The following is a 56,056-nucleotide window of genomic DNA, read 5'->3' as shown; positions in this document are numbered from 1 at the left end:
CATGAAGCACCCCGGTATTATTGCTGTTATGGGTTTGATCCGAGCTTAGCCTTGTTCATTTTTTTACACAACACCCCCGTAAAAAATACAACACGGCCAGCTCAAGCCTGCGGGTGCCAAGCGTCCCCAGCACAAAAAACTGCCCCGAAGTGCCCCATAAATGCCCTCGCGGCGCTTTTTTAGGGCAAAAAAGGCCTTGCTTGACTTCGGCATGCCGTTCGGGTTGACTGAAACCAGAAAAGATCAATGATTGATATTTTTAACAACAAAGGTGTTGCATCATGTCGGTACCCCCGCGTGCCGTTCAGCTTAACGAAGCGAACGCGTTCCTTAAGGAACATCCTGAGGTTCTGTACGTTGACCTTCTGATTGCGGATATGAATGGTGTCGTGCGCGGCAAGCGCATCGAACGCACCAGCCTCCACAAGGTTTACGAGAAAGGCATCAACCTGCCGGCCTCTCTATTTGCTCTGGATATCAATGGTTCTACGGTGGAAAGCACCGGCCTGGGTCTGGACATCGGCGACGCCGACCGGATCTGCTATCCAATCCCCGATACCCTGTGCAACGAGCCATGGCAGAAGCGCCCTACCGCGCAACTGTTGATGACCATGCACGAACTCGAAGGCGACCCGTTCTTCGCCGATCCGCGCGAAGTGCTCCGTCAAGTTGTTGCAAAGTTTGACGAGCTGGGCTTGACCATCTGCGCCGCCTTCGAACTGGAGTTCTACCTGATCGACCAGGAGAACGTGAACGGCCGTCCACAGCCGCCACGCTCGCCGATCTCCGGCAAACGCCCGCACTCGACTCAGGTCTACCTGATCGACGACCTCGACGAATACGTCGACTGCCTCCAGGACATTCTGGAAGGCGCCAAAGAGCAAGGCATCCCGGCCGACGCCATCGTCAAGGAAAGTGCCCCGGCGCAGTTCGAAGTGAACCTGCACCACGTCGCCGACCCGATCAAGGCCTGCGACTACGCAGTCCTGCTCAAGCGTCTGATCAAGAACATCGCCTACGACCATGAAATGGACACCACTTTCATGGCCAAGCCTTACCCGGGCCAGGCAGGCAATGGTTTGCACGTCCACATTTCGATTCTTGATAAAGATGGCAAAAACATTTTTGCCAGCGAGGATCCCGAGCAGAACGCCGCGCTGCGTCACGCGATCGGCGGTGTGCTCGAGACCCTGCCGGCGCAGATGGCTTTCCTCTGCCCGAACGTCAACTCGTACCGTCGCTTCGGCGCGCAGTTCTACGTACCGAACTCGCCGTGCTGGGGCCTGGACAACCGCACCGTGGCGATCCGCGTACCGACCGGCTCTGCCGATGCCGTGCGCATCGAACACCGCGTGGCCGGCGCCGATGCCAACCCGTACCTGCTGATGGCCTCGGTCCTGGCCGGTGTGCATCACGGTCTGGTGAACAAGATCGAGCCGGGCGCTCCGGTCGAAGGCAACAGCTACGAGCAGAACGAACAAAGCCTGCCGAACAACTTGCGCGATGCCCTGCGTGAGCTGGACGACAGCGAGGTGATGGCCAAGTACATCGATCCGAAATACATCGATATCTTCGTCGCCTGCAAAGAGAGCGAGCTGGAGGAGTTCGAACACTCCATCTCCGACCTCGAGTACAACTGGTACCTGCATACCGTGTGAACGGATGTCAGGCATAAAAAGCGCTGCCGGCTATTTCAGCCCGCAGCGCTTTTTTATGCCCGAACTTTATCCCTGTGGCGAGGGAGCTTGCTCCCGCTCGGCTGCGCAGCAGTCGTAAACCAGCTGACCAGTTTTTCAGACACACCGGACCTTATAGTTTTGGGGCTGCTGCGCAACCCAGCGGGAGCAAGCTCCCTCGCCACAAGGACTGTGTTGCACTGGGGATGGGCGCTCCGCGTACAATGCCCGCTGCCCCGCAGGAGACTTCCATGACGCGTCCCGCCCCCGTCCGCAAACCCCGTGCCCGCAGCCAGGCGCGGATCGATTCGATACTCGACGCCGCGCGTACGCTGCTGGCCGCCGAGGGTGTGGCCAGCCTGTCGATCTACAGCGTGGCCGAACGCGCGCAGATTCCACCGTCCTCCGTGTACCACTTCTTCGCCAGCGTGCCGGCCTTGCTTGAAGCACTGACCGCCGATGTGCACGCCGCTTTTCGCGCCTGCCTGCAAGCACCGATCGACCACGACGCCCTGAGCGACTGGCGCGACCTGTCGCGGCTGGTCGAGGAGCGGATGCTGGAGATCTACGACCAAGACGCCGCCGCCCGCCAGCTGATCCTTGCCCAACACGGCCTGACCGAAGTGACCCAGGCCGACCGGCAGCATGACATCGAACTGGGCGACCTGATGCACAAGCTGTTCGACCACCATTTCGAATTGCCGCGCCTGCCGAGCGATGTCGACGTGTTTGCCCTGGCAATGGAGCTGGGCGACCGCGTGTATGCGCGTTCGGTGCAGCAGCACGGGCAGATCACGCCGCGCATGGCCGAGGAAGGGATGCGGGTGTTTGATGCCTATATCGGGTTATACCTTCCGCCTTACCTGCCCAAAAGAATTCTCTAGCGTCTTTACCGGCCTCTTCGCGAGCAGGCTCGCTCCCACATTTGGAATGCGGTTCCCTGTGGGAGCGAGCCTGCTCGCGAAGGCCGCGCCGCAAACTTCAAGACAGACACAAAAAACCCCGAAGGGCTCACGCCCTCCGGGGTTTGTTTTTACTCACAGACTTACAACTTGGCGATCGACACCTCGGTGGATTTCACAAAGGCGATTACCTCACTGCCCACCGCCAGTTCCAGCTCCTTGACCGAGCGAGTGGTGATCACCGAAGTGACGATGCCGGAGGCTGTCTGCACGTCGATTTCCGACAGCACGTCGCCGAGAACGATCTCCTTGATCGAGCCTTTGAACTGGTTGCGCACGTTGATGGCTTTGATAGTCATGACTTTGATTCCTGTCGTTGATAAAGCTTGAGTTATTGCGCCCAACGCAATTGCGTAGGCAGGGGTGAAACAGGTTCCGGCTCCGGCGGCTCGCCGGGCAGGGACAGAACACGGTTGAGCACTTCGGTTTCCAGCGCCGCCAGTCGGTGCGAACCCCGCACCCGAGGGCGTGGCAGCTCCACTTGCAGGTCGAGGCCGACTTCGCCGTCCTCGATCAGAATCACTCGATCGGCGATCGCCACTGCCTCGCTGACGTCGTGGGTCACCAGCAGCACGGTGAAGCCGTGTTGCTGCCACAGGCGTTCGATCAGTTGCTGCATCTCGATCCGGGTCAGGGCGTCCAGCGCACCGAGCGGCTCGTCGAGCAGCAGCAGGCGCGGTTGATGGATCAACGCTCGGGCCAGAGCCACCCGCTGCTTCTGCCCGCCGGACAAAGCCGCCGGCCACTCGTTGGCACGATCCGCCAGACCGACCGCTTCCAGCGCTTGCAGGGCCTGCGGACGCCAGTTGCCCTTGAGGCCGAGGCCGACGTTGTCGATGATCTTTTTCCACGGCAGCAGCCGTGCTTCCTGAAACATCAGCCGGGTGTCTTCCCGTGCATCGTTCAGCGGTGCGGCGCCGGCCAGCAGGTCGCCGCCAGTCGGTTGATCGAGGCCGGCAAGCAAGCGCAGCAAGGTGCTCTTGCCGCAACCGCTGCGCCCGACCACGGCGACGAATTGCCCCGCTGGAATGTGCAGGTCGATGTCGCGCAGCACTTGCCGCGCACCAAAGGTTTTCTGCAGGTTGCGCACCACCAGCGGTATCCCGCGCAGCAGGCGTGGAGGTTGTTGAGCGGTCATGCCGCACCTCCCTTGGCGACTTGATAAGCCGGATGCCAGCGTAGCCACACCCGCTCAAGTCCACGGGCGGCGAGGTCGGCAAGTTTGCCGAGCACCGCGTAAAGCAGGATCGCCAGCACCACCACGTCGGTCTGCAAAAACTCACGGGCATTCATTGCCAGATAGCCGATGCCGGAACTGGCCGAAATGGTTTCCGCGACGATCAGCGTCAGCCACATGAAGCCCAGCGCAAAACGCACACCGACCAGAATCGAAGGCAGCGCCCCCGGCAGGATGACCTGCCAGAACAGGCTGAAACCGCTCAAGCCGTAACTGCGCGCCATCTCCACCAGCGCCGGATCAACGTTGCGGATGCCGTGATAGGTGTTGAGGTAGATCGGGAACAACGTGCCCAATGCCACCAGGAAAATCTTCGCCGACTCATCGATGCCGAACCACAGGATCACCAGCGGAATCAGCGCCAGGTGCGGCACGTTGCGGATCATCTGCACCGAGCTGTCGAGCAGGCGCTCGCCCCACTTCGACAGGCCGGTGATGAACCCCAGCACCAGACCGATGCTGCCACCGATGGTGAAGCCCAGCGCCGCACGCCAGCCACTGAGCGCCAGGTGCGTCCAGATCTCGCCGCTACGCACCAGACTGACGCCGGCCTCGATCACCGCCACCGGTGCCGGCAGGATCCGCGTCGACAACCAACCGGCCGACACCGACAACTGCCACACCGCCAGCAACAACACCGGCAACGCCCAGGGCGCGAGGCTGTGGATAATTTTCTTCATGGCGCGCCTCAGCTCTGCGACGCGGCTTTGGGAAGGATGTCGTTGGCGACCATCTCGCCGAACGGGCTGACATAGCCTGCGCTTTTCGGCAGTTCCGGGCGCTCGATGTCGAGGTGCGGAAACAACAGTTCCGCGACGCGATACGACTCTTCCAGGTGTGGATAACCGGAGAAGATGAACGTGTCGATACCCAGATCCGCGTATTCCTTCACGCGGGCCGCGACGGTCGGACCGTCACCGACCAGCGCGGTCCCCGCACCACCGCGCACCAGACCGACGCCGGCCCACAGGTTCGGGCTGACTTCGAGGTTGTCACGGCTGCCGCCATGCAGCGCGGCCATGCGTTGCTGGCCGACCGAGTCAAAGCGCGCCAGCGATGCTTGCGCACGTTTGATGGTGTCATCGTCCAGATGCGAGATCAGGCGATCGGCCGCTTGCCAGGCTTCGGCGTTGGTTTCACGGACGATCACATGCAGACGAATGCCGAAGCGCACGGTGCGTCCGAGCTTGGCGGCTTTGACGCGCACCTGTTCGATCTTCTCGGCGACGGCTGCTGGCGGTTCGCCCCAGGTCAGGACCATCTCGACCTGTTCGGCAGCGAGATCCTGCGCCGCTTCCGACGAACCGCCGAAGTACAGCGGCGGACGCGGTTGCTGGATCGGCGGATAGAGCAGCTTGGCGCCCTTCACACTGATGTGCTGGCCGTCGTAATCAACGGTTTCGCCTTCCAGCACGCGACGCCAGATCCGGGTGAATTCCACCGAGGCCTGATAGCGTTCTTCGTGGCTGAGAAACAGACCATCACCGGCCAACTCTTCCGGGTCGCCACCGGTCACCAGATTGAACAGCGCACGACCACCGGACAGACGATCCAGTGTAGCGGCCTGACGCGCCGCTACCGTCGGGGAAATGATCCCGGGACGCAGGGCGACGAGGAATTTCAGACGCTGGGTCACCGGGATCAGCGATGCTGCCACCAGCCACGAGTCTTCGCAGGAGCGCCCGGTAGGGATCAGCACACCGCCAAAACCCAAACGATCCGCCGCTTGCGCGACCTGTTGCAGATAACCATGGTCGACGGCGCGGGCGCCTTCGGCGGTGCCAAGGTAATGGCCGTCGCCGTGGGTAGGCAGGAACCAGAAGATATTGAGGCTCATGGAGTGGTCTCCTTGGGGATTCGAATTACTGCGCTTTAGCCACAGCGGCTGGTGGTGTCCAGATCACATCCTTGATGCTCAACGGCTTGGGAATCAGCTTGAGCTGGTAGAAGGTGTCGGCGATTTTCTGCTGCGCGGCGACCACTTCCGGGGTCAGAAACAGCGCACCGTAGCCCTGGCGTTTCACCGAGGTCAGGGTGATGTCCGCCGGCAGGCCGAGCAGTGGCGCAACCTGTTGGGTCACGTCTTCAGGGTTGGCTTTGGACCACTCGCCGACTGCGCGCACTTCTTCGACGAGGGTCTTGATCACCTCGGGATTTTTCTGCGCGTAAGGTTTGGTCGCGAGGTAGAACTGGTGGTTGTCGACGATGCCTTTGCCGTCACGCAGGGTGTGCGCTTGCAATTGTTTTTCGGCAGCGGCCTGGTACGGATCCCAGATGACCCAGGCGTCGACGCTGCCACGTTCGAACGCGGCGCGGGCATCGGCCGGCGGCAGGAATACGGTCTGGATGTCGGTGTATTTGAGGCCGGCGTCTTCCAGTGCGCGCACCAGCAGGTAGTGCACGTTGGAGCCTTTGTTCAGGGCGACTTTCTTGCCCTTGAGATCGGCCACCGATTTGATCGGCGAGTCTTTCGGCACAAGGATCGCTTCGCTGTTCGGCGCTGGCGGTTCGTAGGCGACGTAGAGCAGATCAGCGCCGGCGGCCTGGGCGAACACCGGTGGGGTTTCGCCGGTGACGCCGAAGTCGATCGAGCCAACGTTCAGGCCTTCAAGCAGTTGCGGGCCACCGGGGAACTCGGTCCATTGCACGTCCACGCCTTGGGCGGCCAGACGTTTTTCCAGCGTGCCTTTGGCCTTGAGCAGCACCAGCGTGCCGTACTTCTGATAACCGATCCGCAAGGTCTCGGCCTGAGCCTGGGTGATGGCGCCGAAGGACACAGCCGCAGCAAACAGAGCGACCAGACCACGACGCAAAAATACAGTGCGCATAGCGCTCTCCTTTTTGCTGTTGGGTTTTGGCTGCACCTGCTTAACCGTTAGCGGCTGAGTAAGGTGAGTTACATCAAGTTCTGGTGAGGCTTAAATGCTCCAGCGAGCACTCAATAAACGTTCATTCAACAAGCCCGGCTCCAGCGGTTTCGGCCGGCGGGCCATGGCACTGACAAACTGATCCAGCGCTTCATGCAGACGCTGCTCCAGCGCCGGTGCCAACTGCGCCTGCGCACTGCCTTCGCCGTAAGCGATCTGGCTGTCCTCGGCGAAAATCCCTTGCAGCATTTCCTGGGCCTTCAACGCCGACAGCACTGGCTTGAGCGCGTAATCGACCACCAGCATGTGGGCGATGCTGCCGCCGGTGGCCATCGGCAGAACAATCTTGTGATTCAGGGCGCGTTCCGGCAGCAGGTCCAGCACGGTCTTCAGCGCACCGGAAAACGACGCCTTGTAGACCGGGGTGGCGATCAGCAGACCGTCAGCGTTTTCAATCTGTGCCAGCAGGTCGAGCACCTTCGGGCTGTCGAAGCGGGCGTGAAGCAGGTCTTCGGCCGGGAAGTCCCGCACCTGATAACTCACCACTTCCACCCCCTGCTCCTGCAACCAGCGTTGCGAGCGCTCCAGCAACACTCCTGAGCGGGAGCGTTGGCTGGGACTGCCACCAAGTGAGACGACCAGCATTCAGACGATTCCTTGCGCGTTACAGGCGATTCGCGGGTTGCGATCTCGCTTCGATGGGAGTGACCTTACCAGCTGATTTATATATCCATAAATCATATTTATTCATTTGGTTATTCGTTTTATGAATATGCGGTCTGTCATTTTCCAGCCGAAAAAAAAGGCCGTCGTAACGGCCTGAAATCCCCTGCTTTGTGGTTCTGTGTTGAACGGACTGCCGCCATCGCGAGCAGGCTCACTCCTACAGAGGAATGCATTTCAAATGTAGGAGCGAGCCTGCTCGCGATGACGGTGGTGGCTACACCGCAAATCTCACTGATTCATTTATTCGGCTGCGGCGTCAGGCGCAGGTACGGTTTCACCGCGCGATAGCCTTTGGGAAAGCGTTTCTTGATCTCGTCTTCATCCTTGAGCGACGGCACGATCACCACCTCCTCACCGTCCTGCCAGTTGGCCGGGGTCGCCACTTTGTAGTTGTCGGTGAGTTGCAGCGAATCGATCACCCGCAGGATCTCGTGGAAGTTGCGCCCGGTGCTCGCCGGGTAGGTGATGGTCAGGCGGATCTTCTTGTTCGGATCGATCACGAACAGCGAACGCACGGTCAGCGTGTCGTTGGCGTTCGGGTGGATCAGGTCATAGAGGTCGGACACCTTGCGGTCGGCGTCAGCCAGGATCGGGAAATTGACGATGGTGTTCTGGGTTTCGTTGATGTCTTCGATCCACTTGTGGTGCGAGTCCACCGGGTCGACCGACAGGGCGATGGCTTTGACCCCGCGCTTGGCGAACTCATCCTTGAGCTTGGCGGTGAAGCCCAGCTCGGTGGTGCACACCGGGGTGAAGTCCGCCGGGTGGGAGAACAGCACGCCCCAGCTATCGCCCAGCCACTCGTGTAAACGAATCTTGCCGGCGCTGGAATCCTGTTCGAAGTCGGGGGCGATGTCGCCGAGTCTGAGGCTCATGGTGCTGCTCCTGATGAGTTGTTGGAGAACTCAACTGTAGCTCGTGATTCGCCATCATGAAAAAGAATAAATAAATAGATATCTAGAATCTAAAGGAATATTAAACATCGTTCACTGGACGCTCGCCGGCATCGCGACGAACATCGCCCTCAAGGTTCGAGAAGGCCTTGAGTAGCTGCAAAAGAGGGAAATTTCGGGAAGGGCTTACGGGGGTGAGTCTGACTCGAAAATGCAAAAGCCCCGTCCGGCACGGTGCCGGACGGGGCTTTTTTACATCAGCAGCTTGAGCGCGCTATTACAGCAGCGGGATCGAGTAGCTGACGATCAGGCGGTTTTCGTCCTGGGAACGGGTGTTCGCCAGATCGGTACGCCACATCGCGTTTTTCCAGGCAACACCGAGGTTTTTCAGCGGGCCTTCCGGAATCACGTAACCGATGGTCAGGTCGCGTTCCCACTCGGTTTTTTCACCCAGCGGAGTGTCGATGTTGTTGCCACGCAGGTAGATCAGGTTGGCGGTCAGGCCAGGAACGCCGATCTTGGCGAAATCGTAGCCGTAGCGAGCCTGCCAGGTACGCTCGCCAGCACGGGCGAACTTCTGGATCTGCATGTCGGTGATGGTGCTGTTGGACGAGCCGTCACCCTGGTTCAGCCAAGGGAAGTCGCTGTCGCCTTTGGTGTACTGGTAGCCGGCACCGAAGGTGTGACCTTCAACCGAGTACAGGGCCAGGTAGCTGTACAGATCGTTGTCGACCTTGCCTTTGACAGTTTTGCCACCGTAGTAACCGCTGGTGTAGTAGGCAGCGGTATCGCCGTTGGCACCGTTGTCACGGCTGCGGTAGTAACGCAGGTCGCTTTTCAGGACGCCCGGGCCGATGCCCCAGTTGTGTACCAGACCCAGGAAGTTCTGCGAGTAGAAGTCTTTCAGCTCGCCGTAGTAGTACGAAGCGGTCAGATCTTTGTTGATCTTGTAGTCAGCACCACCGTAGTAGAACTTGTTGCTGAACACGCCCTTGTCGTAGTTCGAGCTGGCGTTCGCACCGGCAATCGACATGTTCTCGTTGTTGCTCGAGTTACGACCTTTCACGGCCTCAACCTGACCGGCAGTCAGGGTCAGATCCTTGAACTCGTTCGAGGTGATCGCTTCACCCTGGAAGGTTTGCGGCAGCAGACGACCGTCGTTGTACTTGATGACCGGGTTGTTCGGCATCAGGGTACCGACCTTCAGCTCGGTCTGGGAGATCTTGACCTTGCCGGTCACGCCCAGGCTGGCGAAGTCATGCACAGCACGGTTGCCATCGCTTGGGAACACGGTGCCGCCCGAAGCGGTACCGGCGGAGTTGCCGCTGGTGGCCGGGCTGGAATCCAGACGCACGCCGTACAGGCCGATCGCGTCAACACCGAACTGCACGGTGCCTTGGGTGTAGCCGGAGATGAAACGCAGATCGAAGCCTTGGCCCCACTCTTCGTTCTTGTTAGCGCCAGCGCCATCGCGGTTGTCAGTGTTGATGTAGAAGTTGCGCAGGCCCAGAGTGGCCTTGCTGTCTTCGATGAAACCGGCGGCGCCTGCCTGCTGCGCCAAAACCCCTACGGCCACAGCCAGGGCCAAGGTGGACTTGTTCATGTAAAGCTCCTCTCGTTTCTAATTCTTGTGTTCCTGGTCCTGGTCGAATGCCCGGATCCGTAGGTTCGCGATTAGCGCCAGAGCGTGACTGACAAGTCAATCGTAACCTTGTGTGTCTACGACCAAGGTCTAATCGCAGTATTTGGGTCCCTGCACAGTACTGACTTTCCTGATAACCCCAAAAAGAATTATTTCATTCTTTTTTATACTATCTAGCTATATGGCCCAGTAATGGCCACCTGCAGCGCAACACAGGATATCGGCTACTAAGCTAATTACTAAATGGTATTTGTTCGCCTATTTTTAGATCGATTAGCGTTGACGCATCTGAAACACGTCAAACCCTATCCAAAAGGCGACGCCATCATGGTCAAACGTGCACTATCTAGTCAAATTGTTACAGTTTGTGTGTCAGCAATAATTTCTTTCTCCGCCCACGCCGCCAACCTCACCATCGGTTATCAAACCGGGATCGACCCGAGCAAGGTCCCTCAAGCCGACGGCACTTACGAAAAAAACATTGGCCAGAAGATCGACTGGCGTCGCTTCAACAGTGGTCCGGAAGTTGTGACAGCCATCGCATCGGGCGATGTGCAGATCGGCAATCTTGGCTCCAGCCCTTTGGCGGCGGCCGCTTCGCGCAATCTGCCGATCGTCGCGTTCATCGTTTCAGCGCAGATCAATACCGCCGAGGCGCTGGTCGTGCGCAACGGTAGCGGGATCAACACCCCGCAGGATCTGGTCGGCAAGACCATTGCCACGCCCTTCGTTTCGACGTCCCACTACAGTCTGCTCGGCGCACTCAAGCACTGGGGCCTGGACACCAGTAAAGTCAAAGTGGTGAACCTGCAGCCCGCGGAAATCGCGGCGGCGTGGAAGCGCGGCGACATCGACGGTGCATTTGTCTGGTCGCCGGCGCTCGGCGAAATCCGCAAGACTGGCAAGACCCTGACCGACGCCGCACAAGTCGGCCAGTGGGGCGCGCCAACCTTCGAAGTCTGGGTCGCGCGCAAGGACTACGCCGAGAAACATCCTGAGGTGGTGGCCAAGTTTGCCAAGGTCACTCTAGACGCGTTTGCCGATTACGCCAGCCATAAAGACAGCTGGACGGCCGACTCGGCGCCGGTGCAGAAAATCGCCAAATTGACCGGTGCCAATGCCGCCGACGTACCGGAGCTGCTGGCCGGTTCGGCCTTCCCGGATGCCAAGGCACAGCAAACCACCGCGCTGCTGGACGGCGGCACGGCCAAGGCGATTGGTGAGACGGCGAAGTTTTTGAAGGAACAGGGCAAGGTTGAGACGGTTTTGCCGGACTATTCGCCGTACGTCAGCGCGAAATTCATCACTGAATAAAGATCCAGATGTGGCGAGGGAGCTTGCTCCCGCTGGAGGCCGAAGGACGCCCCATTCCGGCAAACACCGGTTTGGGGCCGCTTCGCAGCCCAGCGGGAGCAAGCTCCCTCGCCACAAAAAGTCCCTCGCTAATCTTCAGAGGGTCTTTTCGAAGATCTTCGAGTTGCGTTGAAAGTTGTACAGCGAGGCCCTTGCTGCCGGCAGACGCTCGACGCTGCTCGGTTCGAAGCCGCGCTCGCGGAACCAGTGCGCGGTACGGGTGGTGAGGACGAACAGGGTTTTCAGCCCTTGTGCCCGGGCGCGGGTTTCGATGCGCTCCAGCAATTCATCACCGCGACCGCCGTGGCGATACTCCGGGTTCACCGCCAGACACGCCAGCTCCCCGGCATCCGAGTCGGCAATCTGATACAGCGCCGCACAGGCGATGATCATGCCTTCACGCTCGACCACGCTGAACTGCTCGATCTCGCGCTCCAGCACTTCACGCGAGCGGCGCACCAGAATCCCCTGCTCTTCCAGCGGACTGATCAGGTCGAGCAAGCCGCCGACGTCTTCAATCGCTGCCTCGCGCACCAGCTCGAATTGCTCCTGAGCCACCAGCGTACCGCCACCATCCCGGGTGAACAGCTCGGTCAGCAGCGCACCGTCTTCGGCGTAACTGACGATATGGCTGCGCGCAACACCGCCACGGCAAGCCTCGGCAGCGGCATCCAGCAGTTCCGCTTGATAGTTGCTGCTGCCCAGACGCTGCAAATGCGCCGGTACCTGTTGTGGGCGCAGTTCGCGCACCAGTTTGCCGTTCTCGTCGATCAGACCAAGATCGGCGCCGAACAGCAGCAGTTTGTCTGCGCCCAGGTCGATGGCGGCGCGGGTGGCGACGTCTTCGCAGGCGAGGTTGAAGATTTCCCCGGTCGGCGAGTAGCCCAGCGGCGACAGCAGCACGATGGAGCGCTCGTCGAGCAGGCGATTGATGCCTTTGCGGTCGACCCGGCGCACTTCGCCGGTGTGGTGATAGTCGACGCCTTCCAGCACGCCGATCGGCCGCGCGGTCACGAGGTTGCCGCTGGCCACCCGCAAGCGCGAGCCCTGCATCGGCGATGAAGCCATGTCCATCGACAGGCGTGCTTCGATCGCGATGCGCAATTGACCGACCGCGTCGATCACGCACTCCAGCGTCGCCGCGTCGGTGATGCGCATGCCGTGGTGGTAATGCGGAGTCAGGCCGCGGGCGGCGAGACGGGTTTCAATCTGCGGGCGCGAACCATGGACCAGCACCAGACGCACGCCGAGGCTGTGCAGCAGCACCAGGTCGTGGACGATATTGCCAAAGTTCGGATGCTCAACGCCGTCGCCGGGCAGCATGACGACGAAGGTGCAATCGCGGTGAGCATTGATGTAAGGGGACGCATGGCGAAGCCAGTTGACGTATTCGGGCATGAACCTGGGCCTGTAATAAATAGCAGCCGGAAAAAAGGGCGAAACGGAAAACGCACAGCGGGCTGATGGTTATCGTCGGAACAGGCTTGGCGACACGCGCGCTCTCCTCATGAATACGGGTTTGGGCGTCTGCGATTTAAATGCACCCCTCTGTAGGAGCTGCCGCAGGCTGCGATCTTTTGACTTTGACTTCAAAAAACAAGATCAAAAGATCGCAGCCTTCGGCAGCTCCTACAAGGGATGCGTTCAATTCTTCAGGCAGTAATGTTCAATCAACTGCCGTAATACCTGCACGGTAAGCTGCAAACGTGACATTTCAAGGTATTCACCGGGCTGATGCGCACAGGCGATGTCGCCGGGGCCGAGCACGATGGTTTCGCAGCCAAGGCGCTGAAGATAAGGCGCTTCGGTGCCAAACGCTACTGCTTCGGCGCTGTGACCGGTGAGCTTTTCGGCGATGCGCACCAATTCGGCGTCTTCGGCCTGCTCGAATGGCGGCACTTCCGGGAACAACGGCTTGTAATCGATCTTCACCTGATGCCGCTCGGCCACCGGGTTGAGCTTGCGCAGAATCTCCGCACGCAGGACTTTCGGGTCCATGCCCGGCAACGGACGCAGGTCGAACTCCAGCGAACACTGGCCGCAGATGCGATTCGGGTTGTCGCCACCATGAATACAGCCGAAATTCATCGTCGGCTGCGGCACGCTGAACTGCGGGTTGTTGAATTCGCGCTGCCACAGCAGGCGCAAACCACGCAGCTCGCCGATGGCATCGTGCATCGCTTCAAGAGCGCTGTGCCCCAGGCGCGGATCCGACGAGTGGCCGCTTTGCCCGAGGATGTCGATGCGTTCCATCATGATGCCTTTGTGCATGCGGATCGGCTTGAGCCCGGTTGGCTCGCCGATCACTGCCGCTCGCCCGATGGGACGCCCGGCCTCGGCCAGCGCCCGGGCACCGGACATCGAGCTTTCTTCATCGCAGGTGGCGAGGATCAACAAAGGTTGCTTGAACGGTTGATCGAGCAGCGGCTGCACGGCCTCGATGATCAGGGCGAAAAAGCCCTTCATGTCACAGCTGCCCAAGCCGACCCAGCGGCCATCGACTTCAGTGAGTTTCAGCGGATCGGTCTGCCACAGCGCATCGTCATACGGCACCGTGTCGCTGTGCCCGGCCAGCACCAGGCCGCCGGGGCCGCTGCCAAAACTGGCGAGCAGGTTGAATTTCCCGGGGCTGACCTGCTGGATGTCGCAACTGAAACCCAGGTCACCGAGCCATCCGGCGAGCAAATCGATCACCGCCCGGTTGGACTGATCCAGGCTCGGTTGGGTGCAACTGACCGACGGTGCGGCGATCAGTGCAGCGAACTGGTCTTGCATGGACGGCAAAGGCATCGCTGACTCCAACTCCCGATTTGAAGTCCATCATAGAGCCATCCGGCGCCAGGAATAAACCGCCGCAGGGCGTAGGACGGATCAGTCCTGTACACTGCACGGCCTTGGCAGCCACACATTCCCCCGGCTGCGCTCCCGATCCTGGATTTTCCGGCCATGCAAAAAGAAACCGAAATCAAACTCCGCGTCAGCCGCGAAACCCTCGCAGCTCTGCGCGAGCACCCGTTACTGAAAAAACGCAACAAAAATGGCTGGGAACGCCGTGAGTTGATGAACCAGTACTTCGACACCCCCGAGCGCGACCTGGCCCAGGCCAAAGTCGCCCTGCGCCTGCGCAAGGACGGTGACGAAGTGATTCAGACCCTCAAGACCCGCGGCCAGAGCGTTGCCGGTCTGTCCGAGCGTAACGAGTACGACTGGAAGTTGCCCAAAGCCAAGCTCGACGTGAAGAAACTCGACGGCGAATGCTGGCCCGAGTCGCTGGCCGAGCTGGACAAGAAAACCCTGAAGCCGATCTTCACCACCGATTTCGTCCGCGAGCGCGCGGAAATCGCCTGGGGTCGCGGCAAGGCCAAAGTCGTGATCGAAGCCGCACTGGACCTCGGTCACGTGGTGGTCGGCAAACAGAAAGAAGAAATCTGCGAACTGGAACTGGAACTGCGCGAAGGCGAACCGGCCGCGCTGCTTGAGCTGGCCGCCGAACTGGCCGAAACCCTGGCACTGATGCCGTGCGACATCAGCAAGGCCGAACGCGGCTACCGTCTGTACGACGCCAACAGCTACTCGCTGAGCCTGCCAGCGCCGCAACTGACTCCGGAAACCCAACTCGACGACGCCTTCGCCGCGCTCGGCTGGCATCTGCTTGGCAGCAGTCAGCGTCTGGCTGAACAGTACCGTTTCAACGGCCACTGGCGCCTGCTGCTGGACTGGGTCGAAAACCTCGCGGAAATGCGCGCCCTGCTCAGCAGCCTCGGTCAGGCCGCACCGCGTCCGGCGACGCACGATTTGCGCGTGGCGCTGGATGCACTGCTCGAAGACTGGCGCCCGCTGGTGCAGGTCGGCATCGAAGACGAAGACGTGCGCAAGGCGGCGCCGGAGCAATTCCTCGAAGAACTGGAAGACCCGCGCTGGGGCCTGTTCTCGCTGACCGCGTCGCGTTGGCTGCTGGCCCGCGCGTGGACCGCCGAGCGCAACACCCGTGGCAATCGCCAGGGCGCCGCGCAGTTGCACAGCTGGTTGCCACGTCTGCTGGGCGAAGAAGCCACGTCCCTGCAATTGCAGCGCTATCAGCAGCAGCCGGAAGATCTGGCCGAGCAACTGCCGCGCATCGAACGCATCCAGGTCTGGCTGCACCACGCGCGTAACGTGCTGGAAATCCCGGAAATGGATCGCCTGTACGGCGAGCTGAACAAACTGGCGCAACTGGCCAACGAGCCGACGATCACTGACGAACTGCTCGATGCACGCAAGCAGCAGGCGATTGCGGTTTACCAGAACCGTGCCTGGAAAATGCTGCTGCGCATGTAATGCTCAGTAACACCTGAACACTGTGGCGAGGGAGCTTGCTCCCGCTGGAGGCCGAAGGACTCCCAACTCCTGCAATTGCAGATTTTGGGGGCCGCTTCGCAGCCCAGCGGGAGCAAGCTCCCTCGCCACAAAGGCCATCCGCGCTAGACCGGGAGGCTGGTTGTGGACTTGATTTCGGAAAGTGCCACAATCGAGTTCACTTCCTGAATCCCCGGCACCAGCGACAGTTTCTCGAAGAAGAACCGCTCATACGCCTCGATGTCCGCCGCGACAATGCGCAACAGAAAGTCCACCGCGCCCATCAGCACATAACACTCCAGCACTTCCGGAAAGCCGCGAATCGCCTCGGTGAATTCGGTGAAGTTCGAACGCCCGTGGGCGTTGAGTTTGATCTCGGCGAAGATCTGCGTGTTCAGGCCAATCTTCTTGCGATCAAGCAAGGTCACCTGGCCACGAATGATCCCCTCCTCCTTCATCCGCTGAATCCGCCGCCAGCACGGCGATTGCGACAACCCCACCTGCTCGGCGATCTGCGCGCTGGACAGCGAAGCGTCCTCTTGCAGCAAAGCGAGGATCTTGCGGTCGTAGGCGTCCAGCTCGCTGTGCATAGAAAAACCTCAAATATAAGATAGTGCGAATTGATCTTGTCGATCACTCACCAATAAAACTGATCTTAGCCAAGAAATGCCCGGCGACGAATGTAAAAATTTCTCCAGTGATTTTGGAGACTCGCCATGCCGCACCTTGAAGCCGTGAACAGCACCCCGACCCGCGCCGACGTCTGGAACGTCAACAACGCCCATTGCCTGGCGCAGTACCAGATTCTTGCCGAGGCGGAACCGGATCTGTTGGTGCGCGTGTTGAACCTGTTTGCCCTGCAGTTCCTTACGCCCGAGCAGGTCAGCGTGCAGCGGCTCGACGACCTGCTGTCGATCGACTTGGTCATCGGTGGCCTGAGCTGGCATCGCGCCCAGGTGATCGCAGAAAAACTTCGTAACCTGATCAGTGTGTGCTCGGTACATCTGCAAAACGCCGACGCGGCGTGGGATGCGCCCGCGCAAGCGGCTGGCTGACTAATCCGGCAACGGCTTTGTCGGGTAGTGGCCCAACGGTCTGCAGGGCCACGACTATCCTTTGCGAACTGTCGTTCAAAAGGAGCCCGCATGTCCGTTCAACTCGCCACTCAGGACCGCTGGCTGGATCTCAACGATGTGTTGCGTGAGCTGGTCGCCCAGGGCTTCATCAGCCAGGATTCGGCGGAGCAGGCGCTCAACGCCCGGCGCCGCCACGCGACCCAAGGCCAGCAGCATCCGCTGGAGTTCATCGCCAGCCAGCAACTGGACGACCTCAGCCGCCCGGGCAAACACCTGGACCTGGAGAGCCTGACCCTGTGGCTGGCGCAGCAGGCCGGCCAGCCGTATCTGCGCATCGATCCATTGAAGATCAACGTCGCGGCGATCACTCCGCTGATGTCCTACGCCTTTGCCCAGCGCCACAAGATTCTCGCGGTGGCGGTCGACCGCGACGCGGTGGTCGTGGCCAGCGCCCAGCCCTATGTCACCGCTTGGGAGGCCGACCTGACCCACGTGCTGAAGCTGCCGATCAAACGGGTCGTCGCCAATCCGTTGGACATCCAGCGCTTCAGCGTCGAGTTCTTCCGCCTCGCCAAATCGGTCAGCGGCGCCAACAGCGCCGATCAGCAAAGCGGCAACCTCGGCAACTTCGAACAACTGCTCAACCTCGGCGCCAGCGATCAGGAGCCGGACGCCAACGATGCACACATCGTCAACATCGTCGACTGGCTGTTCCAGTACGCCTTCCAGCAGCGCGCCAGCGATATCCACATCGAACCGCGCCGCGAACAGGGCACCGTGCGTTTTCGCATCGACGGCGTGCTGCACAACGTCTATCAGTTTCCGCCGCAGGTGACGATGGCGATCGTCAGCCGCCTGAAAAGCCTCGGCCGGATGAACGTCGCCGAGAAGCGCAAACCCCAGGACGGCCGGGTCAAGACCAAGACCCCGGACGGCGGCGAGGTGGAGCTGCGGCTGTCAACGCTGCCCACCGCGTTCGGCGAAAAAATGGTCATGCGGATTTTCGACCCGGAAGTGCTGCTCAAGGACTTCGATCAGCTCGGCTTTTCCGCCGACGACCTGCGCCGCTGGCAGGACATGACCCGCCAGCCCAACGGCATCATTCTGGTCACCGGGCCGACCGGTTCAGGCAAGACCACCACGCTGTACACCACGCTGAAGAAGCTGGCGACGCCGGAGATCAACCTCTGCACCATCGAGGACCCGATCGAAATGGTCGAGCCGGCGTTCAACCAGATGCAGGTGCAGCACAACATCGACCTGAGTTTCGCCGCCGGGGTGCGCGCGCTGATGCGACAGGACCCGGACATCATCATGATCGGCGAGATCCGCGATCTCGAGACCGCCGAAATGGCGATCCAGGCCGCGCTCACCGGACACCTGGTGCTGTCGACCCTGCACACCAACGACGCCCCCAGCGCGATCAGCCGGTTGCTCGAACTCGGTGTGCCGCACTACTTGATCAAGGCCACCGTGCTCGGGGTCATGGCTCAGCGTCTGGTGCGCACCCTGTGCCCGCACTGCAAGGCGCCGCTGACGCTGGAAGAGGAAGACTGGCAAACCCTGACCCGCCCTTGGCAGGCGCCGCTGCCGGGCAACGCGCAACGGGCGATCGGCTGCCTGGATTGTCGCGACACCGGTTATCGCGGACGCGCCGGGGTCTACGAAATCATGCAACTGAGCGACAGCCTCAAAGCCCTCATCACGCCGGACACCGACCTCACCGCCATCCGCCGGCAAGCCTTCAAGGAAGGCATGCGCAGCCTGCGCCTGTCGGGTGCGCAGAAAGTCGCGGCGGGGCTGACTACCCTTGAAGAAGTGCTGCGGGTGACACCGCAGAGCGAGCAGAAATAGGCCACTACGGAACCGGATCGGGGAAATCGTAATCCAACGCCGTAGTTAACCCCCAGGAGTCACTCATCATGCGTCTCAAACTTGCTGTCGCCACCCTTGCCTTGCTGTCCCTTCCCGTTGGTTCAGCGATGGCCGACAGCTTTTGGCGTAACGTCATCTCGTCCGGTGCCACCACCGGTTCGACCTACCTGACCTTCAAGGATCACAAGCTGATCGTCGCCGCACAGGACGATGCCGGCAGCTTCGTTGCCAGCGATGGCGGCATCCGTGGGCCATACCTGGAAGCAGCCATGCAGAAAGTCCGCGCCGACAACCCGGGCCTGCAGGCCACGGACATGGAACTGGCGAATGCGATTCTGGCGAAGAACGCAGTGGCATCCGAGTAAACCTCGTGCCGACAAAAATGCCGCTCGATTGAGCGGCATTTTTTTGCCCGTAATTCCCGGTTCACCACACAACCTCTGTAGGAGTGAGCCTGCTCGCGATAGCTGTACTCCAGACACTGCATTCGGTGACTGATTCACCGCAATCGCGAGCAGGCTCACTCCTACAATGAATCGGGGGAAACAGGGAGATCAGCGGTACTCGTCCACCGGGACGCAGGCGCAGAACAGATTGCGATCCCCATAAACGTTATCCACCCGATTCACCGCCGGCCAGTATTTATGTGCCTTGGTGTGCGCATCCGGGGTGATGCCCTGCTCAATGCTGTAAGGCCGCTCCCAGACCCCGGAGACGTCCGCCAGGGTATGCGGTGCACGCTTGAGCGGGTTGTCTTCCGCCGGCCAGTTGCCGTTCTGCACTTCGGTGATTTCTGCGCGGATGCTCAGCATGGCGCCGATGAAGCGGTCCAGCTCGGCCTTGGATTCGCTTTCGGTCGGCTCGACCATCAACGTCCCCGGCACCGGGAATGACATGGTCGGTGCGTGGAAGCCGTAGTCCATCAGACGCTTGGCGACGTCCTCTTCGCTGATCCCGGTCTGCGCCTTCAACGGCCGCAGATCGAGAATGCATTCATGGGCCACCCGCCCGTTGCGCCCGGTGTAAAGCACCGGGAATGCGCCGGATAAATGCTGGGCCAGGTAGTTCGCCGCAAGGATCGCCACTTCGCTGGCATCCGCCAGTTGCGGCCCCATCATGGCGATGTACATCCAGCTGATCGGCAAAATGCTCGCGCTGCCCCAGGGTGCCGCGCTGACGGCACCATTCTGCGGCAACGGGCCATCGATCGGCACCACCGGGTGATTGGCAACGAACGGCGCCAGATGCGCACGAATGCCGATCGGCCCCATGCCCGGTCCGCCGCCGCCATGGGGAATGCAAAAGGTCTTGTGCAGGTTCATGTGCGACACGTCGGCACCGATGTCCGCCGGCCGCGTCAACCCGACCTGCGCATTGAGGTTGGCGCCATCCATGTACACCTGCCCGCCGTGCTTGTGGATAACCTCGCAGATCTCGCCGATGCCCTCCTCGTACACGCCATGGGTCGATGGATAGGTCGCCATCAGGCACGACAACCGGGCCCCGGCTTCGGCGGCTTTCGCCTTCAAATCCTCCAGATCAACGTTGCCCGCGTCATCGCACTCGACGATCACCACACGCATCCCGGCCATCTGCGCCGAGGCCGGATTGGTGCCGTGCGCTGACGATGGAATCAGGCAGATATCCCGCGCGCCCTGTTGGCGACTCTCGTGATATTTGCGAATCGCCAGCAGCCCGGCGTACTCGCCCTGGGCCCCGGAGTTCGGTTGCATGCAGATCGCATCGAACCCGGTGATCGCGCACAACCAGCGCTCCAGTTCCTCGATCATCAAGGTGTAACCGACCGCCTGCTCGCGAGGCGCGAACGGGTGCAGGTTGGCGAACTGCGGCCAGGTGATCGGGATCATTTCGCTGGTGGCGTTGAGTTTCATGGTGCAGGAGCCCAGCGGGATCATCGACTGGTTGAGCGCCAGATCCTTGTTCTCCAATTGCTTGAGGTAACGCAGCATCTCGGTTTCGCTGTGATGCGCGTTGAACACCGGATGGCGCAGGTAAGGCGTGTTGCGCTGCAGGTGCTCGGGAATGCCTGAAACCAGCGTTTCTGCATCCAATTCGTCGATGTTCAACCCATGATCGGCGCCGAGTAGCACATCGAACAGTTTGGCTACCGTGTGATCATCGCACGTCTCGTCGAGGCTCAAGCCCACTCGGCCACGGCCAAGAATCCGCAGGTTGATCTGCGCGGCCTTGGCGCTGTCGATGATCGCGCTCTGCGCGCCGCCGACGTCGAGGGTCAGGGTGTCGAAAAACTGCTGGTTAACCCGCTGGAGGCCATGGCGCTCAAGGCCCGCCGCCAGAATGCAGGTCAGCCGGTGCACCCGCTGGGCGATCCGTTTCAAGCCTTCCGGGCCGTGATACACCGCGTAGAAACTGGCGATATTCGCCAACAGCACCTGCGCGGTGCAGATGTTCGAGTTGGCCTTCTCCCGGCGGATGTGTTGCTCGCGGGTCTGCAGGGCCATGCGCAACGCGACGTTGCCGCGCGCGTCTTTCGACACGCCAATGATCCGCCCGGGGATCGCCCGTTTGTATTCATCGCGGCTGGCAAAGAACGCCGCGTGCGGGCCGCCGTAGCCCATCGGTACGCCAAAGCGCTGGGACGAGCCGAACACCACGTCCGCGCCCAGCTCCCCTGGCGGCGTCAGCAACAACAGGCTCAGCAGGTCCGTCGCCACACAAGCCAGCGCCTGCTGCGCGTGCAACTGATCGATGACCGGACGCAGATCACGGATCTCGCCGTGGGTGTCGGGATACTGCAGCAGTGCGCCGAACACTTGATGCTGCTTCAAGTTGTCCACAGCGTCGATGATCAGCTCAAAACCGAAACCTTCCGCGCGGGTCTGCACCACGGAAAGGGTCTGCGGATGGCAGTTTTCGTCGACGAAAAACAGATTGCTCTTCGACTTCGCTACACGTTTGGCCAGCGCCATGGCTTCGGCGGCGGCAGTGGCTTCGTCGAGCAACGAGGCGTTGGCCAGTTCAAGGCCGGTGAGGTCGATGGTCAGTTGCTGGAAATTCAGCAGTGCTTCGAGACGGCCCTGGGCGATCTCCGGTTGATACGGGGTGTACGCGGTGTACCAGCCGGGATTTTCCAGCACGTTGCGCAGGATAACGGTCGGCGTCAGCGTGCCGTGGTAGCCCATGCCGATCAGGCTGGTCCACACCTGGTTCTGCTCGGCATAGCCGCGCAATTTGGCGAGCGCCGCCTGTTCGTCGAGGGCCGGCGGCAGATCCAGCGCCCGGTTCAGGCGAATGCCCGGCGGGACTGTCTGCTCGATCAGTTCGACCCGGCTGCCGAGGCCGAGGCTGTCGAGCATCGCCTGCTGTTCGGCGGCATCGGGGCCCAAATGGCGACGCAGGAAGGCTTCGTGGTCGCGTAACTGGCTCAAGGATGGCAACTGGGACATGACGGGCTCTCTCTTGACTGGCGCTCGGCGTCAATGCAACACGGTCAAACCAGCATAGCAGCCGATACCGACGCGCACGGCTTGGCGGCACAGGGCGTTCCGGGGCATGCTGTAGCGCCTGCATCAGGCGTCCAACTTCCGGATGATCGAATCCTCATGAGCCAACTGCCGTTCCTGCCGTTTTCCAAACCCGTCATTGATGAAGCCACGATTGCCGCCGTCGGCGATGTGCTGCGCTCCGGCTGGATCACCAGCGGGCCCAAGGTCCAGGCCTTTGAAGCACAGCTCTCGGAATACTTCGGCGGGCGCCCGGTGCGCACGTTCAACTCCGGCACCTGCACCATGGAAATCGCACTGCGTATCGCCGGCATCGGCCCGGGTGACGAGGTGATCACCACGCCGATCTCCTGGGTTGCCACCGCCAACGTGATTCTCGAAGTCGGCGCCACCCCAGTGTTCGCCGACATCGACCCGGTGACTCGCAACATTGATCTCGACCAGCTGGAAGCGGCGATCACCCCACGTACCAAAGCGGTGATTCCGGTGTACCTCGCCGGCCTGCCGGTGGACATGGATCGGCTGTACGCCATCGCGCGCAAACACAACTTGCGGATTGTCGAAGACGCCGCCCAGGCCTTGGGCTCAAGCTGGAACGGCCAGCGTATCGGCGCCACCGGCGACTTCGTGTCGTTCAGCTTTCAAGCCAACAAAAACGTGACCTGTTCCGAGGGCGGCTGCCTGGTGCTGAACACCCCGGAAGAAGCGCGGCTGGCGGAGAAATACCGCTTGCAAGGCGTGACCCGCAACGGCTTCGACGGCCTGGATGTCGACGTACTCGGTGGCAAGTTCAACATGACCGACATCGCCGCGACCATCGGCCTGGGACAGTTTGCCCACATCGAAGCGCTGACCGCCCATCGCCAGGAACTGGCCCGTCACTACTTCAAATGTTTTGGCGATGACTTTGAAGCGAGCTATGGCGCCCAGCTGCCGCCTGCGGATTTCACCAACAGCAACTGGCACCTGTTCCAACTGGTACTGCCGGAGCGCAAGGATGGTTTGCCGGCGCGGGCCACGTTCATGGAGCAGATGCAGGCCAAAGGCATCGGCATCGGCTATCACTACCCGCCGATCCATTTGCTGAGCCTGTACCGCGAGCGCGGTTTCAAGGAAGGCATGTTGCCGGTGGCCGAGCGCGTTGGACGCTTGATCGTGTCGCTGCCGATGTTCACCACCATGAGCAAGGACGACGTCGAGCGTGCGGTGGCGGCGGTGAAAGCCGTATTGAAGCCCTGATCAATATAGGAGCTGCCGCAGGCTGCGATCTTTTGACTTTGCCCTTGAAGACAAGAGCAAAAGATCGCAGCCTGCGGCAGCTCCTACAGGGGGCGAGGATTATTCGCCGATGGCAGCCTTGTAGCCGGCGGCGTCGAGCAGCTTGTCCAGATCAGCAACGTTGGCTGGCTTGAGCTTGAAGATCCATGCACCGTACGGGTCGGAGTTCAGCAGTTCCGGCGAACCGCTCAGCTCTTCGTTGACGGCGATCACTTCACCGGCAATCGGCGAGTAGATGTCGGAAGCGGCTTTCACCGACTCGACCACACCGGCCTGGTCTTCAGCCGCGAATTTGTTACCCACTTCAGTCAACTCGACGAACACCACATCGCCCAGCGCTTCCTGCGCGTGATCGCTGATGCCCACGGTAACGGTGCCGTCGGCTTCCAGACGTGCCCACTCATGACTTTCGGCAAAACGCAGTTCAGCGGGGATATTGCTCATGCTCGGTGTCCTCAAGAAATTGTCAGCGGTCATGCCCGCCGGAAAAGGTTAGATCAAGGTTTTGCCGTGGCGCACGAAGGTCGGTTTGACCACTCGAACCGGGTACCACTTGCCACGGATTTCCACTTCGGCGCGGTCGGCTGTGGCCATCGGTACACGCGCCAGGGCAATCGATTTGCTTAGCGTAGGAGAGAAACTACCACTGGTGATCTCTCCTTCGCCAACATCGGCGATACGAACCACCTGATGGGCGCGTAAAACACCGCGTTCCTCAAGCACCAGGCCCACCAGTTTGTGCGCAACGCCGGCGGCTTTTTCCGCTTCCAGCGCCGCCCGCCCGATGAACTGCCGCGAGGCCGGTTCCCAGGCAATGCTCCAGGCCATATTGGACGCCAGCGGCGAGACATCTTGATGAATGTCCTGGCCGTAGAGGTTCATCCCGGCCTCCACCCGCAACGTGTCACGGGCGCCGAGGCCGATCGGCGAAATACCGGCGCCTACCAGATCGTTGAAGAACCCCGGGGCCTGATCGGCCGGCAAGGCGATTTCCAGACCGTCCTCACCGGTGTAGCCGGTGCGCGCAATGAACCAGTCGCCATCGACTTCGGCTTCGAACGGTTTGAGATGATGGATCAGTGCAGCGCGGGACTGGGTCACCAGCTCGGCAATCTTGTGCCGGGCCTGCGGGCCTTGAATAGCCAGCATCGCCAGCTCGGTGCGCTCGTGCAATTTCACGTCGAATCCGGCCAGTTGCGCCTGCATCCAGGCCAGATCCTGATCGCGGGTGGAGGCGTTGACCACCAGCCGATAACGGTCTTCGAGGCGATAGACGATCATGTCGTCGACGATGCCGCCACGCTCGTTGAGCATCGTGCTGTAGAGCGCGCGGCCGGGGCGGTGCAGGCGCTCGACGTCATTGGCCAGCAAATGCTGCAGCCAGGCCTTGGCCTGGGCACCGGTGACATCGATCACGGTCATGTGGGATACATCGAAAACCCCGCAATCGCGACGCACCTCGTGGTGTTCCTCGACCTGCGAGCCGTAATGCAGTGGCATGTCCCAACCGCCAAAATCGACCATCTTCGCGCCGAGGGCGAGATGCAGGTCATACAGAGGCGTACGCTGTCCCATGGGTTTCTCCTTCCGGGCGTGGCGAAGGTGCGGACAGCCGCTGTACGGGGTGAAAGCCGCGAAATAGAAGGCTTTCAGCCGATTTCAGCGAACGGGTCTGTCAGACGAACCGCACCGAATGCCGCGCATTGTAGCCGCATGATTCAGGACTCACTACTAAGTGTTTCGATGCGCTGAGCGGCGGATCAGGCCGATGACCGGCAATAAACCGACCAACACCAGGGTCAGCGCCGGCAGCGACGCCCGCGCCCACTCGCCCTCGCTGGTCATTTCAAAGATCCGCACGGCCAGCGTGTCCCAGCCAAACGGGCGCATCAGCAGGGTCGCGGGCATTTCCTTGAGCACGTCGACGAACACCAGCAATGCCGCGCTCAACGTGCCGGGCAGCAACAGCGGCAGATACACTTTGAAAAACAGTCGCGGCCCACTGACACCCAGGCTACGTGCCGCTTCGGGCAAAGACGGCCGTATACGCGCCAGACTGTTTTCCAGCGGCCCGTAGGCCACGGCTATGAAGCGCACCAGATAGGCCATCAGCAATGCCGCCAGGCTGCCGAGCAGCAGTGGTTTGCCGGCGCCCCCGAGCCAGCCGGACAGGGGGATCACCAGTTCGCGATCCAGATAACTGAACGCCAGCATGATCGACACCGCCAGCACCGAGCCCGGCAAGGCATAACCGAGATTGGCCAGGCTGACGCCGGAACGGATCGCCCGGGTCGGCGCCAGCCGTCGGGCGAAGGCCAGCAGCAACGCGACGCTGACGGTGATCAGCGCCGCCATGCCACCCAGGTAGAGTGTGTGCAGAATCAGCCCGGCGTAACGTTCATCGAGATCGAAACGCCCACGCTGCCAGAACCACACGATCAGTTGCAGCAGCGGAATCACGAACGCACAGGCAAACACCAACGAGCACCAGCCCGTCGCCGCGAATGCCTTGAACCCGCGCAGGTGATACAGCGCCTTGACCCGTGGTCGCTCGTTGCTCGCCCGGTTGGCGCCGCGCGCACGCCGTTCGCCATACAGCACTAGCATCACCACCAGCAGCAACAGGCTCGCCAGTTGCGCCGCGCTGGGCAGACTGAAGAAGCCGTACCAGGTCTTGTAGATCGCGGTGGTGAAGGTGTCGAAGTTGAACACCGACACCGCGCCGAAATCCGCCAAAGTCTCCATCAGCGCCAGCGCCACACCGGCGCCAATCGCCGGACGCGCCATCGGCAACGCCACCCGCCAGAACGCTTGCCACGGCGATTGGCCGAGCACCCGCGCGGCTTCCATCAGGCCTTTGCCCTGCGCGAGAAACGCCGTGCGCGCCAGCAGGTAGACGTAGGGATAGAACACCAGCACCAGCACCACAATCACCCCGCCGGTGGAGCGCACTCGCGGCAGGCGCAGGCCGCTGCCGAACCACTCGCGCAACAGGGTTTGCACCGGGCCGGCGAAGTCCAGCAGGCCAACGAAGACGAACGCCAGCACGTAGGCCGGGATGGCAAACGGCAGCATCAGCGCCCAGTCGAGCCAGCGTCGCCCGGGAAATTCGCAGAGGCTGGTCAGCCAGGCCAGGCTGACACCGAGCAGCGTCACACCGACGCCGACACCGACCACCAGGGTCAACGTATTGCCCAACAGACGCGGCATCTGGGTTTCCCACAGGTGCGACCAGATCTGCTGATCGATGGTTTGCCACGACAGCAGCAGGACACTCAGGGGCAACAGCACCAGCGCGGCAATGGCGAAGACGATGGGGTACCAGCGGCGTTGGGCGGGGTGGGCCAAGGTGGTTCTCTAGAAGTGGGCCAACGCCCATTCGACGTTGACCACATTTTGTGGCGAGGGAGCTTGCTCCCGCTCGGCTGCGAAGCAGTCGCAGGAGATTACCAGATCAATTCATGCCAGACGCAGGGGCGCCACAGGGCCGCTTCGCGCCCCAGCGGGAGCAAGCTCCCTCGCCACAATGGTCAATAGGATTACAGCCTCAGTTCCAGCCCGCCCGATCCATCATGCGGATCGCTTCAGCCTGACGCTTGCCCGCCACTTCCACCGGCAAGGTGTCCGCCACGAACTGGCCCCAGGCCGCCACTTCTTCCGAAGGCTTCACCGCCGGGTTGGCCGGGAATTCCTGGTTCACGTCGGCAAAGATCTTCTGCGCTTCAGGCGTGGTCATCCACTCCACCAGCGCCTTGGCCGCTTCCGGGTGCGGTGCATGTTTGGTCAGGCCGATGCCTGACAGGTTCACGTGCACGCCGCGATCCGCCTGGTTCGGCCAGAACAGTTTCACTGGCAGCTCCGGCTTCTGCTTGTGCAGGCGGCCGTAATAGTAGGTGTTGACGATGCCGACATCGCACTGCCCGGCATTGATCGCTTCCAGCACCGCGACGTCGTCGGAGAACACGTCGGTGGACAGGTTGTTGACCCAGCCCTTGAGAATCTTCTCGGTCTTTTCGGCACCGTGCACTTCGATCATGGTCGCGGTCAGCGATTGGTTGTAGACCTTCTTCGCCGTGCGCAGGCACAGGCGCCCTTCCCAGTTCTTGTCGGCCAGCGCTTCGTAGGTGGTCAGCTCGCCCGGTTTCACCCGCTCGGTGGAATAGGCGATGGTCCGCGCGCGCAGGCTCAGGCCGGTCCAGGCGTGAGTGGACGAGCGGTATTGCGCGGGAATGTTGCTGTCGATGGTTTTCGAGGTGAACGGCTGCAGGATGCCCATCTGTTCGGCCTGCCAGAGGTTGCCGGCGTCGACGGTGAGCAGCAGGTCGGCGGTGGCGTTCTCGCCTTCGGCCTTGATCCGCTGCATCAGCGGCGCTTCCTTGTCGGTGATGAACTTGATCTTCACCCCGGTTTTCGCGGTGTAGGCGTCGAACACCGGTTTGATCAGCTCATCGATACGCGAGGAGTAGACCACCACCTCGTCGGCGGCCTGGACGGTGGTGCTGCCGATCAGGGTCATGGCCAGGGCGGTCAGGAGACGCTTGGGTGCCAACATGGGAGTGATCTCTCGGTCGGAAAATGTGGGCCAAATGATAAGGACTCACATTTAGCTTCTCAATCGATCACTTTTCCAAGGAGTTACCAGATGTTGCATGACCTCCAAATTGCTGGCCTCTGTGGCGAGGAAGCTTGCCCCCGCTGGAGGCCGAAGGACTCCCGTTTCGGCCAGCACCGAATTTGGGGCCGCTTCGCAGCCCAGCGGGAGCAAGCTCCCTCGCCACAAAGAAATAGTTGCCTTCAGGGTTTGGCAAGGGCCGGAAGATCCCCGGTCAACCCGAGAGCTTCACGCACGAAAAGAGCCTTGGCCTCCGGCATCTGCTCCACCAGCTTCAACCCGGCATTGCGCAGCCAGCGCACTGGCAGCGGGTCGGCCTGGAACAGGCGCTCGAAGCCTTCCATCGCCGCCATCAGCGCCAGGTTGTGCGGCATGCGCCGACGCTCGTAGCGGCTCAGCACCTTCACGTCCGCCAAGCGTTCGCCACGTTCAGCGGCTTGCAGCAACACTTCAGCCAATACGGCGGCATCAAGGAAACCAAGGTTCACACCCTGCCCGGCCAATGGGTGAATGGTGTGCGCCGCATCTCCGATCAGCGCCAAACCCTCGGCCACATAACGCTTGGCGTGACGCTGACGCAGCGGCACGCACAGTCGCGGATCGGCGCTGATCACTTCGCCGAGGCGACCCTCAAAGGCACGCTCCAGTTCACGGCAGAAGTCCGCTTCATCCAGCGCCATCAAACGCTCGGCTTCACTCGGCGTGGTCGACCAGACGATCGAGCACCAGTCCTGCTGCCCGTCACGCTCCAGCGGCAAAAACGCCAATGGTCCGTGATCGGTGAAACGCTGCCAGGCGGTCATGCGGTGCGGCTTGCTGCTGCGCACACTGGTGACGATGGCGTGATGCAGGTAATCCCACTCGCGGGTGGCGACGCCGGTCAGGCGACGCACCGCCGAATTGGCACCGTCGGCGGCGATCACCAGCGGCGCGCGCAATTTGCGACCATCGGCCAGGGTCAGCAACCAGTCGTCACCGGAGCGGCGCATCTGCTCCAGTCGCGCATTGGCCAGCATGCCCAGATCGCAGTCGTGCAAACGATCGAGCAAGGCATCCTGCACCACACGGTTTTCGACGATATGCCCCAGCACCTCAGCGTGCACGCTGCTTGCCGAGAAGTGAATCTGGCCGGTGCCGCTGCCGTCCCACACGTGCATGTCGGTGTACAGACTGCTGCGCCGTTTGGCGATGCCGTCCCACACGCCGAGGCGTTCGAGGATTCGCTGGCTGGCCGCCGACAGGGCGCTGACCCGCGGCTCGAACGGCGCGGTCGCGTCGAACGGTTTGACGCTCAGCGGGCTGCCGTCGAGCAGCAGCACTTCCAGGCCACTGTCCTGCAACGCCAACGCAAGGGCGCTGCCGACCATTCCGGCTCCGACAATCAGCAGATCTGCGCGCATTTCCATGCTTTAAGCCTGTCTCGCTTGCGGCTTGAGCCGCACGTAAAGGGTTTTTCCGACCCGCGCCACGAGGTTGCCGGCGCCGTCATGAATGTCGACCTGCAATTGCGGCAGGTATTTCTCGCCACTGGCGGTCTGCCGGCGGATCTCGTCGAGCAAGGTCTCGTCGATGGTAAAGCGGGCGAACACCGGGCCTTTGCCCGGCGCGATGAAATCGATGTCGGCCGCCTTGTCCCAGACGATGTACCGCGAACCGAGGTTTTCCATGAGCATCAGCATGAAAAACGGATCGACCATCGAATACAGACTGCCGCCGAACTGGGTACCGACGTAGTTGCGGTTGTACCACCCCAGGCCCATCGATACCTGCACGTCGCGAAAGTCATCGCTGATGTGCCGAACCCGCACGCCAGCACCGAGGTAGGGCGGGTAGAAGGTCATCACCCAGCGCATCAGTCGCGCCTTGCCGAATTTTGCGGTCAACCACTTAAGCATCCGGGCGTGTTCCCAGCCCCATGGCCTGACGGGCAAACCAGCGCTTGGCCGGTGGCAGCAGATCGAGGCCGAGCAGGCCGATGTTGCGCCCCAGCGAGACCAGCGGCTGGGTGCTGCCGAACAGCCGCGTGACCTGATCGGAGAAGCCCACGGTGAGCTCTTGATCCAGACGCTGACGCTCGCGATAGGCCTGCAACGTGGCGAAGTCACCCAGCGGCTTGTCACTGGCGAGCAACGCAGCGGCCAGGGCATCGGCGTCGCGCAGGGACAGGTTGAAACCCTGCCCGGCAATCGGGTGCAAGCTGTGGGCGGCGTTGCCGAGCACCGCCAGATGCGAACGCACTTGCTCCTCGGCCTCGACCAGCGACAGCGGATACAGATGCCGCGCGCCGACCTGTTTCAAGGTGCCGAGACGGTAACCGAACACGCCTTGCAGCTCGCTGAGGAAATCGCGCTCGCTCAAGTCTGCCAAACGCTGCGCGTCCATGCCCAGACGGGTCCAGACCAGCGCGCAACGATTATCCGGCAGCGGCAGCAAAGCCATCGGCCCTTCGTCGGTGAAGCGCTCGAAGGCCATGCCGTTGTGCGCTTCGCTCGGGGTGATGTTGGCGATCAGCGCGCTCTGGTTGTACGGACGCTTGCGCACGTTGATACCCAACTGCTCGCGCAGACCGGAACGGCCGCCATCGGCGAGCACCGCCAGATCACACTCAACGGTGGTTTCATCGTTGAGGGTCAGGCGATAGCCATCGGACAGCGGTTCCATGCGCGTGACTTCCGCCGGGCAGCGCCAGCTGATCACGTCTTTATCCAGATGCTGCCACAGGCACTGGCCGAGCCAGGCGTTTTCCACCACGTAGCCGAGTGCCGGCACGCCCTCTTCCATCGCCGACAGACGCGCGGTGGAGAAGCGGCCACGGTCGGAGACGTGGATCTGTTTGATCGGCTCGGCGCGACGGGAGATTTCCTGCCACACGCCCAAGCGTTGATAGATCTGCCGCGAACCGAAGGACAGCGCCGACGAACGCGCGTCGTAGCTCGGCTGCCAGCTATCGCCGGGGGCGAACGGTTCGATCAGGACGATTTTCCAGCCGCGGGCCTTGGCCCCGGCCTGCAAGGCTAACGCCAGACTGGCGCCGACCAGGCCGCCGCCGATGATTGCCAGATTGACTCGACTCATGCCGCGTGGGTCCGTGCTTGCGCCATCAGCGCTTCGATCTCGGCGACGGTTTTCGGTACGCCGCTGGTCAGGATTTCACAACCGGTCTTGGTCACTACCACGTCATCCTCGATGCGCACGCCGATGCCGCGCCATTTCTTCGCTACGTTCTGGTTGTCCGGGGCAATGTAGATGCCCGGCTCCACGGTCAGCGCCATGCCGACCTCCAGCACGCGCCATTCGCCGCCGACCTTGTATTCGCCAACGTCGTGTACATCCATGCCCAGCCAGTGGCCGGCACGGTGCATGTAAAACGCTTTATAGGCTTCAGTCGCGATCAACTCGTCGACCTCGCCTTGCAGGATCCCGAGCTTGACCAGGCCGGTGGTAATCACCCGGACCGTGGCTTCGTGGGCCTGATTCCAGTTTTTGTTCGGGGCGATTTCAGCGAAGGCGGCTTCCTGCGAGGCCAGCACCAACTCGTAAATCGCTTTTTGCTCGGCGGAAAATTTGCCGTTGACCGGCCAGGTGCGCGTGATGTCGCTGGCGTAGCAGTCGATTTCGCAACCGGCATCGATCAACACCAGATCGCCGTCCTTGAGCAGCGCGTCATTCTGCTGGTAATGCAGGATGCAGCTGTTGCGCCCGGCGGCGACGATCGAACCGTAGGCCGGCATCTTCGCCCCGCCCCTGCGAAACTCGTAATCCAGCTCGGCTTCCAGGCTGTATTCGTACAACCCCGGCCGACTGGCCTGCATCGCCCGGATATGCGCCTGAGCGGAAATCCGCGCGGCTTCGCGCATTACCTTCACTTCCGCCGCCGATTTATACAGGCGCATGTCGTGCAGCAGGTGATCCAGGGCAACGAATTCGTTCGGTGGCTGAGCGCCGAGGTGCGCCTTGGAGCGGATCACGTTGATCCAGTCCATCAGGTGGCGGTCGAACTCCGGGTTGCTGCCCATCGCCGAATACACCCGGTCACGGCCTTCGATCAGGCCCGGGAGGATGTCGTCGATATCGGTAATCGGAAAGGCGTCGTCAGCACCGTAATCACGGATCGCGCCTTCCTGCCCTGCGCGCAGGCCGTCCCACAGTTCGCGTTCGGCATTGCGCTCACGGCAGAACAGCACGTACTCGCCATGCTCGCGCCCCGGCATCAAGACGATGACGGCTTGCGGCTCGGGGAATCCGCTGAGGTACTGGAAGTCGCTGTCCTGACGGTAGACGTGCTCGACGTCACGGTTGCGAATGGCAACCGCGGCGGCAGGCAGGATCGCGATGCTGTTGGGTTCCATCTGCGCCATCAGGGCCTTGCGGCGACGGCTGTATTCCGCTTTGGGGATATGGGTCATGGGCAGATGGCTTTCCCTGGCACGCGATTAATGCAGCGACGGCTTGGCGGCTGGCGGCACGTCGGCTTTCTTGGTTTCCGAGAACAGCAGCAGCGGCGCAACGCGCAGGTACTCCATGACTTCCATGTAGTCGGTTTCGCCGTCTTCAGATTCTTCCAGGGCGTCTTGCACCTGGGAGATCGCTGCCAGATCCTGCAACACTTCGGTGGCTTCAGTGCTGAGCATGCTGCTGTCACGGCAGTTGAGACCGAAACCGCTGAGGAAGCCCTGGCACCATTGGCCCAGTGCAGCGGCGCGGTCGGCCAGCGGTGCGTCATCGGTCGGCAGCAGCAGGACAACGGTAACGTCGTCGCCGGTCAGTTCGCCTTTGACCATTTCCTGCAGGCCGATCAGGGCGTTGCGGACGTTGTCCTGGAGGTCGCCTTCGAGCAGTTCGGCGGCGTCGATCAGCCAGCCTTCGTTATCGAAGCCGGCGCCGGCGCAGCTGCGGCCGAGCAGCAGGCCATGCAGTTCGGCAGGCGAGACGTTGTGGCCGCTGGCAGTCAGCAGGGTGGCAAAGGCTTGGTACGGGGAATTCGCAATGGTCATGGGCAGCTAGGCGCCAGACGGCGCTATGTCTAGAATGAAGGCCTTGTATCCTACATCGACAGACTCGCCAAGACTATTAAAGGCTGTCCGCCAGCTAACCCATCAGACAGTGAACCCAATGGAAGACAACGACCTGCAAGCGCTGATGGCCAGACTCGAACTGCTGATTGGCCGAGTCGAGCAACTTAAGAGTCAAAACGCACTCTTACTAGCTCAGGAAAAGACCTGGCGCGAGGAACGCGCTCACCTCATTGAAAAAAACGAAATCGCCCGGCGTAAGGTCGAATCGATGATTTCGCGCCTCAAGGCCCTGGAGCAAGACTCATGAGTTCAAGCAATAGCGTTACCGTGCAGATCCTCGACAAAGAATATTCGATCATCTGCCCGCAGGAAGAACGCAGCAATCTGGTCAGTGCCGCACGCTACCTGGATGGCAAGATGCGCGAGATCCGCAGCAGCGGCAAAGTCATCGGTGCCGACCGTATCGCCGTAATGGCCGCGCTGAACATCACCCACGACCTCTTGCACAAAGAAGAGCGCCCGGACATCCAGGCCAGCGGTTCGACCCGTGAACAGGTGCGCGACTTGCTCGATCGTGTCGATCTGGTGCTGGCGACCGATCCGGACGTCACCAAGGGCTGATTCAACTGGCCGCTTGAGGTATACTCGCGGCACTCCCTGGGGTGCTTGCCAGTTGACGATGTCCCTGAGCCGATTCGCACTACCCTGGAAGTTGCACGTTGGGCTGGTGTGCATGTCCGCCAGACGGAAAGCCTTAAAGTCTACTGCATCTTCCACCTTGAACTTTCGGGTTCAAGGGCTAAGTTGACAGCGGTTCATCCGGGGAGCCTGATTCGAATCCGATGCCGGTTTTTGCCGGCATCGGATTTTTTATGCGTGCGTTTTCGCCCTCAACTGCCGAAGCCGAACCATGACCGAACCTGCGCTGCTGCCCCGCCCGCAACTCCGCCGCCTGCTGCGCAAGGCGCGCCGCGCGCTGACGCCGAGTGAGCAACGCCAGGCCGCCAAGGGCCTGTTCCGCCAACTGGCGCAAGACCCGCACTTTCGCCGGGCGCGACACCTCTCCCTGTATCTGCCCACCGACGGTGAAATCGATCCGCGCCTGCTGCTGCGCGAAGCCCAGCGTCGCGGCAAGGCCACTTATCTGCCGGTGCTCAGCGCCTGGCCGCGCACCAAAATGGTCTTTCAGCGCATTCGCCCTGGGGACAAGCTCAAGCCCAATCGCTTCCGCATTCTCGAACCACGGGCCAATCTTGCCCATCAGCGCAAGATCTGGACGCTGGATCTGGTGTTGTTGCCGTTGGTGGGTTTTGACGACGTCGGCGGACGGCTGGGGATGGGCGGTGGATTCTATGATCGCAGCCTGGCGTATCTGGCGCGGCGCAAGAACTGGCGCAAGCCGACGCTATTGGGTCTTGCCCATGAATGTCAGAAGGTCGAACGCTTGGCGCAGGCGAGCTGGGATGTACCGTTACAAGGCACGGTCACTGACAAGGCTTGGTACTTCGCGGGATAGACGCCGCGCAGATCAGCGGCGTCGAAAAGGCAGTTTCAGCGCTTGAAGGCGGTCGACTGTTGAACCTGTTGTGCGACTTCTATCGGAGCATCGGTCTTGCTCGTCCACAGACTTTGCGCATAGCCGGTGGTCACGACGCCCAAGCCGAACAAAATAACCAAAGTCCATAGCAAATCCGGTTTGCGTTTCATCGATTGCCCCCCTCAAGGCAGATCATCACGATGACAGCAGCGGTTCCGTTCGTAGCCGTGCAGCAGCGTCAAGCTTTAAAGGCCGGCATTTTGCGACAACGTGAACCTCGGCGCAAACGCTGACGTCAACCGACCGTCGGTTTGTCATAAAATTGCCCGACAACCTGCCCAACGACCGCTTGAGGAGCACAAGACATGGCCTATTGGCTGATGAAATCCGAGCCCGATGAACTCTCGATCAAAGGTCTGGAGAAACTCGGCACAGCGCGCTGGGACGGGGTTCGCAACTATCAGGCGCGCAATTTCCTGCGGGCGATGGCGGTGGGGGATGAGTTCTTTTTCTACCACTCCAGCTGCCCGGAGCCGGGGATCGCCGGAATCGGCAAGATTATTCAGGCGGCGTACCCGGATCCCACCGCACTGGAGCCAGAAAGCCATTACTTCGATCCGAAAGCCACACCAGAAAAAAACGCCTGGAGCGCAATTGATGTGGCGCACGTCGAGACGTTTGCCCGGGTGTTGAAGCTTGATTATCTGAAGCAGCAGACCGCACTGGCCGACATGCCGCTGGTGCAAAAAGGCAGTCGTCTGTCGGTGATGCCCGTGACGGCCGAACAGTGGGCCACGGTGCTCGGCTTGCGCTGAGAACTCCCCGGTCACGGTTTTTACCGGCAAAAAGGGGCTAGGCTTGGCGCTCATTTGATTGATATCAAGCGAATGGAACGCTTGAACAGTCAGACTGGACGCCACAGCCGCAGGATGCCCCCATGTCGACGCACAGCCGCTCTTCCCTTTTATACGCCGGTTCGCTTCTGGTGCTGCTCGCCGCTGCTGGCGGATTCGGTTACTGGCTGTCGGTCAGCAGCCGTCTGGTCGAAGGACTGTCGATGGGCAACGGGCGCCTGGAAGCCACCGAAGTGCAGATCGCCAGCAAGACACCCGGGCGCCTGGCCGAGGTGCTGGTGGATGAAGGCGACAAGGTCGACAAGGGCCAACTGCTCGCCCGCATGGACACCCGTACCCTCGAAGCCCAGCGTAATCAGGCCGAAGCCGAAGTCTTGCGCGCCCGGGAAAACCTCAACGCCGCCCAGGCCAATGTGCAGTTGCGCCAGAGCGAACTGCTGCTGGCCCAGCAGGAACTCGGGCGCTCGCAATCACTGTTCAAACACGGTTACGTCAGCGCCCAGATCATCGATCAATTGCAGTCGCGCATTGGCACCGGCAACGCCGCGGTGACGGCGGCCCGCGCCCAGGTCTCGGCCGTCAGTGCGGCAATCGGTGCGGCGCAGGCCCAGGTCGCGCAGCTGACCAGCGAGATCGACGACAGCCAGTTGCGCGCGCCGATTGACGGGGTGATCCAGTTGCGCATGGCCGAGCCCGGCGAAGTTCTGGGGGCCGGTGGCCGGGTGTTGCTGCTGATCGATCCCAACGACCAGTACATGAACCTCTACCTCTCAGCCTCCGTGGCCGGACGCCTGACGGTGGGTGACGAGGCGCGGGTGCTGCTCGATGCCCTGCCCGACAAGCCGTTGCCGGCGAAGATCAGTTTCGTCGCCGGCAAATCGCAGTTCACCCCCAAAGAAGTCGAGACCCGCGACGAGCGGCAAAAACTGGTGTTCCGCGTCAAGCTGCGCCTGACCCAGCCCAGCGCCGTACCGCAGGCCAAACCGGGCATGCCCGGCGCGGGTTATGTGCGCACGGCGCCGATTGCCTGGCCGGCCAATTTGCAATGAGCAGCCTCGCGGTTCAGGCGAACGCTATCGCGCACCGCTACGGCAAACAGCAAGCACTGAGCGATATCACCTTCAGCCTGCCCGCCGGCACCCGTTGCGGGCTGATCGGCCCCGATGGGGCGGGCAAGTCCAGCCTGCTGGGGCTGATCGCCGGGGTGAAGGCCTTGCAACAGGGGCAACTGGACGTGCTCGGCGGGCCGATTCAGCAGCGTCGTCACCGCGACACGTTGTATGCACGCATCGCCTTCATGCCCCAGGGACTGGGCGGCAACCTGTATCCCGAGCTGTCGATCCGCGAAAACATCCAGTTCTTCGCCACGCTGTTCGGCCTGTCGAAAGCCGATAGCGAGCAGCGCATGCACAACCTGCTGCTCGCCACCGACCTGCTGAAATTCGCCGAGCGCCCCGCCGGCAAGTTGTCTGGCGGCATGAAACAGAAACTCGGCCTGTGCTGCGCGCTGATTCACGAGCCGGATCTGCTGATCCTCGACGAACCGACCACCGGCGTCGACCCGCTCTCACGCCGGCGTTTCTGGGAGTTGATCGACGACGTACGGCGCCAGCGCCCGCAGCTGACCCTGCTGGTCGCCACCGCTTACATGGAGGAAGCCGAACAGTTCGAGCATTGCCTGATGCTCGACAACGGCCAGTTGATTGCCACCGGCCTGAGCCGCGAGCTGGCCGCCGTCACCCCCAGCGGCAAACTCGATGAGGCCTTCACCCATTTCCAGGGCGACAGTCATCATGATGCTCAGCCGCTGGTGATTCCGCCACGCAGCGGCGGCACCACCGATATCGCGATTGAGGCCCACGACCTGACGCTGCGCTTCGGCGACTTCACCGCCGTGGATCACGTCAGCTTCGCCATCGGTCGCGGCGAGATTTTCGGCTTTCTCGGCTCCAACGGCTGCGGCAAAACCACCACCATGAAAGTCCTGACCGGGCTGATGCCGGCCAGCGAGGGCAGCGCGACACTGCTGGGCAACCCGGTGGACGCCAAGGACCTGGCCACGCGCAAGCGAGTCGGCTTCATGTCCCAGAGCTTTTCGCTGTACGGCGAACTCAGTGTGCGGCAGAACCTTGAGCTGCATGCCCGGCTGTTCGACTTGCCCAAGGCCGAAAGCGCGCCACGCATCGAAGCGTTGATCGAGCGCTTCAATCTGCGCGGCGTTGCTGATCAGCCGTCAGGCGCCCTGCCCCTTGGGCTGCGTCAACGTCTGTCGCTGGCGGTGGCAGTGTTGCACCGCCCGGAAGTGCTGATCCTTGATGAGCCGACGTCCGGTGTCGACCCCGCAGCCCGCGATGACTTCTGGCGACTGTTGATCGAACTGTCCCGCGAGCAAGGCGTGACGATTTTCCTCTCCACTCACTTCATGAACGAAGCCCAGCGCTGCGACCGCATCTCGCTGATGCACGCCGGCAAGGTCCTGGCGTGCGACACCCCGGCGGCGCTGCAACGTCAGTTCGCCGGAGAAACGCTGGAAGCCGCCTTCGTAACGTGTCTGGAACAAGCTCAGGGCACCGCCGACTCGCCTCCCGCGAGTGAACCGCCGACCGCGCCAGTGGCCGCCGCGCCGCCGCTCAAACAGCGCGGCTTCAGCCTCGGTCGCCTGCTGGCGGTGGCCAGTCGCGAAGGCAAGGAGCTGCTGCGTGACAAAGTGCGCATGGCCTTTGCCCTGGCGGGGGCGATTTTCATGATGGTGATTTTCGGCTACGGGATTTCCCTCGACGTGGAAAACCTCGCGTTCGCCGTCTACGACCAGGATCAGACACCGCAGAGCCGAACCTATCTGGAAGCCTTTCGCGGCTCGCGCTACTTCGATGAGCGGCCGACCATCCACGACGCTCAAGAGCTGCACCGCCGCCTGCAACGCTCGGAGATCAAACTCGCGCTGGAAATCCCGCCTGGATTCGGCCGCGACCTGTACGCCGGGCGCCAGCCTGCGGTGGCGGCGTGGCTGGATGGCGGCATGCCGTTTCGCGCCGAGACCAGCCGCAACTATGTTGAAGCCGTGCACCTGGCCAATCTGCAACAGTTGGCCGAGCAGAGCAGCCCCGCGATGCATCATCAGACGGGCGCCAGCCTGGAAACCCGCTTTCGCTACAACCAGGATGTGGTCAGCGTCAACGCCATCGGCCCTGGGGTCATGGCGCTGATTCTGGCGTTCATTCCGGGGATGTTGACGGCGCTGGGCATCGTCCGCGAAAAAGAGCTGGGCTCGATCACCAACTTCTACGCCACGCCCCTGACCCGTCTGGAGTTTCTGCTCGGCAAACAGGCGCCGTACCTGCTGGTCAGCCTGGTCAATCTGGTGCTGCTGGTGGCGATGAACCGCTGGTTGTTCGGCGTGCCGTTCAAGGGCAGCCTGCTGACACTGGCCTTCGGCGGCCTGCTGTACGTGCTGGCGACCACCAGCATGGGCCTGCTGATCTCGGCGTTCACTCGCACGCAAATCGCCGCGATCCTCGGCACCATGATCATCACCAGCCTGCCGACCATCCAGTTCTCCGGGCTGATCGTGCCGCGCTCGTCGCTGGAAGGTGCGGCCGCGGTGATGGGCATGCTGTTTCCGGCGGGGCACTTCCTCGACATCGCGGTGGGCACGTTCACCAAAGCGCTGGACCTGCGGCAGCTGTGGCCGCAGTGCCTGGCGCTGTTCGGGTTCTTTGTCGGGTTCACCGGGCTGAGCCTGGTCATGCTGAAAAAGCAGGAGGCCTGAATGCACAAGTTCGCGCACATCCTGCGCCTGGGACTCAAGGAACTGACCAGCCTGCGCCACGACAGCGTGTTGCTGCTGTTCCTGTTCTACGCCTTCACCGTGGCGATCTACATGCCCGCCGCCGGCTCAGTGATCGGCGTGCACAACGCCAGCGTAGCGATCGTCGACGAAGACCACAGCGCGCTCTCGCGCCAGTTGGCCCAAGCCCTGCAACCGCCAGAGTTCCAGCCGCCGGTGCTGTTGCCTTACCCGCAACTGGACCAGGTCATGGACAGCGGCCAGTACACCTTCGTGATCAACATTCCGGCAGGTTTTCAAACCGACCTGCTGGCGGCGCGGCACCCGGCCATTCAGGTCAATGTGGACGCCACCGCCATGAGCCAGGCGTTCATGGGCGCGGGTTACATCGGCCGGATCTTCCAGCGTGAACTGCAGGACTATGGCGGCCAGGGCGATGCCGCGAGCAAGACGCCGATTCAACTGACCACCCGCGCACTGTTCAATACCAACCTGGAGGGCGGCTGGTTTCTGGCGGTGATTCAGATCGTCAACAACATCACCATTCTGGCGATCATCCTCACGGGTACGGCGCTGCTGCGCGAACGCGAACACGGCACGCTCGACCATTTGCTGGTGCTGCCACTGACGGCGCTGGAAATCATGCTGGCGAAAATCTGGAGCAACCTGCTGGTGGTGGTGCTGTGCACCTGGCTGTCGCTGGAGGTGGTGGTCAAAGGCGCATTGGGCGTGCCGTTGGCCGGCTCGATGAGCCTGTTTTTGCTGGTGACCGCGGTTTATCTGTTTGCCAGCACCGCGTTGGGAATCTTCCTCGCGACGCTGGCGCGCTCGACGCCGCAGTTCGGCCTGCTGGCAATTCCGGTGATCATCCCGATGTTGCTGCTCTCGGGCGGCAGTACGCCACTGGACAGCATGCCGCAGTGGCTGCAGTGGGTCATGCAGGGCTCGCCGTCCACGCACTTTGTCAGCCTCAGCGCCGCGATACTGTTTCGCGACGCCGGACTGAGGGTGGTCTGGCCGGACTTGCTGGCGCTGACGGGCATCGGCCTGCTGTTCTTCCTCATCGCGCTGGCACGCTTTCGCAAGAGCCTGGCGTCCTGAACAGCGGCCAGCGTGCTTACTGAATGATCAGGTTGTTGAACAACAGGTCTTCAACCACCGGCTTGCCGGTCTCGTCATTCATCACTTGCTGGGTTTGTTTCAGGGCTTCCTGACGCAGCTTTTCCTTGCCTTCGATGCTGCCCATCGCCTCAGTCGTCTGCTGGGTGAACAGCGCCACCAGTTGATTGCGGATCAGCGGCTCGTTGGCCTTGACCAGTTTGGTCGCCTCTTCGCCCGTCACACGCAATGCCACATCGGCCTTGTAGACCTTGAGCTTTGGCGTGCCGTCCAACCCGTAGTTGCCCACGAACGGCGGGCTCAGGGTGATGTAATTGACCTTCGGCGCCTCGCCTTCTTTGGCTTCTTCGGCCAGGGCTGCCACAGGCAGAGACAGGGCCAGTAACAACATGATCCACGCTTTCACAATTCGCTCCTTATCCGGTTTGCGGCCTAGCATAACGGCCCGCCGCGCAAGCACAAGCTTATGGCTGACTATCAGGGTCGGGCATGCTCGTTGACCCGTTGACTGACACACCTACACTTATCGGCCATCACTCCCAAAGGAATAGCCCTGATGAAAGCCGTGCTGTGCAAAGCCTTCGGCCCTGCCGAATCGCTGGTGCTGGAAGACGTCGCCAGCCCTGTCGCGAAGAAGAACGAAATCCTGCTGGAGGTGCACGCCGCCGGGGTCAACTTCCCGGACACGCTGATCATCGAGGGCAAATACCAGTTCAAGCCGCCCTTCCCGTTTTCCCCGGGGGGCGAAGCGTCCGGCGTGGTCAGCGCCGTGGGCGAAAAGATCAGCCATCTGAAGGTCGGTGACCGGGTCATGGCCCTGACCGGCTGGGGCAGCTTTGCGGAGCAGGTCGCGGTGCCGGGCTACAACGTCCTGCCGATCCCGCCGTCGATGGATTTCAATACCGCTGCCGCCTTCAGCATGACCTACGGCACTTCGATGCACGCCCTCAAGCAACGGGCCAATCTGCAACCGGGCGAAACCCTGCTGGTGCTCGGCGCTTCCGGTGGCGTCGGCCTGGCGGCGGTGGAAATCGGCAAGGCCATGGGCGCCCGCGTCATCGCCGCCGCCAGCAGCGCGGAGAAACTCGCGGTGGCCAAAGCGGCCGGTGCCGACGAACTGATCAACTACAGCGAAACCAGCCTCAAGGAAGAAATCAAACGCCTCACCGACGGCCAGGGCGCCGACGTGATCTACGACCCGGTCGGCGGTGACCTGTTTGACCAGGCCATACGCGCCATCGCCTGGAACGGCCGCCTGCTGGTGGTCGGCTTCGCCAGCGGGCGCATCCCGGAACTGCCGGTCAACCTCGCCCTGCTCAAGGGCGCAGCGGTGCTCGGCGTGTTCTGGGGCTCCTTCGCCCAGCGCCAGCCACAGGACAACGCGGCGAACTTCCAGCAACTGTTCGGCTGGTTCGCCGAGGGCAAGCTGAAGCCGCTGGTGTCACAGGTGTATCCGCTGAGCAACGCGGCGCAGGCAATCAATGACCTGGGGCAGCGCAAGGCAGTGGGCAAGGTGGTGGTGCAGGTGCGCTGACAGCGCAGGTCGCCTCAACCGCCGGGCGACGGTGCCGCATCGCCCGGCAACAGCTGCTCCTGAACCTTCAGGCTGCGAGACGGAATCAGCCGACCCTTGTCGTCGAAGCGCAGGACGATCAGCCAGTCGAAGACATCATCCGGCCATTTTCCCTGCCCCATCAGCGCTGTGGCGTCGCCGCCGAAGGCTTTCAGCAGTTTGTTGATGTGCCCGTGGTGCCAGGCGATCAGCACCGTCGACGCCTGATTGCTCTTGCGCAACAGCCTGACCAGTTGGTGCAGGTCGCCATTGACGTAGGGCTGCTCAATCGCAAGGTTCAGGCGCTGAGCCAGCGGGGTCAGGGTCAAGCGTGAGCGCGAACTCTCCGGAGTGTCGCCGGCCGCGATCAAGCGCTGGGGAGTCAGGGTCTGGCCATCGAGTTTCAACGGGTTGAAATAGTCGGCGTAGGCGGCCGCCCGCTGTTCGCCCCGGGCGTTGAGCAGCGAGCCGACATCCGGTTTTTCTGCATGACGAATGATCAGTACCGTCGCGTTACGCAGGCCGGAATGGGAAGGATGATCGGTGACGATCAATGTCAGCAGCACCACGGCGAGCCCCGCGGCCACCAAAAATCTCGGCACCAACATGCGAACCTTCAGGGCCATTTCTTATCTCGGCTGATCAATCGGCTGAACTGGCCGCGAGTCTATGCCACCCCATGTTCATAAGTGGTGAAAACGTCCTGTTCTTACAGCTGAGCGACAGGTTCGTAAAAGAACGCTCGAATTCCAACATTTCCACTGTTTTGCCAATGCGAACCGGTGCTATTTTCGGTAACGAAACTGTAACATTCGCATCCGCAGTCAAAACAAGAAATCTGGAGCTCTTGAATGTTTGCTTTCTTTCGTCCTGCCGCACATCAGGCTCCATTGCCTGAAGAAAAAATCGACAGCACTTACCGACGCCTGCGCTGGCAGATCTTCGCCGGTATCTTCTTTGGCTACGCGGGTTACTACCTGCTGCGCAAAAACTTCTCGCTGGCCATGCCTTACCTGATCGACGAAGGCTACAGCCGGGGCGACCTGGGTCTGGCGATGTCGGCCATCGCCATTGCCTACGGTCTGTCCAAGTTCCTCATGGGCCTGGTGTCCGACCGTTCCAACCCGCGCTACTTCCTGCCGTTCGGCCTGCTGGTGTCGGCCGGGGTGATGTTCATTTTCGGTTTCGCGCCATGGGCGACGTCCAGCGTGACCATGATGTTCATCCTGCTGTTCATCAACGGCTGGGCCCAGGGCATGGGCTGGCCGCCGAGCGGACGCACCATGGTGCACTGGTGGTCGCAGAAGGAACGCGGCGGCGTGGTCTCGGTGTGGAACGTGGCGCATAACGTCGGCGGCGGTCTGATCGGCCCGCTGTTCCTGCTCGGCATGGGCCTGTTCAACGACTGGCACGCAGCGTTCTACGTACCGGCAGCGGTGGCGTTGGGCGTGGCAGTGTTTGCCTTCATCACCATGCGCGACACCCCGCAATCGGTCGGCCTGCCGCCGATCGAAAAGTACAAGAACGATTACCCGGAAGGCTACGACGCCAGCCACGAAGACGAATTCAGCGCCAAGGAAATCTTCGTCAAATACGTGCTGCGCAACAAAATGCTCTGGTACATCGCCCTCGCCAACGTCTTCGTCTACCTGCTGCGCTACGGCGTGCTGGACTGGGCACCGACCTACTTGAAAGAAGCCAAGCACTTCGACGTCGACAAGACGTCGTGGGCCTACTTCTTCTACGAGTGGGCGGGCATTCCGGGCACGCTGCTGTGCGGCTGGATGTCGGACAAGATCTTCCGTGGCAACCGTGGCCTGACCGGCATGGTGTTCATGGCGCTGGTGACCGTGGCGACACTGGTGTACTGGCTGAACCCGGCCGGCAACCCGACCGTGGACATGATCGCGCTGTTCTCGATCGGCTTCCTGATCTACGGCCCGGTGATGCTGATCGGCCTGCAGGCGCTGGAACTGGCCCCGAAGAAAGCCGCCGGCACTGCCGCGGGCTTCACGGGTCTGTTCGGTTATCTGGGCGGTTCGGTCGCCGCGAGTGCGGCGATGGGCTACACCGTTGACCACTTCGGCTGGGACGGTGGTTTCGTCCTGCTGGTAGGCGCTTGCCTGCTGTCGATGGCCTTCCTGGCCCCGACGCTATGGCACAAGCAAGTCGCCAGTCAGAGCCGCGAAGCCGTCGCCTGATCAGCCTTTGACTGACAGCGCTTGAGCCGCGCCTCCAGATTCCGGTCTGGCATGGCGTGGCTGCGCAGGGCGTGGACGGTCTGCTCGACATAATCGCGAGTAGTGCCGTAGCGCCCGCAAGCGCTTTCGAACACCTGACTCAGCACATGATCCGGCAAGTTGCCGGCATAGCTGGGCAGGTGTCGCTCCAATACAAATCCCAGAGCCTGCACCTGACTGCCATCTTCGAGCCGGCAGTTGAGCCAGTGCGGACGATAGGACGGGAACGGCATTTCGCGTTTCCACAGCGCGTAGAGCGCACTGTCGAGGTTCTCTTCCGGCAGCCGATAGGCGAAGCCGCTGCACGAACCGCCACGATCCAGACCGAACACCAGCCCGGGCATTTCCGGCGTTCCACGATGCTCGTGCGACCACAGGTACAAGCCGCGATGATAGCCATGGACACGCCCGCGCACCCGCTCCACCGCCGTGCACTCCGGACGCCAGATCAGCGACCCGTAGGCGAACAGCCACACCGGTCCGCCCTTGTGGCGCGCCATGGTCGATTGCATCGAGACGAGAAGTTGTTCGTGGGTCAGCTGCGGCCCCAGATCGAGCCGCGGAGGATAAGCCAGATTCACAAAAGCAGATTCAATGGCTGTCATGACGGAAGTGTTCGGCCCCGCAAGTATTACAAGATGTAAGCACAATTCGCTGGATAGAACATATAGCAGTAACTGTAAAACGAAAAGTGCTAAAGGATGTATGACAGGCCCGATAGCGCTAAAACGGTATTATCCGCTTCGGCTAACAGGTTCTATATAGCCTAATACCATTGCACCAATATCTTAAATACCCGAATGAAATATGCATAAGCCCTGCGCTCGTTCAGGGTTCATTCAAGAATATGCGGGAAACTTCCGACTAAACTGTCGGACTTTCTGTATTTCCCGTCGCTGAACGCCTACGTATAACGGCCTTCCTCTGGCGCAAGCCATTCCGTTTAACCGAGGCTGCATTATGAAAACATCAAGGCTTTTGGCCGCATTGTTAGTGATTCAGACTGGCCACGCGCTGGCTGAAGATGACGCTGAAAAAGACCAGGGTTTCTGGTACGCCCAAACCAGTGTCTATACCCGACATTACTCACCCGACCCCGAACACAATAACCATCAGGACTTGATCGGCATTGAACGCAATCAGGCGTCCGGCTGGGTATTTGGCGGGGCAACGTTTCGCAACTCATTCCGCCAGCGCTCGAACTACGCCTATGTCGGCAAGCGCTATGACAGCAGCGAGTATCCGGTCTACCTGAAGGTCACGGGTGGGCTGTTGCAGGGCTATCGCGGTGATTACAAGGACAAGATTCCGCTGAACCGCTACGGCGTTGCGCCGGTGATCATTCCGTCCGTTGGCACTCACTACGGCCCATTGGCCGCCGAGCTGGTGTTTCTCGGCGCCAATGCAGCGATGGTGACTAGCGGCGTGCGTTTCTAGAGGCGGCGTTCAGGCTCAGGAGCGAGGCGCGTAGGCGAACACGTCGGCGCGCATCTGGTGCGCGTCCATGCCGGCTTCCACCAGCGCATCCAGCGTGCCGTAGACCATGGCCGGCGAGCCGCTGGCGTAGACGTGCAAGGGCTTCAGGTCCGCGAAGTCTTCACACACCGCCTGATGCAACATCCCGCAGCGCCCTTCCCAACCGCACTGGTCGCTGACCACTTTGTGCAGGAACAGGTTGGGCAGCTTCAGCCACTCATCCCAATGCTCGATTTCATAGAAATCTTCCGGACGCCGCACGCCCCAGTACAGATGCACCGGGTGTTTGAAGCCGTTGGCGCGGCAGTGTTCGATCAGGCTGTGAATCTGCCCCATGCCGGTGCCGGCGGCGATCAGCACCAGCGGACCGTCAGGCAATTCGGCGAGGTGGGTGTCGCCGAACGGCAGTTCGACGCGCACCAGCGGGTTGCGTTGCAGCTGTTCGATCAGGCTCAGCGCACTGGCTTCACGGGCCAGCACGTGGATTTCCAGATCACGCCCGCCGTGCGGCGCCGAGGCCATGGAGAACGCCGACTTCTCGCCGTTTTCACGCTCGATCATCAGGTATTGCCCGGCGTGATAGCGCGGCGGCTTGCCGGCCGGCGCCCGCAGGCGCACGCGCCAGGTGTCGCCGCCGACGTCCCGGCATTCGATGACCTGACACGACAGGCTGCGCACCGGCAGTTCTCCCAACGCGAGCACGCCATCCCACAGCAGGATGCAGTCTTCCAGCGGCTCGGCTATGCAAGTGTAGAACTCGCCGTGGTCATGGACCGTGCCGGCCTGCTCGACGCGGCCTTCAACCAGCAGCGCCGCACACACATGGCAATTGCCGTTACGGCAGCTTTGCGGGCAGTCGTAGCCCAGGCGCCGCGCACCATCGAGAATCCGCTCGCCGGGCCGTATCTCAAGCACCGCTCCGGAGGGCTGCAGGGTTACACGCATCAATCTATTCCTAACTGATTCCAGATGGCATCGATCCGCTGGGTGACGGCGTCGTCCTTGACGATCACGCGGCCCCACTCACGAGTGGTTTCGCCCGGCCACTTGTGGGTGGCATCCAGGCCCATTTTCGACCCCAGGCCGGAGACCGGCGAGGCGAAGTCGAGATAGTCGATCGGCGTGTTGTCGATCATCACCGTATCGCGCTTGGGGTCCATGCGCGTGGTGATGGCCCAGATCACGTCGTTCCAGTCGCGGGCGTTGATATCGTCGTCACAGACGATAACGAACTTGGTGTACATGAACTGTCGCAAAAACGACCAGACACCGAGCATCACGCGCTTGGCATGCCCCGGATACGACTTCTTCATCGTCACCACGGCCATGCGGTACGAGCAGCCTTCCGGCGGCAGGTAGAAGTCGGTGATTTCCGGGAACTGCTTCTGCAGGATCGGCACGAACACTTCGTTCAGCGCCACGCCGAGGATCGCCGGCTCATCCGGTGGACGGCCGGTGTAGGTGCTGTGGTAGATCGGTTTGATCCGGTGGGTGATGCGCTCGACGGTGAACACCGGGAAGCTGTCGACTTCGTTGTAGTAACCGGTGTGGTCGCCGTACGGGCCTTCATCGGCCATCTCGCCCGGGTGGATCACCCCTTCGAGAATGATCTCGGCGGTGGCCGGCACTTGCAGGTCGTTGCCCCGGCACTTGACCAGTTCGGTGCGGTTACCGCGCAGCAGGCCGGCGAAGGCGTATTCGGAGAGGCTGTCCGGCACTGGCGTCACGGCGCCGAGGATGGTCGCCGGGTCAGCGCCCAGCGCCACGGAGACCGGGAACGGCTGGCCCGGGTGCTTCTCGCACCACTCGCGGAAGTCCAGCGCACCGCCACGGTGGCTGAGCCAGCGCATGATGACCTTGTTGCGGCCGATCACTTGCTGCCGGTAGATGCCGAGGTTCTGGCGGTCCTTGTTCGGGCCTTTGGTGACGGTCAGGCCCCAGGTGATCAGCGGGCCGACGTCGCCAGGCCAGCAGGTCTGCACCGGCAGCATCGCCAGGTCGACATCGTCGCCCTCGATGACCACTTCCTGGCAGACCGCGTCTTTGACGACTTTCGGCGCCATCGAGATGATCTTGCGGAAGATCGGCAGCTTCGACCACGCGTCCTTCAAGCCCTTCGGCGGCTCCGGCTCCTTGAGGAAGGCCAGCAGCTTGCCGATTTCGCGCAGTTCGCTGACCGACTCGGCCCCCATGCCCATCGCCACCCGCTCAGGGGTGCCGAACAGGTTGCCGAGCACCGGAATGTCGTAGCCGGTGGGTTTCTCGAACAGCAGCGCCGGGCCCTTGGCTCGCAGTGTGCGGTCGCACACCTCGGTCATCTCCAGCACCGGCGAGACGGGAATCTGGATGCGTTTCAACTCTCCGCGCTGCTCAAGCTGCTGCACGAAATCCCGAAGATCCTTGAATTTCATTGACGATGGCACCCTCAAAATAGGCGTACATCCTACCTGCTATGCCGGTCTGTGGCAGCCTGTCGCTGCTTACTTGGCAGCATTCGTCTGCGCTTTTCCAAGGTTTTCCCGGGCTTGCAGGCCGATAAACAGCGGCTCGAGGATCGGCGCGACGAAGCGCGCACCGACTTCGGACAGGTGATTGTCATCGGTGTACAGCGAATAACCGCCGAGTTCAGCGTGGCACAGGCCCTTGTCATCGCACAGCCGCGGCGCCGGATCGACCACGCGCACCGCCGGATCCTCCTGCGCCAGCTGCGCGAACAACTGGCTGATGAACACCTGACGCTTGTGGTGCGCCTCGGCGTCCAGCCCGACGTCATCGACCGGGCGATCGAGCATTGCCAGCCGCGTCAGTCGATACGGCGGGCTGAAGGCCTGCAAAGGCGCCTCTTTCACCAGCCATACGCGATGCCCGGCCGCGCGCAATTGCGCCACGCGCGTGCGCAGACCTTCTGCCAGACGCCGTTCGGCATCGGCGCGATCATAGCGACCATCGGGCGTTCTCAGCACATGGCCCAGGTCGCCTTTGGCGTCGCCGTACAGATACAGACTCCAGCGCGCGACCAGCACCACATCGCTGATCGCCCGGGTTTTCAGCCCCTGCTCGACCCGCTTGTTGAAGCGCGCGCACACACCGTCATGCTCCAGCCCGTCGACCGGAATGCACCCCGGGGAGCTGGCCAGAATCACGCTGACACCGTGGGCCTTGGCACCGTCATCGAACACCGGGATCAGCGCCGTCGCATGACTGTCGCCCCAGACCATCGCCTGTGTCGGCAGATCCGTCACGCCGTAATGGCAGAACAGCTTGTCGTCAGGGGTCTTGTCGTCCGCCAGACACGCCATCAGCTCCGGCCGCCACTCACGACCCTTGGCGTATTGCAGCGCCTGATCGGACAGACGCCACGGCAGGCCATCGGTCCAGCGCAGCGATTGCCCGGCCAGTCCGAGCACCAGAATGCCGCAGAAACCCGCCAGCAATACCTGACGCCGACCCGCGAGCAGGCGCCGTTCACGGAACGGGGTTTCGACGAATTTCCACGACAGATAGCCCAGCACCAGCGTCAGCAGGATCAAGCCGGCGGTGTCGAGCGCGCCCGGCTCATCGACACTGGCGTAGCTGGAAAACACAAACACCGGCCAGTGCCACAGGTACCAGGAATAGGAAATCAGACCGAGGCCGACCATGACCCGACTGCTCAATAGTTGACCAACCACCGTCTGGCGATGACCGTTGGCCAGAATCAGCAGCACCACGCCCAGCACCGGCAACAACGCGGTGGTCCCCGGGAACGGCGTCGACTTGTCGTAGACGAACACCGCCAGCAGGATCAGCCCCATGCCCAGCAGGCTCAGTGCCTGAGCGACCGCCGGTTTCAAGCGCCAGGCGTGCTTCGGCGCAATCGCCAGCATGGCACCGGCGAGCAACTCCCAGGCGCGCATCGGCAGCAGGAAGAAGGCTTTTTCCGGGTGATGGTTGATGGCCCACACACTCAGCCCGAACGACACCAGCAGCACCCCGAACAGCGCCAGTCGCCAGTGTTTCAAGCGACTCGAGAGCAGCGTCAGCAATAGCGGGAAGACAATATAGAACTGTTCTTCCACCGCCAGCGACCAGGTGTGCAGCAGCGGTTTCAGGTCAGAGGCGACATCGAAGTAGCCGTCCTGACGCATGAACAGGATGTTCGAGACGAACGTCACCTGATAACGCACCGAGCGCCCCAGCTCTTCATAGTCCTTGGGCGCCAGCAGGAACCAGCCCACCGCCAGCACCGCGATGATCATTGCGAACAGCGCCGGCAGAATCCGCCGCGCACGCCGCGCCCAGAACTCGACGAAACTGAAACGACCGGCCTGACGCTGGTTCCAGATGATCGAGGTGATGAGGTAGCCGGAGATCACGAAGAACACGTCCACGCCGACAAATCCGCCGGTAAACCCCGGGACGCCAAAATGGAACAGCACCACGGCGATCACCGCGACTGCGCGCAAGCCGTCGATATCCCTTCGATAAGCGAGAGTGCTCATAAATCTTTAAATGCCAATCAGATGGTTATTTTTTGAACAGCCCGAGCGTGAGTCAGAGAGGCGCGTGAGGACTGATTGTCGTATTGCCCGATCACAGACCTTACCAGATCAAGAACCTCCCATTGCCGGGACAAATTTCATGCAAAAAAAAGGCGCCCCCAAGGGGACGCCCTTTTTATCGGTTCAACCGGCGATGTTACTTGCGCTTCATCGACAGGAAGAACTCGTCGTTGGTCTTGGTCGTTTTCAGCTTGTCGACCAGGAACTCGATGGCAGCGACTTCGTCCATCGGGTGCAGCAGCTTGCGCAGAATCCACATGCGCTGCAGCTCGTCGTCGGCAGTCAGCAACTCTTCACGGCGGGTGCCGGAACGGTTGATGTTGATGGCCGGGAAGACGCGCTTTTCCGCAATCTTGCGGTCCAGCGGCAGTTCCATGTTGCCGGTACCCTTGAACTCTTCGTAGATCACTTCGTCCATCTTCGAGCCGGTTTCAACCAGCGCGGTGGCGATAATGGTCAGCGAGCCGCCTTCTTCGATGTTTCGCGCAGCACCGAAGAAACGCTTCGGTTTCTCCAGGGCATGAGCATCGACACCACCGGTCAGGACCTTGCCGGAGCTCGGGATCACGGTGTTGTAGGCACGGGCCAGACGGGTGATGGAGTCGAGCAGGATCACCACGTCCTTCTTGTGTTCGACCAGGCGCTTGGCCTTCTCGATCACCATTTCGGCAACCTGCACGTGACGGGTCGGCGGCTCGTCGAAGGTCGAAGCAACCACTTCGCCGCGCACGGTGCGCTGCATTTCGGTCACTTCTTCCGGACGTTCGTCGATCAACAGCACGATCAGGTGAACTTCAGGGTTGTTACGGGCGATGTTCGCGGCAATGTTCTGCAGCATGATCGTCTTGCCGGCTTTCGGCGGTGCAACGATCAGACCGCGCTGGCCTTTGCCGATCGGTGCACACAGGTCGATCACACGACCGGTCAAGTCTTCGGTGGAACCGTTACCGGCTTCCATCTTCATGCGCACGGTCGGGAACAGCGGGGTCAGGTTCTCGAAGAGAATCTTGTTCTTCGCGTTCTCCGGACGATCGAAGTTGATCGTGTCGACCTTGAGCAGGGCGAAGTAACGCTCGCCTTCCTTCGGTGGACGGATCTTGCCAACGATGGTGTCACCGGTGCGCAAGTTGAAACGACGGATCTGGCTCGGCGAGACGTAGATATCGTCCGGGCCGGCGAGGTAGGAAGCGTCAGCGGAGCGCAGGAAGCCGAAGCCGTCCTGGAGAATCTCCAGCACGCCATCACCGGAGATTTCCTCGCCGCTTTTCGCGTGCTTTTTCAGCAGGGAGAAAATCACGTCCTGCTTGCGCGAACGGGCCATATTTTCTATGCCCATCTGTTCGGCCAATTCGAGCAGTTCGGTAATCGGCTTTTGCTTGAGTTCAGTCAGATTCATATAGGAATGACGTAATCATTTATGGAGGGGGGGAAATTAAGCTTTTGGCTTAATGAGGCCGCGCCGCAGAGAAGGCGACAGGATCGCGAACTTGTTCGAAAAGGAGTGCGTCGGCGACGGCTAGCAGGGGGCAGTGGAGAAACCAGTGCGGGGCCGAATGTACCACCTGAGTTTCGGAGCGTCTAGCCCTGAATACGCAAAAAGCCCCGCAATTTGCGAGGCTTTTTTTCGGCGTTTTACAGCGACGCTTAGATGTTGGCGTCGAGGAAAGCAGCCAGTTGCGACTTCGACAGGGCGCCGACTTTGGTCGCTTCAACATTGCCGTTCTTGAACAGCATAAGGGTCGGGATACCACGCACGCCGTGCTTGGCCGGGGTTTCCTGGTTTTCGTCGATGTTCAGTTTGGCAACGGTCAGCTTGCCTTTGTAAGTCTCGGCAATCTCGTCCAGAACCGGAGCGATCATTTTGCAAGGGCCGCACCATTCAGCCCAGTAGTCGACCAGTACAGCGCCTTCGGCCTTGAGTACGTCGGCTTCGAAGCTGGCGTCGCTAACGTGTTTGATCAGATCGCTGCTCATGGAATTCTCCAGGTTGTAAGCAAAAAAACGTGGCCCATCATATCCGCCCTTCCCTTGTTCAGGAAGCTGCAGTTGATTGAGTCTTGCTATGGCGGCCCATGAGTCTGGGTATAGCTCATGTCACGCGGTGGCGGGGGCAACGAAGGCGATGCCGGTGCGCAGTGCCGCGTTGCGCACGTGCTCCTGCATGGCTTTCTGGGCGGCAGCGGACGCCCGGCGGGCCAGGGCGCGGAGGATCTTGCGGTGTTCCTGCCAGGTTTCCATCGCCCGTTCGGCACGGATGAACGGTAGCTTCTGGCTCTCGAGAAAGATCTCGGCGCTGGCGGTGAGGATGCTGAGCATTGCCTGATTGCCGCTGGCCAGCAGAATGCGTCGGTGAAATTCGAAGTCGAGTTTCGCTGCGGCCTCGAAGTCGCCGGCCTTCAATTGCTCACGCATCGCCGCGACGTTGTCCTCCAGCGCATCCAGATCGAAGGTGCTCAAGGTCACCGCCGCCAGCCCGGCCGCAAACCCTTCCAGTGCGTAGCGCAGCTGAAAGATGTCCAGCGGCGAGGCCTGCGCCGCAAACGGCCAGCCCGGCGCGCTCTCGCCGCGCGCCAGCTCCACCGGCGCCTGGACGAACACGCCTTTGCCCGGCTGGATGCTGACCACGCCCAGCGCACTGAGCGACGACAGCGCCTCACGCAACGACGCCCGGCTGACCCCCAGTTGCACGGCCAGATCCCGTTGCGAGGGCAACGCATCGCCCGCACCGAAACCCTGCTCGGTGATCAGTTTGCGAATCGCTTGCAGCGCCACTTCAGGTACGGCGCGAGAGATCGAGTTCATGGTTTTTCAGACGAGCCAGGCCAAGGTGCGGCTAGTTGTAAAGCTATTCGCCGGATCCGGCAAGTCGTGCCCCAGCGGGGTTCGGCGCCCTGCCGCGATGCGCTATCAGGGTGCGAAAACCAACCTGACTGTTCAGACCAGTAAGACCGAACGAACACGCAGAATCCGCGGCCTGCGGGGCATTCGGCGTGGGGTTGGCATGACGCGTGCTGTGTCCGATCGCAGAAATCACTTCCCGCCGATCCGGAGATTTGCCATGACCCTGCGTTACCGAGCCCTCCTCGCCGCGCTGTTTTCCAGCCTGTTGCTCAGCCAGATCCCTGCTCACGCCGACGGTCTGGACGACGTGGTCAAACGCGGCACGCTGAAAGTCGCCGTGCCCCAGGACTTCCCGCCGTTCGGCTCGGTCGGCCCGGACATGAAACCCCGCGGCCTGGACATCGACACGGCGAAACTGCTGGCCGAGCAGCTCAAGGTCAAGCTCGAACTGACCCCGGTCAACAGCACCAACCGCATCCCGTTCCTCACCACCGGCAAGGTCGATCTAGTGATCTCCAGTCTCGGCAAAAACCCGGAGCGCGAGAAAGTCATCGACTTCTCCCACGCCTACGCGCCGTTCTACCTCGCCGTGTTCGGCCCGCCGGACGCGGCGATCACCACGCTCGACGACCTCAAGGGCAAAACCATCAGCGTCACCCGTGGCGCCATCGAAGACATCGAGCTGAGCAAAGTCGCCCCCGAAGGCGTGACCATCAAGCGCTTCGAAGACAACAACTCGACCATCGCCGCCTACCTCGCAGGTCAGGTCGACCTGATCGCCAGCGGCAACGTGGTGATGGTGGCGATCAGCGAGAAGAACCCGAAACGCGTGCCGGCCCTGAAAGTGAAGCTCAAGGATTCGCCGGTCTATGTCGGCGTGAACAAGAACGAGCCGGCCTTGCTGGGCAAGGTCAACGAGATCCTCGCCACCGCCAAGGCTGACGGCGCGCTGGAGAAAAACTCGCAGACCTGGCTCAAAGAGCCGCTGCCGGCCGATCTCTGATCGGTCGCGCGGGAGACAATCGATGGCTTATCAGTTCGATTTCATGCCGGTGCTGCAAAACACCGACCTGTTGCTGCGCGGCGCCTTGTTCACCCTGGAGCTGACGGCCATTGGCGCACTGTTCGGGGTCGGCGTGGGCATCGTCGGCGCGCTGGTGCGGGCGTGGAACATCCGCCCGTTCTCGGCAATCTTCGGCGTCTACGTCGAGTTGATCCGCAACACGCCGTTCCTGGTGCAGCTGTTCTTCATCTTCTTCGGCCTGCCCTCGCTCGGGGTGCAGATTTCCGAATGGCAGGCCGCGGTGCTGGCGATGGTGATCAACCTGGGCGCGTATTCGACCGAGATCATCCGCGCCGGCATTCAGGCGATCCCGCGCGGGCAACTGGAGGCTGCCGCCGCACTGGCAATGACGCGCTTCGAGGCGTTCCGCCATGTGGTGCTGCTGCCGGCGCTGGGCAAGGTCTGGCCGGCGCTGAGCAGCCAGATCATCATCGTCATGCTTGGCTCGGCGGTGTGTTCGCAGATCGCCACCGAGGAGCTGAGCTTCGCCGCCAACTTCATTCAGTCGCGCAACTTCCGCGCCTTTGAAACCTATGCGCTGACCACGCTGATCTACCTGTGCATGGCGCTGCTGATTCGGCAACTGCTGAACTGGGTCGGCCGCCGCTATATCGCGAGGAGCAGCCGATGAGCGACTTCACCTTCTGGGACATCCTGCGCAACCTGCTCACCGGGCTGCAGTGGACGCTGGCGCTGTCGCTGGTGGCCTTCATCGGCGGCGGGCTGGTCGGGCTGCTGATTCTGGTCATGCGCATTTCGAAAAACCGCTTGCCGAGCAACATCGCCCGCACCTGGATCGAGTTGTTCCAGGGCACGCCGCTGCTGATGCAGCTGTTTCTGGTGTTCTTCGGCGTGGCATTGGCCGGGATTGAGATCTCGCCGTGGATGGCGGCGGCGATTGCCCTGACACTGTTTACCAGCGCCTACCTGGCGGAGATCTGGCGCGGTTGCGTCGAATCGATCCCGCAGGGTCAGTGGGAAGCCTCATCAAGTCTGGCGCTCAATCCACTGGAGCAATTGCGCTACGTGATCCTGCCGCAAGCGCTGCGCATCGCCGTGGCGCCAACCGTGGGCTTCTCGGTGCAAGTGGTCAAAGGCACCGCGGTGACCTCGATCATCGGCTTCACCGAGCTGACCAAGACCGGCGGCATGCTCGCCAACGCCACCTTCGAACCGTTCATGGTCTACGGCCTCGTCGCCCTGGGCTACTTCCTGCTCTGCTACCCCTTGTCGCTCAGTGCGCGCTATCTGGAAAGGAGACTGCATGCCTCTGCTTAGAATTTCCGCCCTGCATAAATACTATGGCGATCACCACGTGCTCAAAGGCATCGACCTGAGCGTCGAGGAAGGCCAGGTGGTGGCGATCATTGGCCGCAGCGGCTCGGGCAAATCGACCCTGCTGCGCACCCTCAATGGCCTGGAGTCGATCAACGACGGGGTGATCGAAGTCGACGGCGAATACCTCGACGCCGCCCGCGCCGACTTGCGCAGCCTGCGGCAGAAAGTCGGCATGGTGTTCCAGCAATTCAACCTGTTCCCGCACCTGACCGTGGGCGAGAACGTGATGCTCGCCCCGCAAGTGGTGCAGAAAGTGCCCAAGCCCAAAGCCGCTGAACTGGCGCGCAAGATGCTTGAGCGCGTGGGCCTGGGGGAGAAATTCGACGCCTTCCCGGATCGACTCTCCGGCGGCCAGCAGCAGCGTGTAGCGATTGCCCGGGCGTTGGCGATGTCACCGAAAGTGTTGCTGTGCGACGAGATCACCTCGGCGCTGGACCCGGAACTGGTCAATGAAGTGCTGGCCGTGGTGCGCCAATTGGCCAAGGAAGGTATGACGCTGATCATGGTCACCCACGAAATGCGCTTCGCCCGTGAAGTGGGGGACAAGTTGGTGTTCATGCATCACGGCAAGGTGCATGAGGTGGGGGATCCGAAGGTGTTGTTTGCCAACCCGCAGACGGCGGAGCTGGCGAACTTTATTGGCACCGTTGAAGCCGCCAACTGAGCCTGCCTCGCC

53 protein-coding genes and 1 other RNA gene are annotated in these 56,056 nt (G+C 61.6%); 23 read left to right on the top strand and 31 right to left on the bottom strand.

Going from position 1 to position 56,056, the window contains the following annotated elements; genetic code table 11:
• The first annotated feature begins 281 nt into the window (after positions 1-281).
• Positions 282-1,658: a glutamine synthetase family protein gene (locus J5M57_RS18020; protein ID WP_064589713.1), complete on the top strand. Its 1,377-nt coding sequence runs from the start codon at positions 282-284 to the stop codon at positions 1,656-1,658.
• 269 nt (positions 1,659-1,927) lie between these two features.
• Positions 1,928-2,560 (top strand): TetR/AcrR family transcriptional regulator, encoded by a 633-nt coding sequence (locus J5M57_RS18015; protein WP_207848350.1) that lies wholly within the window; start codon positions 1,928-1,930, stop codon positions 2,558-2,560.
• Positions 2,561-2,721: 161 nt separating this feature from the next.
• Here the strand turns inward: J5M57_RS18015 and J5M57_RS18010 are convergent, their stop codons facing one another.
• The 8 genes from J5M57_RS18010 to J5M57_RS17975 all read right to left on the bottom strand — a co-directional run bounded on the left by J5M57_RS18010 (position 2,722) and on the right by J5M57_RS17975 (position 9,964).
• Positions 2,722-2,937 (bottom strand): TOBE domain-containing protein, encoded by a 216-nt coding sequence (locus J5M57_RS18010; protein WP_007967989.1) that lies wholly within the window; start codon positions 2,935-2,937, stop codon positions 2,722-2,724.
• A 32-nt stretch (positions 2,938-2,969) separates the two neighbouring features.
• A complete protein-coding gene (gene ssuB, locus J5M57_RS18005; protein WP_207848349.1) occupies positions 2,970-3,776 on the bottom strand; it encodes an aliphatic sulfonates ABC transporter ATP-binding protein in 807 nt (268 codons plus the stop codon).
• Complete coding sequence (ssuC, locus tag J5M57_RS18000) at positions 3,773-4,555, bottom strand: aliphatic sulfonate ABC transporter permease SsuC (RefSeq protein WP_207848348.1); 783 nt, start codon at positions 4,553-4,555, stop codon at positions 3,773-3,775. The genes ssuB and ssuC overlap by 4 nt, the downstream gene beginning before the upstream one ends.
• Before the next feature lie 8 nt (positions 4,556-4,563).
• Entirely contained in the window at positions 4,564-5,712 is a 1,149-nt protein-coding gene (gene ssuD, locus J5M57_RS17995; RefSeq protein ID WP_207848347.1) for an FMNH2-dependent alkanesulfonate monooxygenase, read from the bottom strand.
• A gap of 25 nt (positions 5,713-5,737) precedes the next feature.
• Complete coding sequence (locus tag J5M57_RS17990; protein WP_083367614.1) at positions 5,738-6,703, bottom strand: sulfonate ABC transporter substrate-binding protein; 966 nt, start codon at positions 6,701-6,703, stop codon at positions 5,738-5,740.
• Positions 6,704-6,793: 90 nt separating this feature from the next.
• Positions 6,794-7,387 carry an NADPH-dependent FMN reductase gene (gene ssuE / locus J5M57_RS17985; RefSeq protein ID WP_027610508.1) on the bottom strand — a complete coding sequence of 198 codons (594 nt, stop codon included), beginning with the start codon at positions 7,385-7,387 and terminating at the stop codon, positions 6,794-6,796.
• A gap of 317 nt (positions 7,388-7,704) precedes the next feature.
• Positions 7,705-8,343: a peroxiredoxin gene (locus J5M57_RS17980; RefSeq protein WP_207848346.1), complete on the bottom strand. Its 639-nt coding sequence runs from the start codon at positions 8,341-8,343 to the stop codon at positions 7,705-7,707.
• 295 nt (positions 8,344-8,638) lie between these two features.
• The gene (locus J5M57_RS17975; RefSeq protein ID WP_169843003.1) at positions 8,639-9,964 is read right to left on the bottom strand and encodes an OprD family porin; all 1,326 of its coding nucleotides are present in this window, start codon (positions 9,962-9,964) and stop codon (positions 8,639-8,641) included.
• 366 nt (positions 9,965-10,330) lie between these two features.
• On the opposite strand from J5M57_RS17975, the gene tauA reads away from it, so the two are divergent.
• Entirely contained in the window at positions 10,331-11,317 is a 987-nt protein-coding gene (tauA, locus tag J5M57_RS17970) for a taurine ABC transporter substrate-binding protein (protein WP_169843015.1), read from the top strand.
• A gap of 135 nt (positions 11,318-11,452) precedes the next feature.
• Here tauA and argA read toward each other — a convergent pair whose 3' ends face one another.
• A complete protein-coding gene (argA, locus tag J5M57_RS17965) occupies positions 11,453-12,754 on the bottom strand; it encodes an amino-acid N-acetyltransferase (RefSeq protein WP_169843002.1) in 1,302 nt (433 codons plus the stop codon).
• A gap of 246 nt (positions 12,755-13,000) precedes the next feature.
• Positions 13,001-14,146, bottom strand: coding sequence for an acetylornithine deacetylase (argE, locus tag J5M57_RS17960; RefSeq protein ID WP_207848345.1), 1,146 nt, complete (start codon positions 14,144-14,146; stop codon positions 13,001-13,003).
• A gap of 156 nt (positions 14,147-14,302) precedes the next feature.
• Here argE and J5M57_RS17955 point away from each other — a divergent pair, with 156 nt between their 5' ends.
• Complete coding sequence (locus J5M57_RS17955; protein WP_083367610.1) at positions 14,303-15,673, top strand: CYTH domain-containing protein; 1,371 nt, start codon at positions 14,303-14,305, stop codon at positions 15,671-15,673.
• A 143-nt stretch (positions 15,674-15,816) separates the two neighbouring features.
• Here J5M57_RS17955 and J5M57_RS17950 read toward each other — a convergent pair whose 3' ends face one another.
• Positions 15,817-16,281: an Lrp/AsnC family transcriptional regulator gene (locus J5M57_RS17950; RefSeq protein WP_064589724.1), complete on the bottom strand. Its 465-nt coding sequence runs from the start codon at positions 16,279-16,281 to the stop codon at positions 15,817-15,819.
• Positions 16,282-16,407: 126 nt separating this feature from the next.
• On the opposite strand from J5M57_RS17950, the gene J5M57_RS17945 reads away from it, so the two are divergent.
• From J5M57_RS17945 to J5M57_RS17935, 3 genes are all read left to right on the top strand, one after another.
• Positions 16,408-16,746 carry a hypothetical protein gene (locus J5M57_RS17945; protein WP_207848344.1) on the top strand — a complete coding sequence of 113 codons (339 nt, stop codon included), beginning with the start codon at positions 16,408-16,410 and terminating at the stop codon, positions 16,744-16,746.
• Positions 16,747-16,836: 90 nt separating this feature from the next.
• On the top strand, positions 16,837-18,621 hold the full coding sequence (locus J5M57_RS17940; protein ID WP_207848343.1) for a GspE/PulE family protein: 1,785 nt from the start codon (positions 16,837-16,839) through the stop codon (positions 18,619-18,621).
• Between the two features lie 65 nt (positions 18,622-18,686).
• Positions 18,687-19,007: a DUF2388 domain-containing protein gene (locus J5M57_RS17935; protein ID WP_169843014.1), complete on the top strand. Its 321-nt coding sequence runs from the start codon at positions 18,687-18,689 to the stop codon at positions 19,005-19,007.
• A gap of 189 nt (positions 19,008-19,196) precedes the next feature.
• Here J5M57_RS17935 and gcvP read toward each other — a convergent pair whose 3' ends face one another.
• Positions 19,197-22,070 (bottom strand): aminomethyl-transferring glycine dehydrogenase, encoded by a 2,874-nt coding sequence (gene gcvP / locus J5M57_RS17930; RefSeq protein ID WP_207848342.1) that lies wholly within the window; start codon positions 22,068-22,070, stop codon positions 19,197-19,199.
• A gap of 156 nt (positions 22,071-22,226) precedes the next feature.
• Between gcvP and J5M57_RS17925 the strand changes: the two genes are divergently transcribed.
• The gene (locus J5M57_RS17925) at positions 22,227-23,366 is read left to right on the top strand and encodes a DegT/DnrJ/EryC1/StrS aminotransferase family protein (RefSeq protein ID WP_207848341.1); all 1,140 of its coding nucleotides are present in this window, start codon (positions 22,227-22,229) and stop codon (positions 23,364-23,366) included.
• Positions 23,367-23,465: 99 nt separating this feature from the next.
• Here the strand turns inward: J5M57_RS17925 and gcvH are convergent, their stop codons facing one another.
• The 9 genes from gcvH to J5M57_RS17880 all read right to left on the bottom strand — a co-directional run bounded on the left by gcvH (position 23,466) and on the right by J5M57_RS17880 (position 33,011).
• Positions 23,466-23,849 carry a glycine cleavage system protein GcvH gene (gene gcvH / locus J5M57_RS17920; protein WP_207848340.1) on the bottom strand — a complete coding sequence of 128 codons (384 nt, stop codon included), beginning with the start codon at positions 23,847-23,849 and terminating at the stop codon, positions 23,466-23,468.
• Between the two features lie 48 nt (positions 23,850-23,897).
• Positions 23,898-24,980: a glycine cleavage system aminomethyltransferase GcvT gene (gene gcvT, locus J5M57_RS17915; RefSeq protein ID WP_064589730.1), complete on the bottom strand. Its 1,083-nt coding sequence runs from the start codon at positions 24,978-24,980 to the stop codon at positions 23,898-23,900.
• 156 nt (positions 24,981-25,136) lie between these two features.
• Positions 25,137-26,753 carry an iron ABC transporter permease gene (locus J5M57_RS17910; protein WP_064589731.1) on the bottom strand — a complete coding sequence of 539 codons (1,617 nt, stop codon included), beginning with the start codon at positions 26,751-26,753 and terminating at the stop codon, positions 25,137-25,139.
• A 199-nt stretch (positions 26,754-26,952) separates the two neighbouring features.
• Positions 26,953-27,957, bottom strand: coding sequence for an extracellular solute-binding protein (locus J5M57_RS17905; protein WP_207848339.1), 1,005 nt, complete (start codon positions 27,955-27,957; stop codon positions 26,953-26,955).
• Positions 27,958-28,199: 242 nt separating this feature from the next.
• The gene (locus J5M57_RS17900) at positions 28,200-29,417 is read right to left on the bottom strand and encodes a 2-octaprenyl-3-methyl-6-methoxy-1,4-benzoquinol hydroxylase (protein WP_207848438.1); all 1,218 of its coding nucleotides are present in this window, start codon (positions 29,415-29,417) and stop codon (positions 28,200-28,202) included.
• A gap of 9 nt (positions 29,418-29,426) precedes the next feature.
• Positions 29,427-29,912: a DUF4442 domain-containing protein gene (locus J5M57_RS17895; RefSeq protein ID WP_064589734.1), complete on the bottom strand. Its 486-nt coding sequence runs from the start codon at positions 29,910-29,912 to the stop codon at positions 29,427-29,429.
• Positions 29,905-31,092 (bottom strand): 2-octaprenyl-6-methoxyphenyl hydroxylase, encoded by a 1,188-nt coding sequence (gene ubiH, locus J5M57_RS17890; protein ID WP_064589735.1) that lies wholly within the window; start codon positions 31,090-31,092, stop codon positions 29,905-29,907. Before ubiH ends, J5M57_RS17895 begins: the two co-directional genes overlap by 8 nt.
• Positions 31,089-32,423 (bottom strand): Xaa-Pro aminopeptidase, encoded by a 1,335-nt coding sequence (gene pepP / locus J5M57_RS17885; protein WP_207848338.1) that lies wholly within the window; start codon positions 32,421-32,423, stop codon positions 31,089-31,091. Before pepP ends, ubiH begins: the two co-directional genes overlap by 4 nt.
• Before the next feature lie 27 nt (positions 32,424-32,450).
• Entirely contained in the window at positions 32,451-33,011 is a 561-nt protein-coding gene (locus tag J5M57_RS17880; protein ID WP_083367599.1) for a YecA family protein, read from the bottom strand.
• A gap of 118 nt (positions 33,012-33,129) precedes the next feature.
• Here J5M57_RS17880 and J5M57_RS17875 point away from each other — a divergent pair, with 118 nt between their 5' ends.
• The 4 genes from J5M57_RS17875 to J5M57_RS17860 all read left to right on the top strand — a co-directional run bounded on the left by J5M57_RS17875 (position 33,130) and on the right by J5M57_RS17860 (position 34,548).
• The gene (locus tag J5M57_RS17875; protein ID WP_016985919.1) at positions 33,130-33,339 is read left to right on the top strand and encodes a TIGR02449 family protein; all 210 of its coding nucleotides are present in this window, start codon (positions 33,130-33,132) and stop codon (positions 33,337-33,339) included.
• A complete protein-coding gene (locus J5M57_RS17870; protein ID WP_008055229.1) occupies positions 33,336-33,653 on the top strand; it encodes a cell division protein ZapA in 318 nt (105 codons plus the stop codon). The genes J5M57_RS17875 and J5M57_RS17870 overlap by 4 nt, the downstream gene beginning before the upstream one ends.
• Positions 33,654-33,683: 30 nt before the next feature.
• A non-coding RNA gene (gene ssrS / locus J5M57_RS17865) (6S RNA) lies at positions 33,684-33,862 on the top strand.
• A gap of 80 nt (positions 33,863-33,942) precedes the next feature.
• Positions 33,943-34,548, top strand: a complete 606-nt coding sequence (locus J5M57_RS17860; RefSeq protein WP_207848337.1) for a 5-formyltetrahydrofolate cyclo-ligase — start codon at positions 33,943-33,945, stop codon at positions 34,546-34,548.
• Positions 34,549-34,583: 35 nt separating this feature from the next.
• Here J5M57_RS17860 and J5M57_RS17855 read toward each other — a convergent pair whose 3' ends face one another.
• A complete protein-coding gene (locus J5M57_RS17855; RefSeq protein ID WP_086792358.1) occupies positions 34,584-34,739 on the bottom strand; it encodes a hypothetical protein in 156 nt (51 codons plus the stop codon).
• Positions 34,740-34,934: 195 nt separating this feature from the next.
• Between J5M57_RS17855 and J5M57_RS17850 the strand changes: the two genes are divergently transcribed.
• The 4 genes from J5M57_RS17850 (at position 34,935) to J5M57_RS17835 (ending at position 40,311) form a co-directional block, all read left to right on the top strand.
• Complete coding sequence (locus J5M57_RS17850) at positions 34,935-35,384, top strand: EVE domain-containing protein (RefSeq protein WP_207848336.1); 450 nt, start codon at positions 34,935-34,937, stop codon at positions 35,382-35,384.
• Positions 35,385-35,506: 122 nt separating this feature from the next.
• Positions 35,507-36,472, top strand: coding sequence for an HlyD family efflux transporter periplasmic adaptor subunit (locus J5M57_RS17845; RefSeq protein WP_169842992.1), 966 nt, complete (start codon positions 35,507-35,509; stop codon positions 36,470-36,472).
• Positions 36,469-39,192 (top strand): ribosome-associated ATPase/putative transporter RbbA, encoded by a 2,724-nt coding sequence (rbbA, locus tag J5M57_RS17840; protein ID WP_207848335.1) that lies wholly within the window; start codon positions 36,469-36,471, stop codon positions 39,190-39,192. Before J5M57_RS17845 ends, rbbA begins: the two co-directional genes overlap by 4 nt.
• Positions 39,193-40,311, top strand: a complete 1,119-nt coding sequence (locus tag J5M57_RS17835; protein ID WP_207848334.1) for an ABC transporter permease — start codon at positions 39,193-39,195, stop codon at positions 40,309-40,311.
• Between the two features lie 16 nt (positions 40,312-40,327).
• Here J5M57_RS17835 and J5M57_RS17830 read toward each other — a convergent pair whose 3' ends face one another.
• On the bottom strand, positions 40,328-40,735 hold the full coding sequence (locus J5M57_RS17830) for a flagellar basal body-associated protein FliL (protein ID WP_027610485.1): 408 nt from the start codon (positions 40,733-40,735) through the stop codon (positions 40,328-40,330).
• A 150-nt stretch (positions 40,736-40,885) separates the two neighbouring features.
• Between J5M57_RS17830 and J5M57_RS17825 the strand changes: the two genes are divergently transcribed.
• Positions 40,886-41,863: an NADPH:quinone oxidoreductase family protein gene (locus tag J5M57_RS17825; RefSeq protein WP_064589743.1), complete on the top strand. Its 978-nt coding sequence runs from the start codon at positions 40,886-40,888 to the stop codon at positions 41,861-41,863.
• 14 nt (positions 41,864-41,877) lie between these two features.
• On the opposite strand, the gene J5M57_RS17820 is transcribed toward J5M57_RS17825, so the two are convergent.
• Complete coding sequence (locus J5M57_RS17820; protein WP_207848333.1) at positions 41,878-42,507, bottom strand: flagellar basal body-associated protein FliL; 630 nt, start codon at positions 42,505-42,507, stop codon at positions 41,878-41,880.
• A 225-nt stretch (positions 42,508-42,732) separates the two neighbouring features.
• Between J5M57_RS17820 and glpT the strand changes: the two genes are divergently transcribed.
• Positions 42,733-44,082 (top strand): glycerol-3-phosphate transporter, encoded by a 1,350-nt coding sequence (gene glpT / locus J5M57_RS17815; RefSeq protein WP_064589745.1) that lies wholly within the window; start codon positions 42,733-42,735, stop codon positions 44,080-44,082.
• Here glpT and J5M57_RS17810 read toward each other — a convergent pair.
• Positions 44,058-44,726 (bottom strand): gamma-glutamylcyclotransferase, encoded by a 669-nt coding sequence (locus tag J5M57_RS17810; protein WP_064589746.1) that lies wholly within the window; start codon positions 44,724-44,726, stop codon positions 44,058-44,060. The genes glpT and J5M57_RS17810 overlap by 25 nt on opposite strands.
• A 355-nt stretch (positions 44,727-45,081) precedes the next feature.
• On the opposite strand from J5M57_RS17810, the gene J5M57_RS17805 reads away from it, so the two are divergent.
• Complete coding sequence (locus J5M57_RS17805; protein WP_169842986.1) at positions 45,082-45,558, top strand: sn-glycerol-3-phosphate transporter; 477 nt, start codon at positions 45,082-45,084, stop codon at positions 45,556-45,558.
• A gap of 15 nt (positions 45,559-45,573) precedes the next feature.
• On the opposite strand, the gene J5M57_RS17800 is transcribed toward J5M57_RS17805, so the two are convergent.
• From J5M57_RS17800 to J5M57_RS17775, 6 genes are all read right to left on the bottom strand, one after another.
• Positions 45,574-46,542, bottom strand: coding sequence for a CDP-6-deoxy-delta-3,4-glucoseen reductase (locus tag J5M57_RS17800; RefSeq protein WP_083367591.1), 969 nt, complete (start codon positions 46,540-46,542; stop codon positions 45,574-45,576).
• Entirely contained in the window at positions 46,542-48,008 is a 1,467-nt protein-coding gene (gene ubiD, locus J5M57_RS17795) for a 4-hydroxy-3-polyprenylbenzoate decarboxylase (RefSeq protein ID WP_064589749.1), read from the bottom strand. Before ubiD ends, J5M57_RS17800 begins: the two co-directional genes overlap by 1 nt.
• Positions 48,009-48,077: 69 nt before the next feature.
• Entirely contained in the window at positions 48,078-50,078 is a 2,001-nt protein-coding gene (locus J5M57_RS17790) for an acyltransferase family protein (protein WP_207848332.1), read from the bottom strand.
• A 196-nt stretch (positions 50,079-50,274) separates the two neighbouring features.
• On the bottom strand, positions 50,275-51,534 hold the full coding sequence (gene rho, locus J5M57_RS17785; RefSeq protein WP_003229334.1) for a transcription termination factor Rho: 1,260 nt from the start codon (positions 51,532-51,534) through the stop codon (positions 50,275-50,277).
• Positions 51,535-51,782: 248 nt separating this feature from the next.
• Positions 51,783-52,112 (bottom strand): thioredoxin TrxA, encoded by a 330-nt coding sequence (gene trxA / locus J5M57_RS17780; protein WP_003206727.1) that lies wholly within the window; start codon positions 52,110-52,112, stop codon positions 51,783-51,785.
• Positions 52,113-52,232: 120 nt separating this feature from the next.
• The gene (locus tag J5M57_RS17775) at positions 52,233-52,940 is read right to left on the bottom strand and encodes an FCD domain-containing protein (protein WP_064589751.1); all 708 of its coding nucleotides are present in this window, start codon (positions 52,938-52,940) and stop codon (positions 52,233-52,235) included.
• Between the two features lie 256 nt (positions 52,941-53,196).
• Between J5M57_RS17775 and J5M57_RS17770 the strand changes: the two genes are divergently transcribed.
• Genes J5M57_RS17770 through J5M57_RS17755 form a run of 4 tightly spaced genes read left to right on the top strand, consistent with a single transcriptional unit; the run spans position 53,197 to position 56,044 of the window.
• Complete coding sequence (locus J5M57_RS17770; protein WP_207848331.1) at positions 53,197-53,982, top strand: transporter substrate-binding domain-containing protein; 786 nt, start codon at positions 53,197-53,199, stop codon at positions 53,980-53,982.
• Between the two features lie 22 nt (positions 53,983-54,004).
• Positions 54,005-54,673: an amino acid ABC transporter permease gene (locus J5M57_RS17765; protein ID WP_064589753.1), complete on the top strand. Its 669-nt coding sequence runs from the start codon at positions 54,005-54,007 to the stop codon at positions 54,671-54,673.
• Entirely contained in the window at positions 54,670-55,320 is a 651-nt protein-coding gene (locus J5M57_RS17760; RefSeq protein ID WP_207848330.1) for an amino acid ABC transporter permease, read from the top strand. Before J5M57_RS17765 ends, J5M57_RS17760 begins: the two co-directional genes overlap by 4 nt.
• The gene (locus tag J5M57_RS17755; RefSeq protein WP_207848329.1) at positions 55,307-56,044 is read left to right on the top strand and encodes an amino acid ABC transporter ATP-binding protein; all 738 of its coding nucleotides are present in this window, start codon (positions 55,307-55,309) and stop codon (positions 56,042-56,044) included. The genes J5M57_RS17760 and J5M57_RS17755 overlap by 14 nt, the downstream gene beginning before the upstream one ends.
• Positions 56,045-56,056 lie beyond the last annotated feature (12 nt).

Source organism: Pseudomonas sp. 86_A, assembly GCF_017491705.1.
Classification (GTDB): domain Bacteria; phylum Pseudomonadota; class Gammaproteobacteria; order Pseudomonadales; family Pseudomonadaceae; genus Aquipseudomonas; species Aquipseudomonas koreensis.
The sequence above is the reverse complement of the archived record's forward strand: the minus strand, read 5'-3'. Positions and strand labels throughout refer to the sequence as shown.

Coding starts and splice junctions, on each gene's coding strand:
- J5M57_RS18020 (WP_064589713.1), top strand. CDS start 282: ATGTCGGTACCCCCGCGTGCCGTTCAGCTTAACGAAGCGAACGCGTTC.
- J5M57_RS18015 (WP_207848350.1), top strand. CDS start 1,928: ATGACGCGTCCCGCCCCCGTCCGCAAACCCCGTGCCCGCAGCCAGGCG.
- J5M57_RS18010 (WP_007967989.1), bottom strand. CDS start 2,937: ATGACTATCAAAGCCATCAACGTGCGCAACCAGTTCAAAGGCTCGATC.
- ssuB (WP_207848349.1), bottom strand. CDS start 3,776: ATGACCGCTCAACAACCTCCACGCCTGCTGCGCGGGATACCGCTGGTG.
- ssuC (WP_207848348.1), bottom strand. CDS start 4,555: ATGAAGAAAATTATCCACAGCCTCGCGCCCTGGGCGTTGCCGGTGTTG.
- ssuD (WP_207848347.1), bottom strand. CDS start 5,712: ATGAGCCTCAATATCTTCTGGTTCCTGCCTACCCACGGCGACGGCCAT.
- J5M57_RS17990 (WP_083367614.1), bottom strand. CDS start 6,703: ATGCGCACTGTATTTTTGCGTCGTGGTCTGGTCGCTCTGTTTGCTGCG.
- ssuE (WP_027610508.1), bottom strand. CDS start 7,387: ATGCTGGTCGTCTCACTTGGTGGCAGTCCCAGCCAACGCTCCCGCTCA.
- J5M57_RS17980 (WP_207848346.1), bottom strand. CDS start 8,343: ATGAGCCTCAGACTCGGCGACATCGCCCCCGACTTCGAACAGGATTCC.
- J5M57_RS17975 (WP_169843003.1), bottom strand. CDS start 9,964: ATGAACAAGTCCACCTTGGCCCTGGCTGTGGCCGTAGGGGTTTTGGCG.
- tauA (WP_169843015.1), top strand. CDS start 10,331: ATGGTCAAACGTGCACTATCTAGTCAAATTGTTACAGTTTGTGTGTCA.
- argA (WP_169843002.1), bottom strand. CDS start 12,754: ATGCCCGAATACGTCAACTGGCTTCGCCATGCGTCCCCTTACATCAAT.
- argE (WP_207848345.1), bottom strand. CDS start 14,146: ATGCCTTTGCCGTCCATGCAAGACCAGTTCGCTGCACTGATCGCCGCA.
- J5M57_RS17955 (WP_083367610.1), top strand. CDS start 14,303: ATGCAAAAAGAAACCGAAATCAAACTCCGCGTCAGCCGCGAAACCCTC.
- J5M57_RS17950 (WP_064589724.1), bottom strand. CDS start 16,281: ATGCACAGCGAGCTGGACGCCTACGACCGCAAGATCCTCGCTTTGCTG.
- J5M57_RS17945 (WP_207848344.1), top strand. CDS start 16,408: ATGCCGCACCTTGAAGCCGTGAACAGCACCCCGACCCGCGCCGACGTC.
- J5M57_RS17940 (WP_207848343.1), top strand. CDS start 16,837: ATGTCCGTTCAACTCGCCACTCAGGACCGCTGGCTGGATCTCAACGAT.
- gcvP (WP_207848342.1), bottom strand. CDS start 22,070: ATGTCCCAGTTGCCATCCTTGAGCCAGTTACGCGACCACGAAGCCTTC.
- J5M57_RS17925 (WP_207848341.1), top strand. CDS start 22,227: ATGAGCCAACTGCCGTTCCTGCCGTTTTCCAAACCCGTCATTGATGAA.
- gcvH (WP_207848340.1), bottom strand. CDS start 23,849: ATGAGCAATATCCCCGCTGAACTGCGTTTTGCCGAAAGTCATGAGTGG.
- gcvT (WP_064589730.1), bottom strand. CDS start 24,980: ATGGGACAGCGTACGCCTCTGTATGACCTGCATCTCGCCCTCGGCGCG.
- J5M57_RS17905 (WP_207848339.1), bottom strand. CDS start 27,957: ATGTTGGCACCCAAGCGTCTCCTGACCGCCCTGGCCATGACCCTGATC.
- J5M57_RS17900 (WP_207848438.1), bottom strand. CDS start 29,417: ATGCGCGCAGATCTGCTGATTGTCGGAGCCGGAATGGTCGGCAGCGCC.
- J5M57_RS17895 (WP_064589734.1), bottom strand. CDS start 29,912: ATGCTTAAGTGGTTGACCGCAAAATTCGGCAAGGCGCGACTGATGCGC.
- ubiH (WP_064589735.1), bottom strand. CDS start 31,092: ATGAGTCGAGTCAATCTGGCAATCATCGGCGGCGGCCTGGTCGGCGCC.
- pepP (WP_207848338.1), bottom strand. CDS start 32,423: ATGACCCATATCCCCAAAGCGGAATACAGCCGTCGCCGCAAGGCCCTG.
- J5M57_RS17880 (WP_083367599.1), bottom strand. CDS start 33,011: ATGACCATTGCGAATTCCCCGTACCAAGCCTTTGCCACCCTGCTGACT.
- J5M57_RS17875 (WP_016985919.1), top strand. CDS start 33,130: ATGGAAGACAACGACCTGCAAGCGCTGATGGCCAGACTCGAACTGCTG.
- J5M57_RS17870 (WP_008055229.1), top strand. CDS start 33,336: ATGAGTTCAAGCAATAGCGTTACCGTGCAGATCCTCGACAAAGAATAT.
- J5M57_RS17860 (WP_207848337.1), top strand. CDS start 33,943: ATGACCGAACCTGCGCTGCTGCCCCGCCCGCAACTCCGCCGCCTGCTG.
- J5M57_RS17855 (WP_086792358.1), bottom strand. CDS start 34,739: ATGAAACGCAAACCGGATTTGCTATGGACTTTGGTTATTTTGTTCGGC.
- J5M57_RS17850 (WP_207848336.1), top strand. CDS start 34,935: ATGGCCTATTGGCTGATGAAATCCGAGCCCGATGAACTCTCGATCAAA.
- J5M57_RS17845 (WP_169842992.1), top strand. CDS start 35,507: ATGTCGACGCACAGCCGCTCTTCCCTTTTATACGCCGGTTCGCTTCTG.
- rbbA (WP_207848335.1), top strand. CDS start 36,469: ATGAGCAGCCTCGCGGTTCAGGCGAACGCTATCGCGCACCGCTACGGC.
- J5M57_RS17835 (WP_207848334.1), top strand. CDS start 39,193: ATGCACAAGTTCGCGCACATCCTGCGCCTGGGACTCAAGGAACTGACC.
- J5M57_RS17825 (WP_064589743.1), top strand. CDS start 40,886: ATGAAAGCCGTGCTGTGCAAAGCCTTCGGCCCTGCCGAATCGCTGGTG.
- J5M57_RS17820 (WP_207848333.1), bottom strand. CDS start 42,507: ATGGCCCTGAAGGTTCGCATGTTGGTGCCGAGATTTTTGGTGGCCGCG.
- glpT (WP_064589745.1), top strand. CDS start 42,733: ATGTTTGCTTTCTTTCGTCCTGCCGCACATCAGGCTCCATTGCCTGAA.
- J5M57_RS17810 (WP_064589746.1), bottom strand. CDS start 44,726: ATGACAGCCATTGAATCTGCTTTTGTGAATCTGGCTTATCCTCCGCGG.
- J5M57_RS17805 (WP_169842986.1), top strand. CDS start 45,082: ATGAAAACATCAAGGCTTTTGGCCGCATTGTTAGTGATTCAGACTGGC.
- J5M57_RS17800 (WP_083367591.1), bottom strand. CDS start 46,542: ATGCGTGTAACCCTGCAGCCCTCCGGAGCGGTGCTTGAGATACGGCCC.
- ubiD (WP_064589749.1), bottom strand. CDS start 48,008: ATGAAATTCAAGGATCTTCGGGATTTCGTGCAGCAGCTTGAGCAGCGC.
- J5M57_RS17790 (WP_207848332.1), bottom strand. CDS start 50,078: ATGAGCACTCTCGCTTATCGAAGGGATATCGACGGCTTGCGCGCAGTC.
- rho (WP_003229334.1), bottom strand. CDS start 51,534: ATGAATCTGACTGAACTCAAGCAAAAGCCGATTACCGAACTGCTCGAA.
- trxA (WP_003206727.1), bottom strand. CDS start 52,112: ATGAGCAGCGATCTGATCAAACACGTTAGCGACGCCAGCTTCGAAGCC.
- J5M57_RS17775 (WP_064589751.1), bottom strand. CDS start 52,940: ATGAACTCGATCTCTCGCGCCGTACCTGAAGTGGCGCTGCAAGCGATT.
- J5M57_RS17770 (WP_207848331.1), top strand. CDS start 53,197: ATGACCCTGCGTTACCGAGCCCTCCTCGCCGCGCTGTTTTCCAGCCTG.
- J5M57_RS17765 (WP_064589753.1), top strand. CDS start 54,005: ATGGCTTATCAGTTCGATTTCATGCCGGTGCTGCAAAACACCGACCTG.
- J5M57_RS17760 (WP_207848330.1), top strand. CDS start 54,670: ATGAGCGACTTCACCTTCTGGGACATCCTGCGCAACCTGCTCACCGGG.
- J5M57_RS17755 (WP_207848329.1), top strand. CDS start 55,307: ATGCCTCTGCTTAGAATTTCCGCCCTGCATAAATACTATGGCGATCAC.